Source organism: Chryseobacterium sp. SN22 (assembly GCF_008329705.1).
Lineage (GTDB): Bacteria > Bacteroidota > Bacteroidia > Flavobacteriales > Weeksellaceae > Chryseobacterium.
The window spans coordinates 57672-115342 of record NZ_VTSX01000008.1 but is presented as its reverse complement, the minus strand read 5'-3'; the positions used below and the strand labels follow the sequence as shown (position 1 = coordinate 115342).

The following is a 57671-nucleotide window of genomic DNA, read 5'->3' as shown; positions in this document are numbered from 1 at the left end:
AAATCGACTTTGCTGAGCCTGATCTACGGGCTGCTGGACTGGGAAAAGGGGGAAATTATTTTCGACGGCGAAAAACTGATGGGCCCTAAAGGAAACCTGGTTCCGGGGGAATCCAGTATGAAATTTGTTGCCCAGAATTTCGACCTGATGCCCTACGCTACCGTGGCGGAAAATGTAGGAAAATTTATTTCCAATATCAACTTAAAGAAGAAAAAAGAAACTGTAACGGAACTCCTGGAAGTCGTAGGGCTGGAAGATTTCGCCAACGTACTGCCGAAGTACCTGAGCGGCGGCCAGCAGCAGCGGGTAGCCATTGCCAGGGCCCTTTCCGTGCTTCCAAAGCTCCTAATCCTTGATGAGCCTTTCAGCAATCTGGATTTCCCGAGAAAGGCCGAACTTCGGGAGAGGTTATTCCGGTATGTGAAGCAGAACAATATATCATTGCTTATTTCTACCCATGAGCTTCAGGATATTATCCCGTGGCTGGACCGGATTATTGTTTTACAGAAAGGAGAACTGATCCAGGACGGCAGGCCGGAAGCAATCTACACCCAACCTTGCAACGGCTATGTGGCCAAGCTTTTCGGGGAAGTGAATATTTTTAATGAAACGGAAAGATCGGATTTCCAGTTACCCAAGTTTTCCTATTATCCTCATGAGATCCGCATTGCCGAAAGTGGCCTGGAAGCGGAAGTCCTGGAGAGCCGGTTTGCAGGAAGCCATTACTGGAACAAAATAAAAGCCCGGGATAAAGAGCTGGTAATCTACACAGATCAGAAGACGGAAGGAACGATTGCCGTTTCATTTGACTGACAGAATTTCTTTTTTTGAGAATATTTAAAAGCAACGGCTGCCGCCCTAGCCCCGATTGCCGTGGAAATCCTTTTTTGAAAAAAAAGATTGTAACAGAAAGCGGGAAAAGCTCCTGAAAAATTAAGATAACTTTCATATTTTCGTAAAGTTAACGTCAAAAAAATACAAATACAAGACCGGTTTGAAAAAACTTTTCTTACATTTGTATCTGCTATACCGCATAAGGAAATTTTTGGTTAATGCTCTTTCTGCCTCCTGAGACAAACATCAGCAATCCTGCGATGGCGTCTTTTGAAAGATTACCCTGCCCAACTCTTTCCTTTTTTTATGTCTTTATTTTATTAAAAATGCGCAGCTTTGTTACCTCAGGCAGCAGCTTCCCTATTAAATATCTTCATCCAGCTTCGATGTTTCCTTGGTATCTTTCATCCTGAAATAAACGATCAGGGAAAACGAAATACAGACGGTGATGTACCAGTAAAAATAATGTTCCATATGGGCCTGCTTAAACCATAAGGCAATATATTCGGCTGTTCCGCCAAAAATTGCTACAGTTAAGGCATACGGAAGCCCCACACCCAAAGCCCTTATTTCTGAAGGAAAAAGCTCTGCCTTTACAATGGCATTAATTGAGGTGTATCCGCTTACAATAATTAGGGCAATCATAATCCATAGAAACGACATCCACATGGAGGTGGTATGACTTAGCGCCGTAAGAAGCGGAACGGTACACAAAGTTCCGAGGATCCCGAAGCCCAGCAGCAGCGGCCGTCTCCCGATCTTATCCGAAAGCCCTCCGAAAACAGGCTGCAGGCAGGCAAATAAAAAGAGGGAGATAAATGAAATAAGGGTGGACTGCTCTTTATTCAGGTGTACCGTATTGACCAGGAATTTCTGCATATAGGTGGTGTACGTATAAAAAGCCAGGGTTCCGCCGAGGGTAAGCCCGATAACGGTAAGCAGGGCCTGCGGATGTTTCAGAAGTTCTTTTACACTTCCTTTTTTATCTTTTACGATTTCTTTTTTGTTTTCAAAAGCCTCGGTTTCATGAAGGCTTGACCTCAGGTATAGAGCAATGACGGAAAGAATGGCACCGATGACAAACGGGATTCTCCACCCCCATTCTTCCAGCTGGGTTTCCGTAAGAAGAAGTTTCTGCAGGATCAATTGGATTCCCAACGCGATAAGCTGCCCACCGATTAGGGTAACATACTGAAAGCTCGAATAGAATCCGCGGCGGTCTTCCGTAGCCATTTCACTGAGATAGGTTGCCGATACGCCGTATTCTCCGCCCACGCTAAGCCCCTGCAAAAGACGGGCGACCAGCAGAAAGATCGGTGCCAATACCCCGATGGTATTATAGGTTGGCGTAAAGGCAATCAGCAGCGAACCGAAGGACATCAGCAGTACCGACAGGGTCATGGCTCTTTTTCTTCCGATCTTATCGGCGATGCTTCCGAACATCCATCCGCCTACGGGACGCATAAGAAAACCTACGGCAAAAATCCCGGCAGTATTCAGCAGCTGTGCCGTCATATCCGAATCCGGGAAGAAGGAGTGTGAAAAGTAGATGGCAAAAGCCGCATAAGCATACCAATCGTACCATTCTACAAGGTTTCCTATGGAACCGCCAATTATGGCCCTGATCCTTTCTGCAGTGGTAATCTGTGGTCTGTCCTGAATATTCGTCATTTCTGTAAGTTACTGGATAAAAAGAAAGAGATTATTCCGATCAGGCCTTTTTCACAAATTCCGATTTCAGTGCCATGGCTCCGAAACCGTCAATTTTACAGTCGATATTATGATCGCTTTCCGGTCGTAAACGGATATTTTTCACTTTTGTTCCGGCTTTCACCGGCTTCGGCGCTCCTTTTACCGGCAGGTCCTTAACCACTACTACAGAATCTCCATCCCGGAGCTCATTCCCGTTTGAATCAAGTATTTTTCCGGAAGCAGAGGCCTCGGCAGCTGTTTCTTCAGGATTCCATTCATAGAAACACTGGGAACATACCATCATATTATCGCTCGGATAGGTAAACTCGGAGCTGCATTTAGGACAAAGTACAGGATCACTCATATTTTAATTTTTTGCAAAGGTAGGATTTTTGAGTGATGCGTTAAAAATTATAAATGATAAGTTCATTGGATAGGGAATAACGAAAAACAAACTCACAACTATTAACTGATAACTCATATCTTACAATTTATAACTCTATAAGTTTAAATTTTCGTAATTTTGCAGATTCAAAATAGCAGAACCCAATTTTATGGAATTGATACACCGAAACCTGGCCATCGGAATCCACGATGCTTTGCAGGAAACGTTTTTCGAGAAAAATAAATACGCCGATAAAGTAATCGAAAGGCTGCTGAAGGCAAATAAAAAATGGGGAAGCCAGGACAGAGCCGTTGTTTCTGAGATTTTCTACAATATTATCCGCTGGAAGAAACGCCTGGAATATTATATGGGCGAAGGCGTAAAGCCCAACAACGTTTATAAATTAATCATTGCCTACCTTCTTTGGAGCAAGACCAATTATAAAAAATTTGAGGAATTCGACGGTATTAAGATCGCTGATATCCTGACGAAGCTTAAAAAGGGAACAGTTCCAACCAAAGCCATCGAATATTCCATTCCGGACTGGCTGGCGGAAACCCTGGAAAAAGAACTGGGCCCTAAATGGGAAAAGGAAATGCAGGCTCTGAACGAGCAGGCGCCTACTGTTTTAAGGGCAAACTCCTTACGGACGACAACCAAAGAGCTGATTTCCGATCTTTCGGACGAGAATATTATTTCGTATCCGGTTAAAAATTATCCTGATGCTGTGCAGCTGGAGGAAAAGAAGAACGTTTTTCTTACCACCGCATTCAAAGAAGGATTATTTGAAGTGCAGGATGCATCTTCACAGAAAATCGCTTATTTCCTGGATGTAAAAGAAGGGCAGCGTGTCGTGGATGCATGTGCCGGAGCCGGTGGAAAAACCCTTCACCTGGCAGCGTTGATGGGAAATAAAGGGCAGATTATCGCCCTTGATATTTTCGACTGGAAGCTTACCGAACTGAAACGCCGAGCCAAAAGAGCCGGAGCCCATAACATCGAAACCCGGCTGATCTCCGACAATAAGGTAATCAAAAGGCTTCACGAAAAGGCTGACCGCCTGCTGATCGATGCGCCATGTTCCGGATTAGGTGTTTTAAAAAGGAATCCGGACAGTAAATGGAAGATTGACCAGGCTTTCATCGACAGAATCAAGGGAGAGCAGCAGCAGATTATTCAGGATTATTCCAAAATGCTTAAGATCGGAGGTAAAATGGTCTATGCCACATGCTCGATCCTTCCATCGGAAAACAATGAGCAGGTAGCAGAATTTCTGAAAAACAGCCCCGGCTTCAAACTTGTCAAGGATGAAAAAGTAATGCCGAGCGAAGGCTATGACGGTTTTTATATGGCCCTTATCGAAAGGGTTTCTTAAAAAGGAACAACATATCATATCTTATATGAAACTACTCTGTTTTATAGAGTAGTTTTTTATGCAGAATATTGATGTGACCAATTGCGCTAATCGCTTTAAATAAAAAAAACGCCCGTAGAATATTATATTCTGCAGGCGTTTCCAATAAACTTAATATATATCTGTCGGTTATCTGTGAGATCCGGAGAAATTACTCCTCCTTATTCCCGCTAATTCCGATATTCTGATCGATCTTACCTCCTGATTCCTTAAATTCTGTAAAAGCATCTGCCAGTGCCTGCAGTTCTGCATCAAGCCCCGGGGCAAATTCTTCAGGACGTTCAGGCATTTGCGGAACCAAAAACGATTCACGCGGTTCTTTAAGCGTGGTAAGCTGGGTACCGTCATTAAAAGGAGACGGGCCACTGAAAATCTGCTCCATCATGGATCCGTCCAAACGGAAAGTGTACTGTTCTCTATGCAGTCCCAAATCGAGCAGCCGCTTTACTTCGGGAAATTGTGAGGAGTCAAATTTCGGCACAGGAAGTACTTTTCCCCAGTCGACCCCCAGTTTTTCCAGTGCTTTGGCAAATGCCGCCTGGTGGGCTTCGTCACGAACAATAAGAAAAGCAACAGTCGCCCTTAATGTTTTATTGGTACTCATTTCATAGATCCTGCACTTCTGAAGCCTTCCGGTAGCTTCCAGCACAAGGTTATCCATCAGATCCAGTACGAGATTCCCATGGTTATGCACATAACTGCCGCTCCATGGATTTCCTGCAGCATCTACCGGAAGTGCCGATTGGGCCCCCATAATATAATGATGCGGATTCTTCTGTTCTTTCGCCATATCCATGGCAGCATCTCCACCCTTACCGGGCGCTTCATATTTATCGCCCTGGTATCTTGGAGATCCGTCAAGAAGCTGAGAAATTGTTTTTGTAATTAACTCTACATGGGAAATTTCCTCAATTCCCACGCCTTGAATCAGATCCATATACGGCGTGGCATTACCACGGAAATTAAAACTCTGGAAGAGAAACTGCATCATCGTACGCATTTCGCCGAACTGCCCGCCTAACCCTTCCTGCAGGGCATTGGCTGCTGATGGATCCGGTTCGTCGGGGACAATGGGATTGATAAGCTTTTGTGAATGGTAAAACATAGTATATATTTTTTGGTGTTAGATCTAAAGCCATCTAACTTTATGCCATCTAGCAAAAATATGGTACACAAAATACTGATTATTAACACATTATGATCTCAGTCATAAATATCCTTGTAATAACAGAACTTTTTCAATTCATAATAACATGGCGCTTTATCCATAATCCCAAATACACTTAAATTTCAGAGATCAATTTTAAACTTGAAATATCTCGGTTAAAATTTATCTTTGTGGAAATTAATTTCATATGTACCAAAGAATTCTATTGAGTATTTTTACTTTTTTATGCTGTTTCTCTTTTGCACAGACTTATGAAGTGCAATATACCAGTTCTTACAACGGGAAAGTTTCTGCCAATCAGACTCCTGCAATAGTCTGGGCCAATGAAAACGAAAACTATATTCTGAATCAGCAAATAAAAGACGGGAAGGCAGATTTCCCTTATGAAATTACCAAAATAGAAAAGCCTGCCAATACTGTTCTTTCGTATGCTTTCCTGAAGCCTGGTGAAATCATATCCGCTTCCGACAAAGAATCGATTGGGAAGCAGGTTTTTGAGTTTACGGATGAAACTAAGAAAATCCTGGGCTACACCTGCAAAAAAGCCATCACCAAAATCAATTCAAATACGATTGAAGTCTGGTATACCAACGATCTGAAAATTCAGGGTGGGCCTTCTACCATCGGGCAAAACCTGGGCTTCGTACTGGAAATTGAAAGAAATAAGACCTCTGCTGTCACCGCTACATCCCTGAAAAAAATAAAAAAGACGGGTATTGATAACATTCTGCAGGGCAATGTTACTGCAACAGACCAGTTGGGTTACAGGGATCTTGTATGGAAAAGCAGATTTACCACACTGAAGGTCTTCGATAACGAAATTATCAACTTTTCCGACCAGTCGAAATCAGACGGAGAGGTTAAGAGATTTGCAGACGGAACGATTCTTCTAAAAAAAATTAAATTCCCGAAAATTACAGAAGGCGAAACTATTTTCGTGGAGCTGAAGCAGCAGTCAAACGGAGACGCTTACGACAGAACGGGAACGGTATTTTTTATTCCCCAGGACAAATCCCAGTCGTTTTTCAACGGCCTGGAAAACGGGGTAAAAACCTTACCGATGTATGAAAACGGAAACGGCAAACAATATTATGGGATCATGGCGACGGAAAATTATAATCCCCCTGTTGAAATGATGCGTTTCTTCACCGCTTTTGGGATCAACAAATTCAATAATCTGCAATTAAAGGATAAAACCTGGCAGACCATAAGCCCTTACCGTGAAGATATTACCGATCTGAAGCCATCTTTAAGCGAAAAAGAATTATGGATCGGGGCTTTCATCGGAAATTATGACAAAGGCGGTCATAAAATAAGTCTGGAAATTACCATCCATAAAAGCGATCAGAATATTTATAAAAACAATACAGTGATTCCTATTTTCAACACGCTGAATATTATGGAAATGGCAGGACAGGAATATTCGACGATGTTCGATAAAGATCAGGGGCTTCTGGTAGAATTCACCCTGAAGAAAGACCTTAAGAATACACAGCTGAAATACACGACCACAGGACACGGTGGCTGGGAAAACGGTGATGAGTTCCTACCGAAAACCAATTCCATATTCCTGGACGGAAAAATGGTTTTCTCATTTATCCCATGGAGAACTGACTGCGGATCCTACCGCCTGTACAATCCCGCTTCGGGAAATTTCCCGGACGGGCTTTCTTCTTCCGACCTCAGCAGATCCAACTGGTGCCCGGGAACGGTAACCAATCCCGGTTTTATCCCATTAGGTGATCTAAAGGCAGGAAAACATACCCTACAGGTAAAGATCCCGCAGGGCCAGAGAGAAGGGTCAAGTTTCAGTGCTTGGAATGTTTCAGGAGTCCTGTTGGGAACGGAATAAAAAAACCTTCTCGCAAACTGAATTACAAGAAGGTAAAAACACAAATGATGAAAAAAAATTATTTCGAGCCACAAAGTAAAGATGAAAATTAGTCAAATAAATTACCATATATTAAGAAATATTCCAGAATAATTTCGTATGTAAATAGAACACGGGCCAGCAAGTGAAAAAAATTAACCTTAATACTATTTTTTACAGCAAATAATTAATTTTTTACTTAGTTAAAATAAAATTAATTAAAATTTTAAATCAAATAAAAATTTTTGTTGTTTTTTTTAAAGCACACTGATACTTTTGTTTTAAATTAAATGATAAAATATGTGTGGAATTGTATGTTTGTTTGATGCTAAACAAAAAACCGAAATCCTGAGACCCCAGGTTCTTGAAATGTCTAAGAAAATACGCCACCGCGGCCCGGACTGGAGCGGCGTATTCCAGAATGATAAAGTGGTTTTCTCTCACGAAAGGCTGGCCATCATAGATCCGACTTCCGGAAAGCAGCCTTTATTTACCAAAGACGGAAAAGTAGTGCTTGCTGTAAACGGTGAAATCTATAACCACAGGGAATTAAAAGAGGAATTCCCTGATTACGAATTTCAGACCGAGTCGGATTGTGAAGTGATTTTAGCGCTTTACAGAAAATACGGAAAGAATTTTATCGAAAAGCTGAACGGTATTTTTGCGTTCTCTCTATATGATACAGAAAATGATGTTTACCTGATCGCCCGCGACCATATGGGAATCTGCCCGCTCTATCATGGCCGGGATAAAAACGGAAACTATTATGTAGCTTCTGAACTCAAGGCACTGGAAGGTGTCTGCAAAACTATTGAAACCTTTCTGCCGGGGCATATTGTATACAGCAAAGACGGAAGCGAGCTTCAGCAGTGGTATAAAAGAGAATGGGAAAACTTTGATGCCGTAAAAGACAGCCCAACGGATATTGATGCCTTACGAAAAGGACTGGAAGATGCGGTCCACAGACAGCTGATGAGCGATGTGCCTTATGGGGTCTTGCTTTCAGGAGGATTGGATTCTTCGGTAATTTCTGCCATTACTGCAAAATTTGCCCGTCAGAGAATTGAAAGCGGAGACACACAGGAAGCCTGGTACCCGAGGCTGCACAGTTTTGCCGTGGGATTGGTCGGATCCCCGGATCTTGCAGCAGCCCAAAAAGCAGCGGAGCACATCGGCTCGGTGCACCACGAAGTTACTTTTACCGTTCAGGAAGGGCTGGATGCTATAAGAGACGTGATTTATCACCTGGAAACTTATGACGTAACTACCGTAAGGGCTTCTACCCCAATGTATCTTCTCGCCAGGGTAATCAAATCCATGGGGATTAAAATGGTATTGTCCGGAGAAGGTTCTGATGAGCTGTTCGGCGGCTACCTTTATTTCCATAAAGCACCGAACGCCAAGGAATTCCATGATGAAACGGTAAGAAAACTCGGGAAACTGCATCTGTACGATTGTTTAAGGGCCAACAAAGCCCTGATGAGCTGGGGAATCGAAGGTCGTGTCCCGTTCTGGATAAAGAATTTATGGATATCGCCATGACCCTGAACCCGAAAGACAAAATGGTGAATGCTGCCGAAGGAAAAATTGAAAAATGGTTGTTGAGAAAGGCCTTTGAAGACCTTCTTCCAGAATCGATTGTCTGGAGACAGAAGGAACAGTTCTCCGATGGCGTCGGCTATTCCTGGATCGATACCTTAAAAGCGGTAGCTGAAAATGAAGTGAGCGATGAAATGATGGCCAACGCCCGGTTCCGGTTTCCGGTAAACACGCCTCAAAACAAGGAAGAATACCGCTACCGGACGATTTTTGAGGAGCATTTTCCGAGTGAAACTGCAGCAGCAACCGTACCTTCGGTACCTTCTGTAGCCTGCTCCACACCTATTGCCCTGGAATGGGACGAAACCTTTAAAAACATGAACGACCCGAGCGGAAGAGCTGTGAAGGTGCATGAAACATCTTACGGCGAAGGTAGAAGGGAAATCAATGGTGAATTTTGCTTCGTAAGTGAATTTTTATAATTAAGATTGGGTATTAACATGATGTGAAGGGTAATTTGACCCTCATTATTAATCTTCAATCATGCTTATTTTCTCTGTCCAGATTTAAAATTTATTAATCCTGTAGCGATACAGGATTTTTTTTTGAATTAACGGTAACAATATTGTCAGAATTTAACCGTTAATCAAAAATATTATCTAATAAATAATTATATTTGGAAAACGAAAATATCAATTATAAAAAATGAGAAGAAACATTACTATCTTATTTGCCTTATTAGCCATGACTTTTGCTTTCGGACAGGGAAAATACGGTAAATATCTTAGCTCTAAAAAGCTGGCCATGACGTATAAAAGCGTGAAAGATGCCGATAAAGACGACTTTTACCAACAGTATTACTGGCTGGTAAAAGCAGAGCAGCTGAAAACCTATCCTCACCTGAAAGATATAAAGCCGAAAGTTTTATATGAGTTCGTAAAAAAAGTAAATCCTCAGAATCCTAGCAAAAAGCTGGATGCTAGAGGAAAAGAACTCAGGGAAACGGCAGAACTGTCTTTAAACCAGTATTTCAAGAATAAAAACCTGGATAATAACTCGGTTTTAATGTATAACCTTGAAACGTATGTAGATCCTTCAAAAGGACAGTATTATACAAAAGTTGATGCAGAAAAGATTAAGGAACTGGTACCGAAAGAGCTGTATGCTTTCAATTCCAATAACAGGAATACAGGCGAGGACAAAACCTATTACCTGTGGATCAATAAAGAGAAAGACGATTTCAATATTGTAGACATTATCCCGGAAGAAAAAGAAAACAAAGCTTTCTATGCCAGAGTAAAGCAATATCTTCCGAGCTACAAATTCTCAAAATACGTTCCGTCTGTAAAGAAAGGAACGAAAACGGACAGAACCGATGCCGATTATTACTACATCATGCCGTTTGAACAGAATACGGACAACATTGAATACAAAACCAAGGATTTCAAAACCTTCGAATTAAGCCAGTACAGAAAAGCCGGCGACGAATGGAAAGGGGTTGAAAAGCCAAGAAAATAAGACCATGGTCCTGCGAAGTTCGCAGGACTTTTATTTTGCCTGTTTACCTTATTCTAATTTTCAACACCTGAGAGGCATCTCTTTGCAGCTTATGATGTATAAAGGCTTATAGTGAGATATATCATCATCTCTCTTTAAGGAATGAATATTGCTCTCATACAATATTCTTTATTTTTTTGAACCAAATAAATCCGGAAATCCGTTTCCGGTACTTACCTATGTCAGAAGAACTACCGCAGCCGACCATTTCGATCAAAAAAATTCTACCGTTGATTCTTGCAACGGCCATTTTTATGCAGATGCTGGATTCCACAATCCTCAACACTTCACTACCTTCCATTGCAAAAGATCTGCAGGAATCGCCGCTCAACATGCAGAATGCCATTATCAGTTATGTTCTGACCCTCGCGGTTTTTATGCCGGCCAGCGGATTTCTGGCAGACCGCTTCGGAACCAAAAAGATATTTATATTCTCCCTCATTCTTTTCAGCATTGGTTCGCTGTTCTGTGCCTTATCCCAAAACCTTACCCATCTGGTAATTTCCCGTGTGGTGCAGGGAATCGGAGGCAGCCTGATGACGCCGGTCGGAAAACTGGCCCTGATCAAGACATTTGATAAAAACGAATTACTAAAAGCCATGAACTTCGCTATTGTTCCGGCACTGATTGGTCCTGTATTGGGGCCTTTGGTAGGAGGTTATATGGTAGATTACCTTTCCTGGCACTGGATTTTTTTAATCAACATCCCGATCGGGATCCTGGGAATTACATTGGGGCTTAAATTTATGCCCGATTACAAATCCAAAGATGTGGAATTTGACCTGAAAGGCTTCTTGATTTTTGCGGCAGCTTCACTTCTTCTTTCCGTCGCGCTGGAACTTTTCGGGAATATGCAGAACATCACTCCTGTTCTGGTGGTTTTCATCCTTGGATTTCTCTGCCTCTATTATTATTACCGGCACGCCAAAAGAGACGACAGCCCTATTTTTCCGCTTAACTTATTTCAGGTAAGGACCTTTCGGGTCGGTATCATCGGAAACCTGGCTACCCGGTTGGGGATCAGCTCCGTTCCGCTTTTGCTTCCCCTGATGATCCAGATTGCTTATAAACAATCGGCGGTTACTTCCGGATGGATTATTGCACCGATGGCACTCACGGCAATTTTCGGAAAATCTTACGTTATTAAAATCTTGGATAAATTCGGATACCGGCAGACCCTGATGACGAATACCTTTATCATCGGAACTTTAATCTGCCTTCTGGCCATTCCGGACATCAACACTTCCTTATATTGGTTTGTTCCGATCATTGCCATTCTGGGATTTTTCAACTCGATCCAGTTTACTTCCATGAACACCATTTCCATTGCCGACCTGCGGAATTTCCAGACCAGCAGCGGAAATTCACTTTTATCCGTTAACCAGCAGCTGGCCATCGGTTTCGGGATTGCCTTCGGATTGATTGTCCTGAAGATTTTCGAAAATACCGACCTCATCCATGGCGAAATGCACAACGCCTTCCGCTGGACCTTCCTTACCGTTGGCATCCTGACCATCATTTCAGGTTTTGTTTTCCGCAGGCTTCATCTTTCGGATGGTAAAAATATGCAGTCGAAGGAGGATTAGAAGTGAATGGATCCGACATTTATATTTATCCGACATTTATTGTAATGGATACGATATTAAATTTGCCATCATTAGAAATTGATGAACTGAATTTTCATGATACCTACACCCGCTTTACGGAAACTTCGGGAGTTCCCCGAGACGCTAAAATCATTGATCAGACCTGGGCCAAAGTAAATAAAAACGGTACCCGGGACAGGAAATTCAACAGTAATTATTAGATTCCGATTGTAAAATATGGTCATATCAGGCTTACCACCCAAAAATATGAATTCAGATAAAACTTATCTAAGCTTTACATAACATATTTTTAATCTACCCTGATTCGTTCAATAACCAGACTTATTACCACAGATCAATGGATGCTTTCAGCAGATGCTTTAATTTTGCTCACAGAATAAGGAAATACTAAACCGGACCGATTTTTTTACAGGCATATAGGCCATTCGGATGATTCTTTTTCCTATTTTTATCATTGGGCTTTAAACGGAAACGGCTCAAATAGAACTAAAATTAAACCACAGCATATGTCAAACATCGGACTTATCATTGAAGAAAAATCAGCGGATATAGGAAATTTTTTAGTGGGAAGGTTGCTGCCCTTCCGTGAGAAAAGAGCAGTCGGCCCTTTTGTTTTTATCGACCATATGGGCCCGGCAGATTTAAAGGATTACCAGAACCTTGATGTTCCCCCGCATCCGCATATCGGGCTTTCTACCCTTACCTATCTTTTGGAAGGATCTATTTTTCACCGCGACAGCCTTGGAAGTGCACTTGAGATCCAGCCGGGTGCGGTAAACTGGATGACTGCCGGAAAAGGGGTGGTCCATTCCGAAAGAACGCCGGAATACCTGAGACATTCGGACAAGCGGCTTCATGGATTCCAGATCTGGGTTGGGCTTCCGAAATACCTGGAGCAGTCGGAAGCCAGCTTTCATCATACGGAAGCTGCAGATATTCCGGTTTGGGAAGAAGACGGAATCCAGTACAAACTCATTGCCGGAGAAGCTTTCGGAAGAAAATCCCCGGTTCCGGTGCACAGCAAATTGTTTTTTATTGAAATCAAAACTAAAGAATCCCAAAAGATCAGCATCGGAAAAGATCTTTACGGTGAAGCAGCCATGTACGTATTGGATGGAACGGTTACCACCGACGGAAATTCTTACGGCTCCAAACAGCTTCTGATTGCTAAAAACACCCAGCTTTGCGAATTCGAGATGAGTGAGAACGGAACGGTTTATCTGTTTGGCGGCGAGCCATTCGAGGAAGAACGTTTTATTTTCTGGAATTTTGTGAACTCCGATAAGGAACTTATCGAGCAGGCGAAAGTAAACTGGAACGACCAGAACCACGAAGCTTTCCCGCTGGTTCCGGGCGACGATGAAGATTATGTGCCGCTTCCGAAAGCGATTTTAAACAGAAAACTTTAGATTTAAACCATGAAAATATTAGCATTTGCAGGAAGTACGTCTTCCACTTCCATCAATAAAGAACTTGTAAAACTTGCCCTGAAAGATTTTCAGGATGACGAAATCAACCTGATCGACCTGAATGATTTTGATATGCCTGTGTTTTCCGTTGACCGCGAAAAGAAAGGCTTTCCGGACCAAGCCTATCATTTTTTAAAAGTGATTGAAGACTGTGACGTGATTGTCTGCTCGCTGGCGGAACACAACCGCTCGTACAGTGCCGCTTTTAAAAACATTTTCGACTGGGCTTCCAGAATCAACGTCAAGGTATTCCAGAACAAACCGATGTTGCTGATGTCCACGTCTCCCGGCGGGTACGGCGGCGGTAATGTGATGAATACGGCAAAAACCTTTTTCCCGAATTTTGGTGCTGACATTAAAAATACCTTTTCGCTTCCGAAATTTTATGAGAACTTTGATCTTGAAAGCGGAATCATCAATCCGGAAATGCTGGCAGAACTGAAAGATAAAATCGAAAATTTCAAATATCAGATCAAAAACTGATCTTTACATTTTTCAGAAATAGTAAAATATAATAAAATACAGACACCATGGCAGTGACCGTAAAAGCGAGTTTAGGCAAAGAAAAATATTATACCGAGGTTATTGCCGGGGAAAACAACCTGATTACTGACGAGCCGGTGGACAAAGGCGGTGGCAACAAAGGTTTTAACCCTTTTGAAATCCTGGCTACCTCACTGGCAAGCTGTACGGCAGCCACCTTACGGATGTACATCGATCGGAAAGAATGGGACGTTGAAAAGATCGACGTAGAAGTGGAGCTTGAAAATTTCCCACTAACGAAAAGAGCCATTTTTAAAAGGAATATCCGATTTGAAGGCACACATCTTGATGAAGAACAGAGGAAAAGGCTGCACGCGATTGCCGATGCCTGCCCGATCCATAAAATTTTAACCAACGATATCGAAATATTAACCCAATTTTCATAACATGATTGAAATACAACACACCAACGACGAGAAACGCGGAAATTTTGAAGCCTTTATGGACGGGACCCATGCCGGTTTAATGACCTACACCTGGGCTGGCGAAGACCGGTTCATCATCGACCATACGGAAGTGGATGATGCCTACAACGGAAAAGGGGTCGGAAAAGAAATGCTGTATGCCGCAGTAGATTTTGCCAGAAAGAAAGGAAAAACCATCATTCCGCTCTGCCCTTTTGCCAAAGCGACATTCCAGAAGGAAGAAGAAATCCAGGATGTACTGGTAAACAAGGTTTAGGCGAAGATATAGATTGAGGCTGAGGTAAAGGCTGAGTAGGAGACAATCATAACAGATTACATTTGAGCAACCTTTACCTTTACCTTTACCTTTACCTTTACCTTTACCTTTACCTTTACCTTTACCTTTACCTTTACCTTTATCTTTCAGTTCCGGAAGGTTTTTTCTTTTCAGGCAGAAGAGAAAAAAACTATATTTGCTAAAATTTAAATTAAAGCATGAATCCCGGAACTACTCTCCTGCTGTTTGTTTTTGTCTATTTTATCGGGCTGTTGGTTATTTCCTATTTTACAAGCCGAAACTCTGATAATCAGTCGTTTTTTATCGGTAATAAAAAAAGTAAATGGTGGCTGGTGGCTTTCGGAATGATCGGGACCAGCCTGAGCGGGGTAACCTTTATTTCCGTTCCCGGAACCGTCGGTAAAATGACGGGGAGCGAGTACATCTACGGTGGCTTCGAATATTACATGATGGTGATTGGCTTTTTTATCGGGTATTTCATTGTCGCCGCGATCCTTTTACCGCTCTATTACAAGATGAATCTTACCTCGATTTATACCTATTTGGGAAAACGGTTCAATGTGGAAGCGCATAAGATCGGTTCCATCTTTTTTATTATTTCGAGAGCGATTGGGGCAACGGCAAGGTTGTATCTGGTAGTGAATGTCCTGCAGATTTTTTTACTGGAAGGGCTGGGCGTTCCGTTCTGGGTAACGGCGATGGTTCTTCTGCTGATGGTTCTTTTATATACTTTTGAAGGTGGGGTAAAGACAATTGTTATTACGGATACACTGCAGACTTCTTTCATGATCATCAGTCTGATTGCCTGTATCATTTATATTTTATCCAATTTAAATTTATCTGCGGGTGAAGCCTACGCGATTTTAGAACAGAAAAATTATACCCATTTTATCAATTTCGATCCGAATTCCAAAACCTTTTTCTTAAAAACCATTATAGGCGGAATATTCATTACCATTGCCATGACCGGCCTGGACCAGGAAATGATGCAGAAAAATATCTCGGTGGACAATCTTAAAAACTCTAAGAAGAATATGCTGACTTTCGCGGGAACCCTGCTTTTTGTCAACCTGGCCTTTCTGTTTCTGGGAGGGCTGCTCTACCTTTTTGCTTTGCAGCACGGTGCAGAATACGGACAGATCAACGGGGAAACGGTAACCAACATTTTCGGGTTTAAAGATGCCGGCGGTGAAATTAAAAACATCATGGGTGACGACCTCTTTCCGGCTTTATCGCTTCAGGGGCATTTCCCGATGATCATTTCGGTGATTTTTATCATCGGGCTGATTTCAGCCTTATTTCCTTCTGCTGACGGAGCATTGACAGCAGTTACCAGTTCGTACTGTGTCGACCTCCTGAACCTCAATGAAGACCGGAATAGGACCGAAAAAGAAAAAAAACAGCTCCGGATGAAGGTTCATTTAACGTTTACCATTGTTTTCTTTATTTTAATTATGATTTTTAAAGCACTGAACGACAAATCCATCGTTTACCTTATCATGGAAATTGCAGGTTATACCTACGGACCGCTTCTCGGACTTTTTGCTTTCGGGATATTCACAAAATTCCAGATTTCAAAAAAATATGCCATCCTGGCCGTGACCATTCTGGCTCCGGTAGCCACTTATCTGATCAACTATTTGGTAACAACTTACACCGATTACCGGATCGGCGTGGAATTAATTGTCCTAAACGGACTGCTTACCTTTATCGGACTTTGGCTGGTGCGGCAGAAATCTTATCTGAAATTGGTTTAATATCATAAATTTTGTGATTACATTTCATTTAAACCTCATATAACTTTAAAATAAATTATCCTAAAAACTAAAGTCCGGACCTGAAATCCGGGCTTTTACATTTCTTTAAGCCGGCAAAATATCGTAAATTCGCTTGCATATAAATCTTACACAATGAGTAAAAGCATCGAAGAGTTAAAATCTCTTACTACGCAAATCAGAAGAGACATTTTAAGAATGGTCCATGCTGTAAATTCCGGACACCCGGGAGGAAGTTTAGGCTGTACTGAGTTTTTCACGGCCCTTTACGGAAAAGTAATGAACTATGAGCTTCCTTTCACGATGGAAGGTAAAAACCAAGATCATTTTTATCTTTCGAACGGACATATTTCTCCGGTATTCTATTCGACCCTGGCCAGATTCGGATTTTTTCCGGCGGACGAGCTGAAAACTTTCAGAAAGCTGGATTCCAGATTACAGGGGCATCCGACTACCCATGAAGGGCTGCCGGGCATCAGAGTAGCATCCGGATCTCTAGGACAGGGGCTTTCGGTGGCTTTAGGCGTTGCCCAGGGGAAGAAGCTGGACGGAGACCACTCTTTGGTGTATACTTTACAGGGAGACGGGGAATTGCAGGAAGGCCAAAACTGGGAAGCTTTTATGTATGCTGCCGGAAAAAAAGTTGATAATATTATTTCTACTATCGATTATAATGGTCAGCAGATTGACGGAAGTACGGATAATGTACTGAACCTGGGCAATCTTCACGCCAAGCTGGAAGCGTTCGGATGGACGGTTCTTGAAGAGAAAAACGGAAACGATCTGGAAGCAGTGATTGCCATTCTTGAAAAAGCGAAAACAGAAACGGGGAAAGAGAAACCAGTGGCGATCATTCTTCATACCCAGATGGGTAATGGAGTGGATTTCATGATGGGATCCCACGCATGGCACGGAAAAGCACCTAGTGACGAGCAGCTGGAAACTGCTATTAAGCAACTGTACCTTGAAGCTCCTGCCGATTATTAACAGTAAGTAATTAATAATCAGTAATCTTTTAATAAATAATTTAGAACAAAATGAAATTTACATATACAGAAAAAAAAGATACGCGTTCAGGTTTCGGTGCCGGACTGGCAGAACTTGCTGATAAAAACCCTGATGTTGTTGCGCTTTGTGCAGACCTTATCGGTTCCTTGAAAATGGAAAAGTTCATCGAAAAGGCTCCGGAAAGATTCTTTCAGGTAGGTATCGCTGAAGCCAATATGATGGGGCTTGCTGCCGGGCTAAGCATCACGGGAAAAATTCCTTTTACGGGAACTTTTGCGAACTTTTCCACTTCAAGAGTGTACGACCAGATCCGTCAGTCCATCGCCTATTCCAACAAAAATGTGAAGATCTGTGCATCCCATGCCGGTCTTACGTTAGGAGAAGACGGGGCTACCCACCAGGTTCTGGAAGACATCGGGATGATGAAGATGCTTCCTGGAATGACGGTGATCAACCCTTGCGATTACAACCAGACCAAAGCGGCGACCCTGGCTATTGCAGACCATGAGGGTCCGGTATACCTTCGATTCGGAAGACCGGTGGTTCCTGTTTTTATTCCTGAGGATATGCCGTTTGAGATCGGAAAGGGAATTCTGCTGCAGGAAGGGACGGATGTAACAATTGTTGCCACCGGCCACCTGGTTTGGGAATCTCTTATTGCTGCAGATGAGCTTGAAAAAGAAGGTATTTCATGTGAGGTAATCAACATCCATACAATTAAGCCGCTGGACGAAGAAATTATCCTGAAATCGGTTGAAAAGACCGGGAAAATCGTAACGGCTGAGGAACACAACTACCTTGGCGGTCTGGGTGAATCCATTGCCGGAATGCTGGCCAGAAAAAGACCGACCCGGCAGGAATTTGTAGCGGTAAACGATACATTCGGGGAATCTGCTACGCCTGCAGAACTAATGAAAAAATACAAAATCGATTCTGCTGCAGTGAAAGAAGCGGTGAAGAGAATTTTGGCTTAATTTTCCGAAAAAATATAATGAAAGCATCCTTTATAAAAGGATGCTTTCTTTTTATCTGAACTTTCTGTCTTCTTCGTTTATCGCTAAATCATTTATGCTGGCAAATCTTTTTTTCATCAAGCCGTTTTCATCAAATTCCCAGTTTTCATTCCCATAGGCACGAAACCAGTTTCCTTCTTTATTTTGATATTCGTATTCAAAACGAACAGCAATACGATTGTCTGTATGGGCCCAGTATTCTTTTTTTAATGTATAGTTCAGCTCCCTCTCCCATTTTTTTGAAAGAAATTTCACTATTTCCTGCCTTCCGCTGACAAACTGATCTCTATTTCTCCATTCACTATCGGTAGTATAGGCTTTAGAAATTCTCTCAGGATCCTGGCTATTCCAGGCATCTTCTGCCAGTTGAATTTTTTCTAAAGCGGTTTCGAATGTAAAGGGCGGAAGTGGGTGTTTCTGTTCCATAATTTTTTATTTAATTAGTTGGTTGATGATTTTTTTTGATTTTTCGATGAGTTCGTTCGACCTGAAAAGCTGGCTTTCTATAATACTGCTTTCAAATAACAGATAAATATGATCCGCAAGGTCTTTATCTTTCAGTAATTCTGAAAAATAATTTCTCAAATCTGCCTTATGATGCTGTATCACATTTAAAATCTTGACATTATCCGCCGGAATTTCAGATAAAATATTCAGGAAGCTGCAACCTCTGAAGTTTTCTTTCTGATTCATATAGATTAGAAAGTCAAAAGAAGAAACAATAGTTGATTTCGCATCTTTATCTTTTGAAATGAATTGATGCAATTCTTTAAACCAAAAGTCGTGTCTTATTTTTAAAAATTCTACACACAAATCTTCTTTAGACCTAAAATATTGGTAAAAGCTGGCCCGGGCTACATTCGCTTCGGAGATAATCTGATTAATCCCTGTTGAATTATATCCCTGTTTTGTAAAAAGCTCAAATGTCGTAGTAATAATTCTTTCTTTTGGCGACAGCATATTCATGTATTTAACAGGACAAAGATACAATAAGTTTTGAATACAGACAGACCTGTCTGTCTATTGTAATTTTAGGAAATATCTATGATTAATTACCTATCTGCTGTGTTTACACCCGATCTTGCTTTAAATAAAAAAACGGACTAAAGTCCGTTCATATCATTAAAATGCCGTAATATCTGAATATTATTTTCAGTTGATTTAAATAAAATATTATCTGAAAAATTTCCATTTCGGAATAATCGCCAGCATTCCGAACCCGGTGAAAAGGAACAGATTAGTAACATCTGTATACAGGAAAGTAGACAGGTAATAACTGTGCATAAAGAAATGCAGAATCAGCAGGGCAGGAAAAGAAAAGATCCCGATCTTTCTGTAGAAAAACATCAGGACAAGACTTAATACCATTAAAGCATCAACAGTGAAGATCACAAAAAAGTACCATCTTGGTATATGCAGGTATTCATGCTGGAGATATTCGTCCAGATCGATGCCGAATCCCATTACTGTAAATAATAATAAAGCGGCAAAAGCCAGAATAAATCCCCATCCTTTCTTCGGATCCTCGTCAAAATAGCTGTATTCTTCCATAAGTACAAAAATAAAGAACTTATGAGAGATTTCATAAGTTCTTTAGTATAATTCGTTTAAAATTTGCTTAAATCGAGATCGCGTTGATCAATCTGTTTTTATCGCTTAAGTACTCTTCCATAGAAATCATACTCTCCGTTCTCATGACATCCTGAATATCATCGATCTGGTAAATAATTCTTTTGGCATCTTCCGTATTCTTCGCTCTTACCTTGCAGAAAATATTATATTTCCCTGAAATAACGCTGGCTTCAATTACGTTAGGAATGCTTGTCAACTCCTTCAATACCTCTTGTGTACGGTTGGATTTCGTTAATAAAATTCCGATAAAAGCCGTAAAATGATAGTCCAGCTTTCCATAATCGATGTTAAGAGATGATCCCAAAATAATACCCGCATCCTCCATCTTTTTCACTCTTACGTGAATTGTACCTGCAGAAACATCCATCTGCTTTGCAATTTCTGTAAAAGGCATTCTTGTGTTCTCTACTAAGAAATCAAGAATTTTCTTGTCTATTTCGTCCAGTTGATAGTTCATATTAGTTAAATTACAATTTCTTTAAAAAAACAATGTATTTTTTGCAAATTTATAAAAAATAATTTAAGTAAAAAAATTATCTTAAACATTAACAATAATTAACACAGATGATAAAAATCATTAAAAAATCAAAATTATTTTCCGTCTGATTTTATAGAATCTGTTTTTATTTCTTTTTGAGAATCCTGGACTTTTTTGTCTTTTTTCTTCTTTTTGAAGAAAGAATTAAAGCTCTTCGTCCATACAATACCTCCACCATAAGCCTGATTGGCAGTACCGTTTGAGCCTGCACCATTTACCAGCCCGATATTGGACGGTTTGGAATATCCGCGCAGCATCAGGGTTCCATCGTTTTTCTTGGAAATATCATACTCGATCGTCCCTTCACCGGATAAATAATTGGTATCCGTATTTTCAGTTTTTGTTAAAGGAATTCCCAGCCCTGTTTTTACCTTAATTCTTGGGGAAAGGGCAAAGCTTACGCCTGCATTGGCCCGGTCTCCGACATTGGAATACTGGTCTCCTTTTACATAATTCAGATCGATCTGGAACTCGTTACTCATGGCATTCAGTACTGACCCGAGCTGTTTCAGGAGAATATTGTATCCCTGGTTCTGTGCCACATCACCTACATTAACGTCTACCCCGCCGGTATTGGAAACATTGAAACTGTTCAGCAGCAGTACCGAACCGAATTGAAGAACTTTTTCACCTTCCTGGCTCATTTTGGCTGCTAAAGTTTCCTTAACCTGGCTGGAAACATCCAATGCGGTTACATTCAGGTCGATTTTCGGATCCGTCAAAGACTGGGTGATATTCGCCTGAAGCAAGATACTGATCGGCTGCAGGCTGCCCATATTCAGGTACTCTCCTGCATTGGAAACCATCCTTACATAATTGGCCGTGATGTCAAGTGCCGGTTTCATGGCATCGCCGTCCCAACGGATGCTGCTTCCTTTTTCAATCTGGAAGGTCTTGTTCAGGATCGCTTTGGAAACAAAAGTTCCGTTATCGACCTTATAGGCTCCGTTCATCGCAATATTTCCCTGACGGCTCATCTGGAAATGAAGCTTTTCAGCGGCTCCTTTTACCGTGATATTTCCTACATCATCTCCGATGAGCACGTTTACGGTAGTTCCTTTATCCACATCCAGTGCAAAATCGATATTCATATTGGCACCAGTCTTCTTTTTATCATCCAGGGTAACCAGCCCGTCTTTTCCTTCTTTCAGAAAGCGCAGCATTTTAAATTCTTCTACATTCGAAGTTGATCCGGAGTTGAAGGTAAAAGTACTTCCGTTCAGGGCTTTCATATTCGGGGTGGTAATGCTTAATCCCGAAACCGGCCCGTCTACATAGAGATCTCCCTGTCCATACACCCTGCCCCAGAACAGGTCGTAATCTTTCTGGGTGGTGTTCAGCACCAACAGATTATCAGCCCGCATGACGAGGTTGACGCCCATTGAAGAAAGGGTCTCAAACTGGATCGCACCTGAAATATTTCCTTTGGAATTCGTTCTTCCGTCATGAACTTCAATATTGTTAAGAATCGCCAGGCCTTTCGTTAAAGGAATAACCGTATCATCGAAAGAATAATCCACTCCCGTAAACAAAAGCTTCAATCCGAAACCTTTCAGACCTATATCGCCGCTGTAATCCAGGTTGCTGAATTTACCGGCAATTTTAAGATCTCCGGTGGCTTTTCCTCTTAAATTCCCGAACACTGTCGTTACAAACTGCTGGGCAAAAGCTACATCAAAATCCCTCATTTCCGCCGTCAGATCGATCGTCGGTGAGGCAGTGTTGTTATTCACCGTCCCGGTTACATGAAGGCTATTGTTTCCGATAACCCCTGCCGAATTTACTTTGATGTCGACATCATAAACATTCAGTGAATAACTGTTTGTTGCGGAAATCGTGATATCGCCCATATCGTTTCCGTTCATCATGATATCATCGATCGTCATGTCCACCAACGGCTGAAGGGTATTTTTATCCATTCTGATCTTCACACTTCCGTTGGCCAGGCCTTTAATGTTCATGGTATTTCCGCCGGCCTGCATCTCCAGCAGCTTTTCAATGGCAAAATTATCCACTTCGGCATCTACATAGAAATCTTTAACGGATTTGAACTGGGCATCTTTTATAAACAGAGCACTGTTTTCCGAATAAATCCTCAGGTTCTGAATATCAAAATCCCCTTCTTTTTTACGGTATGTGATGGAATGATTCAGTTCCGGGCTGGTATCGATCGCCCAGGTTACGTTGTTGAACTTCACTTCCGTCGGCTCAAACCTGAATATAAAGTCCCCGCCTGCATTGGTAGACTGATTGACATTAACGGCATATTGCTTCAAATTATCGTCCAGTTCGTCTTCAGGACTTCCATGGCTGAATTTTGCCGCCAGATGCAGAACAGTATTGTTTTCATTTCTTCCGCTTAAGGTAATATCTTTAAGTACATTTTTATTATATAAAACCCTGCTTATTTTCGCATAGATCTGTTCGTCGAGATTGGCCGTATTGATCCGGACCACCATACTGTCTATCATTGCGCTGTCGCGGGTAATATTGTTCCTGTTGATCTGATAGTCGGGATTTGCGGCAGCCAAAGCTTTATCGGCCTCCGTGATATCCTCTGTTTTGGTCATGATGTATTTCAGGGAAGCGGCATCAAGATTCAGGATCAGGTTGTTTGAGTTTCCGTCATACTGTCCTTCCACTTTTGCACCCTGAGGAATTTTCAGGTCAGGCAGGAAATAACTTACCAATCCCTGCTGCACATCAAAATCCATGGTGAAATTCTGCCCTCTGTATATTCTTCTCGGCGCAGGGCCAACCAGGATTTTATTGAGTCCGTTTTCCACCATTCCGGCAAGATCGCCCAGGTTGTATCTTCCTGAAATTTTTCCGTTCACGGCTCCCGGAGCATCCACATCAATAACACGTCCGCCGTTTTCAATAAAGGTCTTCACTTTAGCACTCGGAATGGAATATTTCTGAGTAGCCGTAGCGAAATTAATGCTGCTGGCCTCCACGTCCAGGGTAAGGTCATTGATCGAAGACATTGCCATTTTCCCGTTCACCTTTCCGCTGACAATCTGCTTTCCGGGTTTACCGGTAAAATAATTCATGTTTAAATAATCAACATCCGCGTTTACATTCATGGAAACCCGGGAAGTACTGAAATCGATCAGTCCTTTGACGGTGGCTTTTGCCTGCTCATCATTAACCGTAATGAGTCCGTTGTATTTTTTATGATCCAGTAAACCGTCCAGATAAAGATTGTTGATCTCTTTGTTCATGATTTCAATACTGGAGATGTGCGACTTTGTTGTCAGCCTCATGGTATTCACATCGAAGCTCTGGCCGTTGATATTGAAATTCCCTGAAATCAGCCCTACGGTTTTATTTTTGGTAATAACCGATGTATTCAGATCTTTTACCTCTGCAATTCCGGCGTACTTCGGCAGGGACGAACTGTAATCCGTTAAAGAAAAATTCGTGATTCTCGCCTGTCCGATTCCAGTCATCAGGTTTCCTTTTGAAACATATACCCTGTTCGGATTTACACTTGCCGTTCCATTGTATTTCAGCTTTCCGAAATCATCGGCGAAGTTCTTCATTTTCGTTGAAATGAAGGTAGGCATCATCGCTTTCAGATCCTTATAGGTAAAATCGGCAGAAAGGTCATTGGTTTCAATTAAAAAATCTCCTTTCAGCAGCCTGTTTACCTTCATGGCTTTCGTTGCAATATTTACGTCAGGATTGCGGATAAGGAAATTATCCAGCTTAAAATTATTTAGCGGCCCCGTCATTTTTCCGGAAACGTTGAAGGGTTTGAAATTATCCCAATTCGTCACAAAATAGCTGATATCGTATCCGCTCAGCTGGCTGCCCAGCGTCAGGTCCATATCCCATTTCACCTTATCCGCAAAATCGGACCACGAACCGTCGTCATGAAGATTGAACTTAATATCGCCCTGCAAAAGGGAGTGATCGGTATTTAAAGTTAGGCCTTTCAAAAAGAGATAATCCGGCGTCATGGAAAGCTCCGTGGAGAACGTATCCACAAAATGCGGTTTGCCCCACCTTGTTGTGGTAAAGGTCATGTTGTTGATCTGTGCTGAAATATTTCTTCCGTTGACTTTTACATTCGGAGCAATAAGATTAAAATTCGTAGCCGTCAGCCACTTTCCTTTTTCGCCCGGGGAATTCAGGTTGACGATAGACACTTTGGAATCCAGGATCTGCAGCCTAGAATCCAGCTGGAAAGGCGGCTTGTTGGGGTCTTTTTTCTTCCCGCTGTCGAATAGTTGAGTAAACCGGATGAAATTGGAGATGCTGTCCCCTTTATAAGTAATGACTTTTACGTCGGCATTTTTCAGTGTCAGGGAATTAAAAAGTAAGGAATTGTTTTTAGTAATATTGGAAGCCAGGGAAAACCAGTTGGAATTGGCAATAAATTCTTTCGACTGAATAAAATCATAGCCTTTGTAATCTTTGATCTTAAGGCCTTTGATCTTCACGTTCCCAAAAAAGTTTACCTCAACGCTTTCCGTTGACATCTGCGCTTTGAAATCCCGGTTTACAACCTGCAATGCCTGGTCTGCGGCCCACTGTTTGGTTACCGGAAGATTGATCGCGATAAAAATTGCTGCAACAAGGCCGAGACCCAGCCAGAAGAGAATCAGCAGAAGCCTGGCCCACCAGGAATAGCTGGTAACATCTTTTACGGCCTGCTTCCCGAATTCTTCGGCTGTTTGTACAGGGTGGTTGATCGCATCCGAAGCCAGTTCCGATGCCTCCTTTACCGTTTCCTTTACGGCACCTCCTGCATTTTCAACGGCTTTCTGTACCTGATCCCCCAAGTTCCCAGCTACCGATTTTTTATTCCCATTCTCGTTATTATTCTCTAACTTTGCCATTATTATGAGCGACTCTATAATTTTAGGTATTGAATCGTCCTGTGACGACACCTCAGCAGCTATCATCAAGGGAAATTCTATTCTGTCGAATATTGCAGCCAACCAGGCGATCCATAAAGAATATGGCGGTGTTGTTCCCGAACTCGCCTCGCGTGCACATCAGCAAAATATCATTCCCGTTGTTGAAAAATCTTTATCCCAAGCAAATATACAACAAAATGCTATTTCTGCGATAGGATTTACGCGCGGACCTGGACTTTTAGGGTCTCTTCTTGTCGGCACTTCTTTCGCTAAATCCCTGGCAATGAGTCTGGACGTTCCGCTTATTGAAGTAAACCATCTCCAGGCGCATATTTTAGCGCATTTCATCGAGGATGCAAATCCTATGCCGCCAAAATTCCCTTTTCTGTGTCTTACGGTGAGCGGAGGACATACGATGATCGTGCTGGTAAGAGATTATTTCGACATGGAAATTATCGGGAAAACCATCGACGATGCTGCAGGAGAAGCTTTTGATAAAATCGGTAAAATTTTCGACCTGGATTATCCGGCCGGCCCGATTATCGACCGGCTTGCCAAAGAAGGAAATGCTGACGCCTTCCAGTTCAGCAAGCCGAGAATGGAACAGTATGATTATTCTTTCAGCGGCATCAAGACCTCGGTGCTGTATTTTATTCAGAAAGAAGTGCGGAAAGATTCGGATTTTGTAAAGAATAATATCTATGATCTGTGCGCTTCCGTTCAGAAAACCATTATTGAAATCCTGATGAACAAGCTGGAAAAGGCAGCAAAGGATTTAGAAATTGCAGAGATTGCTATTGCCGGCGGCGTTTCTGCCAATTCAGCCTTGAGAAAAGCCATGCAGGACAATCACGGCAAACTGGGCTGGAATATTTACATCCCGAAATTTGAATATACAACCGATAATGCGGCCATGATTGCCATGGTAGCCCAACTGAAATTCGAGAGGGGCGAATTTACCGATCTGAGAACGACGGCAACAGCAAAATACGATTTATGAAAATATTATTAGAAGAAAAAGTCCTGGGAACCCATTCTAAGAAAAACTCAAAATACTATTGGGTATTAGAAACAGTGACAGGAAAAAATGAAATGACGGAAACCTCTGAAGAGGAAGATTATTTAATGATAAGTTCAGAAACCGGGTATGTCCAGAACATCAAGGAAGAGATCGTAGAAAAAATCAATTCGGAAAATGTATTCAGTTTCCCTTATGAACCCAAGGAAGGGGATTATTTATCCATCAAAAATAATTTAAGGAAAAATGAATACCTGAATTTAATCTTTATGAACAATAAGTGGGTTGAAGAAATTTACGCCTGTTCATACAGAGACTGTGAGGGTGATGTTTACACTACCATAAAAACCGGTGTGGCATTTCTGAGCGAGAATGAGGTTATCTTTTAAAACGAATACATTTTATATGAAACTTTTTTACGGCGAAATCAGGGGAAATCAGGTACAGATCAACGATGAAGAACAACAGCACATCGTAAAGGTTCTCCGGATGAAGAACGGTGAAGAGATCCACGTTACCGACGGAAGAGGAAACCTGGCTTCCGGAATCCTGATAATCGAAGGCAAAAAAGCCAATATGGAAGTAACAGAGATTAAGAACCAGCTTCCCGGTTTCAGCCCAAAACTCCATATCGCCATTGCGCCCACTAAAAATATCGACCGGATTGAATTTTTTATTGAAAAAGCCGTTGAAATGGGCATTTCGGAAATCACCCTGTTGCAGACCGAAAAAACAGAACGTAAAAATGTGAATATCGACAAGCTCAGGAAGCAGGCGGTTTCCGCTTCCAAGCAGAGCCTGCGGTTTCATTTCCCGATGATCAATGACATTGTTAAAATTCAGGATTTCCTTAAAAATACGGATCCCGGCACTACTTTCGTTGCCCATTGCCATGAAAACCTGGAAAGGATGGATTTGAAAAAGATCCCGAAACTTGAGAACCTTACTTTCCTGATCGGGCCGGAGGGGGATTTTTCAGAAAAAGAAATTTCTTTTTTATCCGAAAAAAATATCCGGGCGGTCTCTTTAGGGCATCAAAGGCTAAGAACGGAAACAGCGGGCATTTTTGTGGCGGCATGGAATTACTTTCAGCTAAGCTGATTTCTGAAGCCATGAAGTCTTTTTCAAAAACCTGCTGATCCACAGATAAAAAATATGGTAAGGAAAAAGAACGATCAAAACGAAATTTTTAGCATCCCTGAAATCGGCCAGAACAAAGAAATCGGTGTACAGATGAAAAATATATAGGAATACCATAATGAACGTTAAATACTTCCTGCTGAAAGCACCCAGAAAACTTGATGCCTGAATTATAATGGCAATTATAGTCACTGGTACCCAAAGATTTTCATATTGATAAAGATGAAGCATCCATTCCGGGACTTTTACATCAGCCATCCAGTAATTATCCAGAGTATTGATTTTCGCGGCGTTTTTATCCAACCAGGTAAGCTTACCGGAATTTTTGATCACATTTTTGGCAATTCCTAAAAATTTGGAAAATCCGGCCAGGCTGTAAGTGGTTAAAATCCCCAAATAAAAATACTGCACCCACCAGTAATCTTTTTCCTGTTTCATTTTACCGGGCAAGAGAAATATCGCCATAAAGTAACCGATAACAACGAGATGATTGTTATGCCCGACACTGAAGTTCAGGGAGATCGGAAAATTAATAACGGCCATCAACAGAAAGATGCAGAAATTAAGCAGGATACTCTGCCTGAACCAGGTAATAACCAGCAGAACACCACATAATAACAATAAAGTAGCGTATAAAAAAAGATTAGGATATTCCGGAAAAATAAACTTCTGAATATCCAGAAAGGGCTCGTAAATTTCCTTTGGCCATAGGCTGATTCTCCTGTACTCCAGATATTGTCTCAAAAGCCAGTAGACCCCAAAGATCCGCATGGCATAGTAGGCTATTGTGTAATTAAAAACCGTAAGTTGCTTGTAGTTCATCATAAGGTACTGATCAGTGTCTTTTTTACGCTAAAAGAGGGTTTTCCTAAATCCTGCGGATGAAAACTTTCTTTGTATAGCAACAGACGATTATAATCCGGACGATAGCTTTTCATAAAAATTCTCATCTTTCTTACATTCTCCGTCTTTTGCTTATCATGTTCAATCTTTTTTCCATAAAAACCTATGATCAATGCCAGATTGTTTTCATCATAGATGGTTGTAGGCTGATAAGCCACTCTTATCGTATCTTTTCCCACAACCCTGTAAATCCGGTAGTATTCTTCGGTATCTTCACTTCCGCTGGGGCTCGTAAAAAGTTTCCAGCTGAAGAAAGGATAGATTTCTTTCCCTCCTTTTTCTATCAGATATAAAGAAGTTAATGCTAAAAGTAGAGAGATCCAGTAAAGATATCGGGTGTATTGTTGCATCAGACTATTCTTTTAGATAAATAATGCTGTAGGATTTCCTCTCCGCTCCTGATGGAATTCACAGCCCAGCGGATTTTCATTTTCATAAGCTTTTCTTCATTTAATTTATAACCGATATTTGATCGGATCAGCTTTTGTTTCAGTTCGTACATACAGATGGATGCGGCTACGGATACGTTGAAGCTTCTGGTAAAGCCGTACATCGGTATCGCGAGGGTTTCATCAGCAAAATCAAGGATTTCTTTGGAAACGCCCTCCATTTCGGTTCCGAACACCAAAGCTACCGGCTCGGTAATCTCATAATCCGGGAGCATCGTCGCATTGTTCTCCAGTGAAACGGCCAGGATTTTATAGCCGCGGTTTCTGATTTCCTGAAAAGATTCCATGTTTCTGGGAAGCTTTTCTACCTCCACCCAGGTATCGGCGCCTTTGGTTACGCGAAGATTCGGTTCAAAGCTGTATTCTTCCTGTAAGGCCACCACTTTATGAAAGCCGCAGGCTTCCACAGAACGTACTATGGCCGCCGCATTCCGGAACTGGTAGATATCTTCTACCACAGGCAGCACAAAATCCGAGCTTTCCTGTGAGAAATGTTCTATTTTGCCCAGTCTTTCTTCCGTTAAAAACTGTTTTAAATACTCAAAGGTCTGTACTAAATCTTTCATCCGTTTTCAAATCTTTGCAAATTAACGTAATTTTGAGGAATCCTTCCGAACGGAGGTGAAAATTCTAATAAAGTTCCTGTATGAAACGAAAAGTCCTGTTGATATATACCGGTGGAACCATCGGTATGGAAAAAGATTATGAAACCGGCAGCCTCCGCGCCTTTGATTTCGGAAATATTTTTGAGAAAATGCCCGAAATGAAGCTGATGGAATGCGAAGTTTTTGTACATCCTTTTGAAAAACCGCTGGACTCTTCGGATATGGGTCCGGCAGAATGGAAGGTGATCGCCCACTACATCCGTAAAAATTATGATGAATTCGACGGATTCCTGATTCTCCACGGAACGGATACCATGTCTTACACTGCTTCTGCCTTAAGCTTTATGCTGAAAGGACTGACCAAACCGGTGATCTTAACCGGCTCACAGCTGCCGATCGGTGATCTGCGGACCGATGCCAAGGAAAACCTGCTGACCAGCCTGTATTACGCCAGCCTTTATGAGGAGGATAACGCCGCCATCCGGGAAGTAGCCATTTATTTTGAATACAAACTGCTGAGAGGAAACCGTACGCTTAAATATTCGGCGGAGTATTTTGACGCTTACGCCAGCCCGAATTATCCTATCCTCGGGCAATCGGGAGTTCATTTAAATATCATTAAAGAAAATCTTTACCGGCCGAATCCTGAGATTCGGTTTCATGTGGACGACCATATTTCAGAGGATATTATTTTCTGGAGAATTTTTCCGGGAATGAATCTCAGTCATTTCAAGGAAATCCCAAAAATGAAAGTGCTGATCCTACAGGTTTTCGGTTCAGGAACCATTTTCAGCAGCGAAAAAACTGTGGAAACCTTACAGCAGATTCGAAACAACGGGACCGAGATTGTGGTGGTAAGCCAATGTATTTCAGGAGGAATCTCGTTCGGCAAATATGAGAACAGCAATATTTTCTCACGGATCGGTGCCATCAGCGGAAAAGATATGACCGCTGAAAGTGCCATTACCAAAGCGATGCACCTCATCGACAATCCCAATTATTACGGAAGCTTCGCAGAGAACTTTTCACGCAGTCTTTGCGGAGAAATTTCATAATAATTTCGTTTTGGGTTTGCATATTAAAAAAATTATTGTACTTTTGCAATCTCAAACATAGAGAGGTGTCCGAGTGGTTGAAGGAGCTACCCTGGAAAGGTAGTATACGGGTAACTGTATCGAGGGTTCGAATCCCTTCCTCTCTGCAAATCAAAGTCTTAGGTTTTTAATCTAAGACTTTTTTTATTACTAATTTCACAGGTTTTCGAAAACCTGTGAGGTTTCCACAACAGAATGATCTTTTTTATCACTAAAAATCCCGGCCTGAAAGACCGGGATGAGGTTTGAAAAGAGTACCAACTAATTTTCAAACGATTGAGCTATATGATGAATGTGAATGTCGGGTGGAAAATCAGTTGCACATCGTCAGAAACTGATGGCTCATCTGAACCTTGAACTTAGCTTCCGATTTCAGTTTGAAATACAGCATGCTTTCAAAAGCCCGGACTTCTTTCAGTTTGTGGTCGATAAATTCCGCGATCTGAACCACAGAGAAAAGAAAATCCCTGTAAACGGCAATATTTACGGTCTGTCCATGTACCGGAAGATAGGCCTTCAGAAAAGGAAGGGTCGACTGGTGTTTATGGTAATCCACACAGTAGCCGGCGCCTTCACGGGAAGTAATGATCTCACGCTGATTCATGAGCTCCAGGATGTTTCCCGTGTCCTTTATATTGTTTTTAACAAGATGGCGGTTGATCTTGTCCAGAATGTGCTGGGCGTATTCCATCATGGTAACGGTTTTCCATTCAAATTGATGGCTGATGGCTTTCGTACTTTTAGCAGACTTCTTTTTTTCGCAGGTAGTGGTACAGAAAGAAATCCCGATTTTGTCGTAATAAGGAAAAAAGCAGTCTTTGATCTGAATCGAAGCATCGGCCTGCAGCCTGTCGTTGGTAAAATTGTAATACAGATAAGGACTGTATAATTCAGAAAGGGCTTTCAGATAGTCGGTTTCGCTGGCGTTATGATATTCTTCAAACCATTTCTCTAGATTGTCGTAATAGTATTTTTCAAATTCATTAAAGCTTAAATATAAGGGCAGTTCCATAACTCTGTTTTTTGATGAAACAAAGCTATACCGCTAATGCGTCAAAACTTGACGTGTTATTTTTTATTTTCAATTTTTTTTATAATCTCTGTTAAAGGCTGGATCCTTCGACTGCTTCGCGCTCAGGATGACAGTACTGGATAATATCAATAGTCAGGATTTATAAAGATAGAACTCCCCGGAGTTCCGGTGTTGTGGAATTATGATGATCTGCTACAGATGTTGCTTCTACAGAGCAAAGTCAGCAACGGATCAATTAATCTCACATGAATTAAAAGCCTGTTTAAGTTTAGCCTTTTTTTAACTATTAAGAAGTTAATATATTTTGGCCTGGAAAAATCAATGTACTGGTTTTTTTACTTATTCAATTAATTAACTGAAATCACCGTATTAAGATAAAGAATAAACAAAGTTTATTTTAATTCAGAAAATTAAGAAAAATGACGGAAAGTTTTCTAAATCAAACTCTAAACAGGCTCTAAGTATAATCCTTTAATTTATCCAATAAAATAAGAAAACTCAATGAATTAAAATTTCAAAAAGGGTTTACCTTAAAACGAAAATCACTTTTTGATACTTAAGCCGGTTGGGCTATGCTATTGACCAGGATAAACTCACAACATTCTTCTTCCCTCTTCCAGCCTATTACCGATCATAGTTCCGCATGATATATTCAAAATAATTAATCATTTTCATGTAATTTTCAATGCTCAGGTATTCATTGGTACTGTGGATGGATTGCTTTTCGGCGTCATTGATCTTAATCGGCATAAAGCGGTAAATATTTTTGCTGACGATCTGGTATTTGTACGCATCGGTCGCTCCCACGGTAAGATAAGGGGTCGCAATGGCCGTCGGATGAATTTCCCGGATTGCAGATTCAATCAGTTTAAAAGCCTTGGTATCGGTAGGTGAAACTGCAGAGGCTTCTTTTACACTGTCGATCTCTTCGATTTCCACATCAAAACCTTTGGTCGCTTCAGCAATGTGCGCTTTCACATCCCGGACCGTATTTCCCGGCAGCAATCTGAAGTTAACGACGAATTCCACTTCCGAGGACAGCACATTAGGCGCATCGCTTCCTTTCATCATCGTTAAGGCCGTTGTGGTGCGGACCAAAGCGTTGGTTGAATTGTTTTTCGTCAGTTGCGACAGAAGCACCGGCTTCAGCAGCCACTGATTGGCAATTCCCATGCGGTTAACGAAAGACATGGATCCGCCGATGTTGGTAAAAAACTGATTAATTAAAGGCGTAATCATCGGTTTCATCTGGTCATGCTCCAGCCTCTGCATAATAACGGCCGCCTTTCCTATCGCGCTTTCCATCGGCGGCATGGAAGCATGTCCGCCCAAACCTTTGACTTTAATCTTTACCGACAGAAACCCTTTTTCGGCACAACCGATCACCGCTACCTCTGAATCGATCCCCGCAACACTTCCCTTTTCAAGAATCAATCCGCCTTCGTCGTACACGGCATCGAATACCAGGTTTTTCTCTTTGAAATAAGCGGCAATTTTTGCAGCACCTTCCTGTCCGCCCACTTCCTCATCAAATCCGAAAGCCAGGTAAATATCGCGTTTCGGGACGTGTTTGCTTTTAATTAAATTATTCAGCGATTCCATGAGGGAAAACAGCATACCCTTCATATCGATGGCTCCCCTTCCATAGATCCTTCCGTTGGCCACTGCTCCGGAAAACGGTCCGAAATCCCAATGTTCGGCTACTTTGGAAACAGGAGGCAAAGGTTGGTCATCCGGCCTGAAGATATTTCCGCTTTTATCTTTTACCTCTGCGTTTCCGGGAGGAACGACATCGGTGTGCGAAAGAAACATAACAGGCTGAAGAGAAGGATCACTTCCTTTCAATCTAAAAACCAGCCCATACCGATTGACTTCTGTAAATTCTACGTTTTCGTATACCAGCGGATAGGAGGTTCTAAGATATTCTTTAATCGTATCAAAGGTAGAGTAATCGAAATCTCCCAATTCCCCGGCAGAAACCGTCGGGATTTTCAGCCCGCCCGAAAACCTCTGGATTGCAGAATCATCCTTAACCATCTTCCAGCCTTCCGTATTTTTTGAATTGGTTTTCTTAAAAGGATAAGTAAAGGTTTTTATCAGGACAACAATAAGTAAAATAACGACGATGCCGATAAGAATGAACAGGAGTTTTTTCATGGGAATTTATTTAAACCAAATATAATGAAGATAAAAGAATTCTGATTTAAAAACCGTAAGCTTTTATCATGCAAACCATAAATGCTGACTATTCAAATTAAATACATCTTGCGATTTATATATTCCCGTTATTCTCCAATTCTTCTCTTCTCTTTTTAACAAAATCAGTAGGGCGGATCCCGTTGATTTCATAGAAAAGATCGGAGAAATTCTGCCGGGATGCGATGCCGCATTCCCGGGCGAGGGTTTCGATGTTGTATTTTAAATATTTCCTGTCCTCAAACAGAAGGTTGGTAATATAGTTGATGCGGAGTTCGCTCAGGTATTTGTTAAAGTTTACTTTTTTGTATTCATTGATGACTTGGGAAAGGTAGTTGGAGTTGGTTCCGAGTTGGGAAGCCAGCTTGCTGATGGTGAGTCCTTTTTGGGTAAATTCCTTTTTATCTTCAAAGGCTTTCAGCTTCTGCAGCAGTTCTTCCACCTTATTTTCATTCAGGCTGAATTTCTTTTCTTCCACCAACTGAAGGATTGCCGGCGCGGGCTCTTCTATTTTCTCAGGATTCTGGCTGGCTGTGAACTTCTCCTCTACCAACACATATTTCTGCTGGATTTCCTTTGCTTTTTTATGTCTCCTGGTCAAAAGAGCCACCAACCCTATTGCCCAAACGATCAGTACAATGATGATAATGGTTCCGAGATAATTTATTTTCTGAAGCTTATCTTTTTCTTCCAGTAAATTATTGGTATCGTAGTCCTTGTGCATTTTCGGAGAAAGATAAATGAAATCCTTCGACATAATGCTGTCCGCTTTCAGGAGCTGGTTGGTATAATACAGCTGCTGGGCCTGATTGTTTTCTTTCTTGGAGTAATCGATCAGTATTTCATAATTTTCCCTTAATTCAGGAAGCATAAACTGGTGCTTGCGGAAGATCGAGTCGATCTTTTTGAAATAGGCAACGGATTCTTTCGTTTTTTTCAGGCTGGCATAGCTTTTTCCAATATAAAAATACCCTACGGAAAGCCTTGCAAAATCACGGCTGCTCTTAATGGCCGGTAGCGATTCGTTTAAATTTTTCAGTGCCAGCTGGAAACGGTTGTTCCTGTGTTCGGAAATCCCTCTGGAAAGCAGAAAGTAGCCTTTTTCAAGTTCATATTCCGGATTATTACCGATTTCAGCAAAGCCGGTCTCTATGGCCTTATCCGCTTCTTTGTAATTACCGAGATGGCGATAGCAGATAATCATCTGATACAGGCTGTTCAGGTATCCTTTTTTATTATTATAAATTTCGTTTGGATGAAGCTTCGTGATGGTGCTGGTTTTTTCACCGTAATGAACAAGACATTTCATAAAAAGTTCGGAAGCATCTTCATAATACCCCAAATAACTTTTTATAACCCCGATGTGGTAAAGGTTCTGGTATTTCAGATATTCGTTCTTCGTATTTTTCGAGTATTTATAGGCTTCCAGGTATTCATTCAGGGCAAGCTGATACTTTTTATAATGGTAATAATAGACGACACCTTTATCAATATGCGAAATAATCCGTAGGTCTTCGCTCCTGGACTGGTTTGCCGCCCAGATCATACTGTCGGCATATTTCAGTTTATCTTCACTTAAAAAAGCAAAATATACCGCATCTTTATACCCCTGAACAAGTTTTTCATAATTCTTCTCCCTTTTTGCCTTATCGATATATGGCTGAAGTAAAGGAAAGGCCTTCTGATCGTTCTCAGAAAAATTCTCATATTTCTCACGCAGTTTATAGAAATCATTATAGCCATCCTGAGACAGGAGGGCTGTAAAAATTCCGGTAAAAATGAGAAATAATAGTTTTTGAACCACCTTAGTAAATTATCTTCTCTACAATCTGGCATCAAAAGTACATAAAATACCTCACTTTTTATCAATAAGGAATGAATTAATGGCATTTATCGAACTATTTCTATTTTACAAAATAATAAATTCAGGATCAACTCATTAAATATCCCCAATTCACGAATTAAGACGTCATAATTTATAAATCGAGACAACAACCATTTTTTTTTATGAGTGTAAGATGATAATTTTGAAATCAGAAAACTAAACCGAAAACAAAATTAAGCAGAGACCACCTTTAAGATTTAATGAATAGAACCTTTAAAAAAACACGGTAAGATAAATTTCAGGGTAAAAACTAATAAAAAAAACATGATGATTCTATTCATAAATCTCACCACCTTCCTTATTCGGAATAATTACTTTTAAGGAAGGCTGGTTTTTTTAAATTTAATTTTTTAAATAAAACTAATAACCTTTTTTTAGAAATTAATAACCATTTATACAAATTAATGTAGTTGTCTGTTGCAATACGGACAATCAGGGGAAAGGTTCTTTAACGGGAACCTTTTTTATTAACGTTTTCAGTTTTAATCGAAAAGAGGCTGTTCCTTGCGGGCAGCCTCTTTTCTTTTAAAACATTAAGGATTTACAATCACTTCCAGCCTCCGCCTAAGCTTTTGTAAATGTCGACAACTGTACTCAGCTGTTTTTGTTTTGCTTCCACCAGTTCCATTTTGGCATCCAGTGCATCCCTCTGGTTCAAAAGAACCTCAAGGTAATCGGCTCTGGAATTCCGGAACAGCTGATTCGCAATATCTATGGATTGTTCAAGCGATTTTGTTTCCTGGGATTTCAATTGGTAATACTGATCGATATTTTTAATCTTCGACATCAGATTCGCTACATCCAGATAGGCATTTAGAATCGTTTTATCGTATTCATACAAGGCCTGGATCTGTTTTGCATCTGCCGCCTGGAAGTTGGCTTTAATCGCGCTCTTATTGATCAGCGGACCTGCCAGTTCCCCGGCAAGGCTGGCCGCCATGGATTCAGGCAGCTTTACAAGATAAGAAGGCTTAAATGCCTCTAATCCCAGTGTAGCAGAAATCTCCAGTGTAGGATAGAATTCTTTTCTTGCGGCTTCCACATCCAGTTTTGAAGATTTTAGCTCCAGCTCGGCCTGCTTGATGTCGGGACGGTTTGCCAGCAACTGTGAGGGGATCCCGGTATAAACCGTCTGCGGGATCGTCGTCATAAAATTCTCCTTTGTTCTTATGATCGGCTGCGGATAACGTCCGCAAAGGGCATTGATCTCATTTTCCTTTTCGGTGATTTCCTGTCGGATGGTGTATTCCGTTGCTTTGGATTTGGCAAGCTCAGCCTCAAATTTCTTCACCGCAAGTTCGGTAGCCGCCGCCGCTTCTTTCTGGATCTTTGAGATTTCCAGTGCCTTCTGCTGAAGCTTGATGTACTGCTGGATAATATCCAACTGGTTGTCAAGCGCCAACAAATCGTAGTAATTATCTGCCACCTCTTCAATAAGATTCGACAGCACGAAGTTTTTGCCTTCTACCGTTGAAAGATAATGGGCAACAGCAGATTCTTTTTCCGTTCTCAGTTTTTTCCAGATGTCGATTTCCCAATTGGCCGTCAGGCCACCTCCAAAGTTCATGATCGGATCGGGCACTGCTTTCCCGGGTTCAATATCTGTGCTGGCATCACCGGCTCCTTCGCTGGTGTAACGTCCCACTTTTGTTATCCCTGCACCGCCTCCGGCACTAACCGTAGGGGTCAACCTTCCTTTTTTAGCAAGAACACTGCTTTTGGCGATTTCGATTTCCTGCAGGGTAATCATCAGCTCCTGATTGTTTTTTAGCGACGTTTCAATCAGGGATACTAAATTAGGATCTGTGAAAAACTGTCTCCAGGGGGTCGTTCCGCTGTTGTTATTGGTGTCTCCCTGGTCTTCCTGATTGAAGTTCTGAGGTACATTTTCTTTCACCTCATCTTTTATGACGGTCGCCATCGGCGCCTTACAGCTTGATAAAACAAGCGATAAGGCAATGGCTGCTATATATTTATTATAAGTCTTCATATTTATCATCGTGTTGATACGGTTCTGTTTGTTCTGTTAAAGGGTTTTCTTCTTCATACCGGGCCAGTTTCGACTTATCCGCTAATGTTCCGAAAATGTAATACAATCCGGGGATAATCATCAGTCCGAAGACTGTTCCGATCAGCATCCCGCCTGCGGCGGCAGTACCGATGGTCCGGTTACCAATTGCTCCAGGTCCGGTAGCGAGCACCAATGGAATCAAACCGGCAATAAAGGCAAATGAGGTCATCAGAATCGGACGGAAACGGATGGCAGCCCCTTCAATGGCAGCTTTGGCAACAGGAATTCCTTCCTCGGCTTTCTTCTGCACGGCAAACTCTACAATCAGTACGGCATTCTTTCCTAAGAGGCCAATCAGCATGACCATGGCTACCTGAGCGTAGATGTTGTTTTCCAGCCCTAATAATTTCAGGCATAAGAACGCTCCGAAGATTCCCGTCGGTAACGATAGAATTACCGGGAGCGGAAGAATAAAGCTTTCGTACTGGGCGGCAAGAATCAGGTAAACAAATCCTAAACACACCAGGAAGATATAGATTGCTTCATTGCCACGGCTCACTTCATCCTTGGAAATACCGGCCCAGTCGATCCCGAAACCTCTCGGAAGCGTTTTATCCGCCACTTCTTTAATGGCTGCAATGGCCTGTCCCGAACTGTATCCCGGTGCCGGAGTTCCGCTCACCTCGGCAGAATTATACATATTGTGTCTTGTAATCTCTGATAAACCGTAAACTTTTTCCAGATGCATGAAGTCGGAGTACGGTACCATTTCATCTTTATTATTTTTTACATATAATTTTAAGAGGTCGCTCGGCAAAGCACGATACTGCGGGCCCGCCTGAACAATAACCTTGTAAGGCCTGTCGAAACGGATAAAACTGGTTTCGTAGTTGGAGCCGATCAGGGTAGATAAGTTATCCATCGCATTTTCAATCGTCACTCCTTTCTGCTCGGCCAGGTCATTGTCTATTTTCAGCATATACTGAGGGAAACTTGCTGAATAGAAGGTAAATGCCGAACCCAGCTCAGGACGTTTTTTCAGTTCCTTTACAAAGTCGTTGCTTACTTTCTCCATTTTCTGATAGTCACCGCTTCCGGCCTTATCCAGCAGGCGGAGTTCAAAACCTCCTGCCGCACCATATCCGGGAATGGAAGGCGGCTGGAAAAATTCTATATTGGCCCCCGGAATATTCTTGGCTTTTTCTTCCAGCTTTTCAATGATTTCAGCAGCCGATTCTTTACGGTCTTCCCAGCTTTTAAGATTGATCAGACAGGTACCGGAGTTGGAACCGGTTCCTTCCGTTAGGATCTCGTACCCTGCCAGTGAAGAAACGGATTGTACGCCATCAATGCCTTCAGATTCTCTCAGCAATTCTTTGGCAATCTGGTTGGTTCTTTCCAACGTAGATCCCGGCGGGGTCTGAATAATGGCATAGATCATCCCCTGGTCTTCTGCCGGAATAAACCCGGAAGGCAATGAATTGCTTAAAAAGAAGGTGCATGCACAAAACGCCAGTAACAGCGGCAGGGTAAATGTTTTCTTTTTAACGGTTTTGTTCAGCAACTTTTCATATTTCCCGGCTCCTTTTGTAAATAAATTATTGAATTTATCCAAAAATATGGTCACAGGAGTTCTTTTCTTCGCTTTCCCGTGGTTGTTCTTCAGGATTAAAGCACATAGAGCAGGCGTCAATGTTAAGGCCACTACTCCGGAGAGGATGATCGCAGAAGCCATAGTAATTGAAAACTGACGGTAGAATACCCCAACTGGTCCGGACATGAATGCAATCGGAATGAATACGGATGCCATTACCAGTGTAATCGCAATAATCGCTCCGCTGATTTCATGCATGGCCTCTTCGGTTGCTTTCAAAGGAGACAAATGTTTTTCCTCCATTTTAGCATGGACGGCTTCAATCACCACGATCGCATCATCGACAACCACCCCGATGGCCATCACCAAAGCAAAGAGCGAGATCATGTTCAGGGTAATCCCGAACGCGGACATCACGGCAAAGGTACCGATCAGTGAAACCGGAACGGCAATCGCCGGAATCAAGGTAGAACGCCAGTCTCCCAAAAACAGGAATACCACAATCGCTACCAGAATAAAGGCTTCAAAGAGGGTATGAACTACTTTTTCAATTGAAGCATCAAGGAACTTGGAAACGTCGTAACTGATGTCATAATGCATTCCTTTAGGGAAAGTAGTCTTCTGCAGTTCTGCCATCAGCGATTTTACGTTTTTGATAACGTCACTTGCATTGGAACCGTAGGATTGTTTCACTGTGATCGCTGCGGAAGGCTTACCATTCAGGGTAGAATAGATATCGTACATGGACGAACCGAATTCGATATCGGCCACATCTTTTAATCTGATGAATTCTCCGTTGGGATTCGCTTTCAGGATGATATTTCCATAGTCCTTTTCGTTATTGAAACGTCCCGGATATTTTAAAATATATTCGAAAGACTGGGATCTTTTCCCGGAACTTTCCCCTGTTTTACCAGGAGAAGCTTCGAGACTCTGCTGGTTCAGGGCATCCATTACTTCATCTGCGGAAATGCTGTAAGCCGTCAGACGGTCCGGTTTCAGCCAGATCCGCATGGCATATTCCCTGGTTCCGAGAATGTCGGCAAACCCTACCCCACTTACCCTTTTCAGTTCGGACATCACGTTGATATCGGCATAGTTGAAAAGGAATTTCTGATCGGCTTTCGGGTCATCACTGTACAGGTTGATGTACATCAGCATGTTAGGTTCTTCACGGGTAATTTTCACCCCTTCACGCACCACCAGTGGCGGAAGTTTGTTTACTACGGAAGATACCCGGTTCTGAACGTTTACAGCCGCTACATTAGGATCGGTTCCCAGGTCGAAAACCACCTGGATGGATGCTTCCCCGTCGTTTCCGGCATCGGAAGTCATATATTTCATCCCGGGCACCCCGTTCAGACCTCTTTCCAACGGAATAACCACGGATTTGATCAACAATTCGTTATTGGCTCCCGGATATTCTGCGGTAATATTTACTTTGGGCGGCGAAATGGAAGGGAATTGGGTTACCGGAAGTTTTACCAGTGACAAAATCCCCATAAATACAATAATCAGTGAGATTACGATAGACAGAACAGGTCTGCGAATGAATTTTTTAAACATAATTACTTACTTCATTAATGAGTCCTACTCTGCTTTTAATTTCAATGACTGAAGAACTTTTTTAGGGTCCTGAGCCTTTACCTGGACTTTCTGATCGTCTTTCACTTTCTGAACACCTTCCAGCAATATCTTATCTCCTGTGGAAAGTCCGGAAGCTATCACATAAACATCAGGAAGCTCATACGCTACTTTTATGTTCCTTGATTTTACGGTTCCGTTTTTGTCCACTACGAATACGTATTTCTGATCCTGGATTTCATAGGTTGCTTTTTGAGGAATAAGCATGGCGTTTTTCAAAGGCAGGGTCATTCTTATTTTTCCGGTCTCTCCGTTTCTCAGCAGCTTATCGGGATTCGGGAATTTCGCCCTGAATGCAATGTTTCCGGTTTCGCTGTCAAACTGTCCTTCAATAGTCTGTACTTCCCCTTTCTGCGGGAAAACATCGCCGTTTGCCATAACCAAAGCTACCTGATTGCTTCCCCGGGAAGCTGCATTTCTCTGGTAATTCAGGTATTCGGGTTCCGAAACATTGAAGTAAGTATAAATATCGTTGTTATCGGAGAGGGAGGTGAGTAAATCTCCCTCATCCACTAGACTTCCCAATTTCAAAGGAATCCTGTCGATAATTCCGGAAAACGGAGCTTTGATGTCCGTAAACGAAAGATGGATCTGTGCCAGCTTGGCTTCGGCGTTGGCTGCATCCAGCTTGGCTTTGGCCATGGATCTTTCATTTTTGGAAACAATGTTGTTATTTGCCAGGGTGCTGGCGTTTTTCAGTTCGATCGTAGCCTGGGCAACTTCCGCCTGGGCTTTCAGGAGTTCTGCCTGATAGAGTTTCGGCATAATCCGGAATAAGGTCTGCCCCTGACGGACAAACTGTCCTTCGTCTACAAAGATCTTTTCGAGGAAGCCTTTTTCCTGGGCACGGACCTCAATGTTCTTTACCGATCTGATCTGAGCCACAAATTCTTTATCAATCACCGTATCCATCACTACCGGTGTGGTTACGGGATATACCGTGGCTTCTTCTTTTTCTTCTGTTTTCTTGTTGCAACCGGTGAACAAAAAAATACTGCTTAGCGCAATGCCTGCGACAACTCTTTTAATCATAATGGTAGAGTTTATGTAAATCGTTAATGTTTTAAATAGGAAAATGGCAATAAGGATACTGCGGCTGTGGTGATTACCGGCAACACAACGCAGGAGGATTTCCGCCGAACGGATCAGCAGAAAAAAACTTTGGAAAAGAGAATGTTTAAATTCTTATGGAACGGATCAGAATAAACTTTTTAACTGTAGAAAATCCTGATAAAAAGCCGTGCAGAACAGGCTTTGATTTTTTGAAACTTTTCAGTCCGAAGATATACACCAAAGTGAAAACACCGGCGAAAACAATAACGGCCTGAAAACTGTCTGAGAACTGGAAATTATCTTCTGTAATTTCCAGAGAATAAGCATTGGCCGTGTTATCGGGCGACTGATGAACCGTCAGTTTCTCATAAGTCTGGTTGAGACGGTTTGCCTTTTTTGGTAAATTCTGAGAAGTATGGTTTGTATAATTACTTTTTAAAGTCCTTACATTGATCTTGCTTTCCACTACGAAAAGAAGAAAAAGGGCGGTCAAAAAATATACGATATAGTTTCTCATGATTTCTGTGACAAAGGTAGTTTTTAGTTTTCTTAAGTTTCAAGATAGTTTTGTTGCAATATATTTATATTAACAATATTTAACACTACTTTAAAATAACTGAATTTTATTAATAAACTATCATAACATCAATTTAACCACCTGACTTAAAAACACATAACTAAAGGTTACACATTTATAAAATACCTGTACAGCATTATGATATGGCAATAAACGGTAATAAATATTCATTTTAATGTTAAAATATATTAAAATAAGAATTAATTTATATAAAACAATTAATTTAACCCCTGATATTTAAATTATTGATAAATAAAAATGTTAATATTTAATTTAAATTTAAAAACCGACGTATTTATAGATGTACCCTCTGATCAACTGTCCAAATATTTAAGCACCTGAATGAAATCCTAATCAAATATTGCGTCCTTAATATTCTTATCTTTGGAAATACATAGTTTTGAAATCAGATTCATCATTTTATATCAATTTTTTTATCCTGATTGCCATTCTTAGCATGGTTTTTGTAAATGCCATTTCGTTTTTCGACCGATTAAAAATAAAAGCATAATAATTATAACATAAGAATTTTTAATTAATTTATTAAAAATTAACACATTATGATTAAATAATTTGTAATTTTATAGGATAACAGCATACCTATTCATGAATCACCGAAAAATCACTTATTATTATGAGAAAATTATTGAAAACCATTACTATTGCTTTAATACCGTTACTTACCCTGGCAGCGTGTCGGCATCAGTCAAAGGAAGAAGAAGCAAATCTTGAAAATGTTGCTGATATAAAAAAGAATGCTGATCATATCACCAAAGAGATATATACTGATGATTTCGGCGATCAGCTTGAATTGACTATCAATGAAACCCAAAATACGGTTACAGTAAGGCTGGACGGAAAAACCTACGAGCTTAAAAAGAATGACGAAATGCCGGAATTTACTGCAACTGATGCTTTTTACCAGTTTTCCGATGTAAGGGGTGAGGTGACATTCCTGAAAAGAGATTACAACATGGTACTTTTCCACCATAAAAAAGCCAAGGCTTCCTCTTCAGACACCAAAATGGCTTCTTATTAAATTTATTCAAATTTTTTCACAACCTTTAAATATGAAAAATACCATCATCTGCTTTTCTTCGCTGTTGATAATAATGACAACCGGCTCATGTGCCAATATGCAGAGAAATACGGCTTCTCCTGTGAAATCTATGGCTATCACAGGGAAAACCTGGAAACTTACGGAAATTAACGGCCAACCGATAGCACTTAAAAACCCTAAGGCTAATCCTTATTTTATGCTGAATACGGCAGATATGCGGTATTCCGGGCACGGAGGATGCAATGGCGTAGGCGGAACTTTTGAAATAAAGCCGGAATCGATGCGTATTAAATTTAACCAGGGAATGTCAACCATGATTGCCTGCGACGACCTCGCCACAGAACGCGCGTTTACCCAGGCACTTCTGGCCGCCGACAATTATTCCGTAAACGGAGATACTTTAATGCTCAATAAAGCCCGAATGGCTCCTTTGGCGAAATTTGTTGCTCAGCCTTAATCCGGAAACACATCATCATACATAAGAACACTTCCGTTTGGGCGGAAGTGTTCGCCTTTTTACGACGATTTCTTTTTATATATAATACAAAATATCAGGAGGGTAACATTAACGATTACCGCAAAAGCATTGGAAAGGATAATGGGAAGTTCATTTTTCAGGAATCCGTACCACACCCATAAAGAAAGCCCTGAAATAAGTACAATCAGCATTCCCCAGGAAAGATCTTTTGCATTTTTCTGTTTAATTACTTTTATAAGCTGTGGAAGCATGGCTACTGAAGTTAAAGCCCCTGCTATAATTCCTAAAAGATTTTCATCCATAAATCAATTGTTCTACAGATTTTAATTTACGAATAATATAACAGATAATGTATGCTTCCAGTCAATTAATATTGCTTATCTGAAACGGTCCAGAGAAACTTCCGGAGGCAAGGGAACGCCTTCTTCTATTAAATCGTAAAGGGTTCTGGAGAAATAACATCCGTTTAAAATACCCCGTGCGCCTAAACCATTAAAAACATATAGATTCTGATGTTCATGATGACGGCCGATGATGGGTCTTCTGTCTTTTACCGTAGGCCTGAACCCGATGTTAACGTCTGTGATTTCAAAGTCTGATGAATAAAATTCGGATAAGCCTTTTTTCAGCTGTTCTACGGCAGAATCATCCACTTGATCATGCAATTGCTCCCGGTCATAGGTGCCGCCGTAAAAATAAAGTTCTTCATCAACGGGAAATAAAAAATGTTTTTTCTTGATGGTGATGTTTGAAGGAATTTTCTGAGAGAGTTTTACCTTGATGTGATGTCCTTTATTCGGTTGTACGGGAATACCGGAGAAAAACGGATTTTTCGTTACGCCCATTCCTTCACAAAACAAGATATTTTTGAACCGAAGGTTTTTATATTCTGATCGTTCAGGGTTCAATTCCTTATAATTGAATTTTTCTTTCATGAGAAAGCCCCGGCTCTCTAAAAAACCAAATAAACCAGTAAAAAAACCATTAACATCGAGCCTGGCAGACTGATTGACCTTTCCTGTAAGAAAATCGTTTTTTACCCCTTCTAAACGATCGAAATTTTCATTCAGAAAATTATTCAGCTCTTCATTCTCTGATTTTTTCAGCCAGAGTTTCTGCTCGTTTTCATCATGGAAAATACGGTGGATGGGTGCATCAATCAGATAGTTTTTACCGGTATACTTTTCAATTTCCTGCAATGAACTTTTCAGGAAGCGGATCTGTTCCTGCGCTTTCCAGAAAGTGGTGAATTTCTTCAGGACAACCGGATTAATAATTCCTGCAGAAACCTGTGAAGCACTTTTTCTTTCTTCCGAAAACAAAACAAAAGATTTGTTGTTCCTGATCAGCTGATGGGCAAAGAAAAGCCCTGCGTACCCGTCTCCGACAATGATGTAATCTATAGTATCCATAATAAAAAAACCTGAGTAAAAATACTCAGGTTTTCTATACTTGCCAAGTGAAATCTTAATAATTCCACATTTCGTTTTCCATTTTAAGGATCTGCGCCTTGATTCTGTCGCTTTCTTCAATTTGCGCATCGGCATCATTTGGAACATAATCGTCAATAACACCGTCACCCATCCCTGAAGAAGACTTATAAATCACGGAAGAGAATCTTCTTGCATTAATTAAGTCATCAAAAGATAAATCTGCAGACGAATTTTTTCTGTTATAAACATAATTATTTGCTAAAATATCTCTCGCGCTAGGATAATAGATCCAGAACAAATCAATAAGTTCATCTTTACCGGCGATCGCTCTTCCTTCCGCATCGTAAACTCCCTGTACAGCTGGATCCGGACCCATAGCAGCAATACCAAGAGGTCGGTATTTCAGTTGTCCGTCTCTTTTATCAATGAACCACATACCCATCATTTTAAGAACTTTCACTTTATCCGTTGTAGTTTCAAAAATATCGGTATTCTCTTTGATTTCCTGCTCAGTTGGTTTTCTACCTGAAGCAATAATATCTACGATAACATCACTCGCAACCACTTTCTGTAATCTTGCTTTTATCTGCTCAGGAGTTAACTTGGTCGTAAAGTTTTCATCATCATAAACCTCTTTAACTTCTTCACTCATTGCTGCATCAAGCAAAATTTTGTATAGAGATCTTGTTGTTCTAGATTGAAGCCCATCCGGATTATCGTAGTAAAAAGGTTGGTTTATTTTATCATTAAGATCAATAATTTCCCAAACAAACATACTTTTTAAGATGTCTTTTTCATCTACGTAACCATATTCAAGAGGGGTAACTTTGTTACTAACTATAGAATCTCCTACCTTCCTGGTATTTTCAGATCTCATCTGTCTAAACTCTTCAGGTGATGAAGCGTTTAGTATAGTCTGGGAAAATGCAAACCCAGAAGCTAATACCATAAGACTGCTAATATATTTTTTCATTTTTATTGTTTTAAATTATGGAACATGTATGATGATTGGAGTAATTCTCTTAACAGGGCCTTCTAATCCTTGTGCCGTAGCTTTTATTTCAATAATTGAAACATCGTCTCCAGGTCTGACATTTTTCAATAAGCCTGCAGCATCAGATAATGAATTACCTTTTACAAGCATTGCTGCTCTACCAGGAATTCTTACCATAAATTCAGTAACAGTAAATGAAACCGGGAAATCAAAATCAGGAATAGCTGCCTGAACGGTTTGATTCGGAATAGAGGTTGCTGGCATTGTTAATACATTCTGCCCTCTCATTTGCCCTTGTGGTGGTGGTACGTTCTTAATCCTGTATTCAAACACCTGAGTGATTGATTTTCCATAAGGATCTGTTCCAGATAATGTTAATTTAACTGTATTTCCAGCCTGAGGTTTTACACTCCATTTGCCTGGACCGGTACTTCTTACTACAGCACCCGGAGCAGATAATGAAAGCTTAGAGTTATCAGCACCTAATATAGAACCAGATACCGGGTTTTCCAAACCTCTGTACATTACATTCATTTTATCAGCAGAAAGTAATAATCCTTTCTGAAGCTTAACTTCCTGCGGTCCTGCGATTACATTATACGTATGTGTGAACGGGAAGTTCTGTGCCTTACCAGTTGCGTCCGTCAATGTAATATTACCGCTGAACGTTTTTTGTCCGATTCCGCCTGTATTCAATGAAGCGTATCCTTTTCCGTTTTCCTGTCTGCTTACACCGGAAATGCTGATTTTGTTGCTGTTTGAATAGTTTCCTAACATGACAACAGCTTCAGCCGGTTTTCCAGCTACCACATCTACAGGTGCGGAAACAATGGCTTCATAGCTGTTGAATTTAATGCTCGCATCTACTTTTTCCTGAAGCATTAATGCCAAGGCGTCAGATTGTACGTTTCTGGCGTCATTCTGGATAATCTCCAGGTTTGAAATCGCTGCGATTAACGGCTGGTGATAGAACTTATTCTGGAACCATGTCTTCTCATTCGGAGATTTCCCTTTAGGATATTCTGCGATCAAAGATTTGTTGGCTCTGTCAACTAAGTCTTTCAATTGAGCGTTATTCCCAAAAGTTGAATTGATATAATTTCTTACATCATCAATTTTAGATTTTAAATCCAACGCTCCTTTTGAAGGGGTATTTTCATCACCTTCCTTAAAAAAATATTCCGTGGTTGCCTCATTGTTATTTAATGCTGCAAAGTTTTCACTTACATCAATATCTTTTCCCTGAGCATCTTTATCATGAAATTCAGATTTCTTTTTAAGCTCATCTTTAATACCCTGTGCAGATTTTACCAAAACGTTGATCTTATCCCTAAGAACCTGATACTGGGCCCAAGGCTGCGCATAGGTATCGGGCACCTGCTGAGCTTTAGCTTCAAGGGTTTTCTCAAATATTCTTTCGTTTTTTCTTTCCGTTAACGTCCGGGTTTCATTAAGTGCTTTGGTAGAGTCATAATATGACCTGATGATTTCCGCATCAATATTTAGGGCCATCATAGCGATGAACACCAAATACATCAGGTTGATCATCTTCTGACGAGGTGTCTGTTTTCCTGCTGCCATTCTCTTTTCTTTGTTTTTGATTAAATAGTTAAATTAAAAAATGGTTTTGGAAAATTAAGATTTCATAGCAGTTAACATACCACCATAAACTCTGTTTAAGTTGTTCAAGTTTGAAGTTAAACCTTGTAGTTCCTGATTGAATTTTTCAGACTGTTCAGCAGATTTCTGCATATCTGCTACATACTTATTAGTAAACTCAGATTGCTTCTTTGTGCTTTCCATCTGCATGGCATACAAAGCATTCATGCTTTCCATGTGCTGAGCTGCTTTGTTCAGCTGCTCGTTGTATTTGTGAGTGGAAGATGATACGTCAACGGTCTGGTTGATCTGGTCTACCGAACTTGAGAATTTATCAATACCTGTTCTCAGTCTTTCAAATAACTGGACATCAAGTTTAGCGTCCTGAAGCATTTTATCCAATTTGGTAGAAAGTGAATTTTCAAGTTCAGCAAATTGAGCAGCGTTGCTTTTAGATACATTAGAATGTAACGGATTAGGATTTGCATGCTTATCCAATAATTCAGGATAAACATTTTCCCAGGCATAAGACTCTTCAGATTTCGGCGGGTCGAAAGCGAAGATAATGAAGATAATCGCTTCTGTAATAAGTCCCACGGTAAGAGCAATGTTACCATTGATCGGTCCTAAAGTGATGTGGGTAATTTTAAGCCAAGCTCCAAGAATTACAATTGCAGCACCGAATGAATAGAAGAAATTCATCCAAGCATCTTTAGTCTTAAACATATAAGTTAGTTTTTTTTAATGTTAAATAAAATTGTTATTGAATAGTGTCTAATGAATCTTATCTGTTAATTTTTCTTGGCTTAACAGCAGCTTCAGGAATATCCTGTACGGTTCTGAATCCGATATAGCTTCTCGCTGAATCTTTTCTTTCCCAATCCCTTGCACCGTTCATCAGCATGTATCCTACATCTTTCCAAGAACCTCCTCTTACTGATTTTTTAGTATCAACTTTATCTTTGGTAGAAGGATTTAATGTAGATGCGAACCCGTATGAAGAGTTGTTGTAAGCAGATTCTGTCCATTCAGAAACGTTTCCAGCCATATCAAATAACCCGTATCCATTCTTTTTAAATTTCTTTACTGGAGCAGTATATGTATAAGTACCTTTTTTGTCGTCTTCCATGTAATTACCCCTTTTCGGTTTGAAGTTTGCCAGGTAGCAACCTCTGTCGTCCATCAAGTAAGGACCTCCCCAAGGGTAAGTAGCATTTTGCATTCCGCCTCTTGCTGCATATTCCCACTCAATTTCCGTAGGAAGTCTGAAAATCAATGGTTTTTGTTTTCTTCTCTTCAGGCTTTCGTTATAATCAGATTTCAGTTTGGTTCTGAAATTACAGTAAGCTCTTGCCTGATCCCAGGTTACTCCAACTACAGGATAGTCTTTGTAAGCTTTGTGCCAGAAATACTGTTCGAACAATGGCTCATTGTAAGCGAAATGGAAATCTTTTACCCAAACCGTTGTATCAGGATAGATGGCGATGCTTTCGCTTCTAAGGTAATTTACGCCTCTTTCTCTTTCAGCTAAGGCAGCATCCATATCACCCCATCTGTAGGTATATTTAAGTTTACTAACGTCAAGGATTCTTTCGTTACTTACTCTTGATGAAGCCGGTAAGTACATCGATTCTAACACTTCTGCGTATTCTACATCAGGATACTTGGAAGTATTCCAGTGCAATGGAACTTTCCAGTCCAGTTTTTTGGTCGGGTCGAAGTTTCCTTCGTTTCCACCGCCCTGTCCTTCTAAATATTCCTGATAAGGTGTTAAATTTTCTTCTTTTTGAGCAAGGTATGCATAATCTCCGATGTTTGTCCCTCTACCTTTACCTTCCCCTCCTTCTCCGGCGGCTTCAGCAAGTAAAGTTCTAGCGATAGAATCTCTTACATAGTTGATAAATACCCTGTATTCTGCATTCGTAGTTTCCGATTCATCCATGAAGAAAGAAGAAACCGTAACGGTTTTAGCCTGGGCCTTTTCAGGACTATCTGTGAAATCCTGATCCGTTAATCCGGCTACAAATGATCCTGCAGGAATGGCAACCATACCAAATGGTCTTTCTGCAACAAATGATTTTGTTTTTTCTCTAGGTATCAATTCTCCTTTTGTTCCCGGTTTACCTACTGAAGAGGCCCCCCCACCTGAACAAGATACCGATGCTACCGACGCAGACAATAATAAAAGAAATATCCTTTTCATGTTAATTTTTATAATTAAGCCGTAAATATATAATTTTTTTAAGAAACTTTTAAGGTTTTTTTTGAAATAACGGAATAAATCTAAATTTATTTTATTTACCCATAAGTTTTACTCCACCGTTACCGATTTGGCGAGGTTTCTCGGCTGATCTACATTCGCGCCCCTGTACACCGCAATATAATAAGCAAGGAGTTGTAGTGGTACAGATGCAACAATCGGTGAGAAACATTCTGAGGTCTCAGGAATTTCAATAACGTAATCCGCCATTGCACTTACCTGGACGTCTCCTCTATTTACAACAGCAATTACTTTCCCTTTTCTTGCCTTAATTTCCTGAACATTGCTTACGATCTTATCATAATGCCCCTTTTTAGGTGCAATAATAACAATCGGCATATTTTCATCGATCAATGCAATCGGACCGTGCTTCATTTCGGCAGCCGGATATCCTTCAGCATGAATATAAGAGATTTCTTTTAGTTTTAAAGCACCTTCCAGTGCCGCAGGGTAATTGTATCCTCTGCCTAGATACAGGAAGTTGGTAGCCTTTACAAAATCCTTCGCGATATGCTGTACCAGCTCATGGGTAGCAGTCAGGACATCTTCAATTTTCTTAGGCATTGCATCCAGTTCCGCAATCAGGCTCATGAAATCGGCATTTCCCAGATTTCCGTTATGCTTTCCTAGTTTTAATGCAATCAGGGAAAGAATAGTCAGCTGTGCCGTAAACGCTTTGGTAGAAGCCACCCCGATTTCAGGTCCGGCATGTGTATAGGATCCGGCATCCGTAATCCTTGCGATTGAGGAATCCACGACATTGCAAATACCGTAAATGAATGCTCCTTTTTCTTTAGCCAGCTTTAAAGCAGCCATGGTATCAGCCGTCTCTCCCGACTGGGAAATTGCAATCACCACATCTTTATCAGTAATAATAGGATTTCTGTATCTGAATTCCGAAGCATATTCCACCTCCACAGGGATTCTTGCATATTCTTCGATCAGGTATTCACCGATAAGACCGGCATGCCATGAAGTTCCACAGGCAATAATGATAATCCGGTTGGCATTTCTGAACTTCTCCATATGGTCCCAGATTCCTGCCATCTTAATCACCCCTTCATCAACAAGAAGCCTTCCCCTCATCGTATCCTGCACCGATTTAGGCTGTTCGAAAATTTCTTTCAGCATAAAATGTTCATATCCTCCTTTTTCAATCTGCTCCAGGCTTAATTTAAGCTTCTGAATTTCAGGCTCTATTTTAGAGTTTTCGGTAATCGTTCTGATATCCACTCCATTTTCTAAGGAAATTGTTGCCATATGGCCTTCTTCCAGGTAAATGGCTTCTTTTGTAAATTCTACGAAAGGGGAAGCATCCGAAGCAATGAAATATTCTTTTTCACCGATTCCGATAGCTAAAGGAGAACCTAATCTTCCGACAACCAGAACACCCGGATATTCTTCATGCATTACCGTAATGGCGTAAGCACCATATACTTCATTCAGTGCATACCGCACTGCCGTAGGAAAATCCATTTCCACATTCAGATCCATAAAGTACTGGATCAGGTTAACCAAAACTTCGGTATCGGTTTCAGATTTAAAACTGAACCCTTTTTCCGTAAGCATGGTTTTAATGGTGTCATAATTCTCAATGATCCCGTTATGGATAATTGCAATCTTGCCGTTATTAGACAAATGCGGGTGGGAATTCCTGTCGCTCGGCACTCCGTGGGTAGCCCAACGCGTATGTCCCATTCCTATTTTCGCAGTCCCTTTCAGCTGACCGGAGATCTGTACCAAGTCGTCTACCTTTCCTTTGGTTTTTTCGACTTCCAGTTTATTATTGCTATTTTCCAGAACGATTCCGGCACTGTCGTATCCCCTGTACTCGAGTCTTCTAAGACCGTTGATTACAATATCGTAAGCGTCCTGAAAACCTGTGTATCCTACAATTCCACACATATTATATAAAGTGATTTTTAAATTTATTTTGTACCGTAAATAATTTTCAACTGTACTCTGTTTGCATTAGCAGCATCCGTACCTACAAATACCGCTCTGCTGGTATTATAAGGTGCGGTAGTGAATTTCTGTCCTGCCAAACCGGTTCCGGCAGAATTAGTCTGGAAGGATCCTAAATCTATTTTGAAATATTTGGTTTCTGTCTTATCGGTGGTCGGCTTACTGGCCGGCTCAACGATTTCTTTAATCGACTGAGTTACGATAAAATCGTAGTATGCAGGATTTTTATCCAAATCATAAGATTTATAGAAAGTATATCCCGGAATTCCCGCCAATTTTAAAAGATCATTGGTAAAACTGCTTCTGATCTTGGACGGATCATTTTCTGCATCTGTATACTTACGTAGTAAAGTGAATTCTGTAGGCTTCGCATAATCTTTATTGTTCCATGACGGATCGGTATAAATTCTTATTTTGGCACTGATGATTCCTGCTTTACTGTCAACCAATTTTTTAAGATCGGTAATGGTTGTTTCCGGAATAGAAATCCCGATTGATGGTCCACCCATCCCCTGAAGGAAAAGTTTCGGATCTCCGTTTTTTCTATCTCCTATTGTAGCCCCTTCTAATACAGAGCCGGTGCGATCATATTGATATTGCCCGATATGCGTATTTGCAGCGCCAAGGGCAAAAGTATAAGTTGCCTGAGGTCTTGTTGCCGGTGTTACATCGGTTTTATCATATTTATAATACATAATCAGCTCCATATCGTTTGGAGAGAACTGAAATAAATATCCATCCTGTTCATCAACGGAAATTCTAAGCCCCCTGAAGTACCGGGTGAAGTTTGAGGCATCCTGGAGTTCAGGCTGGCCTTTTTTGGCAATGATCTTGTTCTGGAAAAATGTTTTATCCAGCGGAATTCTTATCCCCGGACTTGCTGCTGTAAATAAAGCTGCCCCGCCGTCATCTTTCGTAATAGCCACTGAACTTACACTTCCTTTAAATTCCTTTGTTCCCAATACGGTTCCGTAAGCAAAGGTCTGGTTGGATTTAACACTGTCTGAAACACCTTTCAGAAAGTCATTAACTTCATGAACCCTGATATTGAAAGTTCTTTTCGCTTTACCGAATTTTAAAACCGGATAGGTATTCACTACTTTTTTAGCATTTACATTGGTTTCAGTAGCCGTCGTATACGTATAGTTATCGTCTACCGTATTCGTTGTAACAGAATCGGAAGCATATCTTGGCTTCATAACCAATACCACAGAATCGACAACCGCATTGGTTCCAAAATCAGGATCGTATGTAGATAATCTCAACTGGGTAAGATAAGAAGCCTTCTGCATACCGAACTGCCCTTCATTAAAAGCACCAAGTACACCGTAGGTTAATTTTGAGGCATCACTGCGGATGCTGTCGTTATTATTAATGTTGAAAGCAGTAATATCAAAGGATTTTTCATTCCCCTGTGCGGCTCCGTCTAAAAACAGCTGTTCTCCCAAAGTATCGGCATCCGGCTCACAGTTATATAGAATGGCACTTCCAAAAATCACCAGAGAAAATACGGTGATCGCTTTCTTAATAGTATGGATCATTAAAATGTGTTTTTAATAAAGTTGGTTTATAGAATCTACGTCCAGGTATTCTGATTTCGGAGTGGCCGTTTCATTGAACGCTTTGTCAAGGTCCTCATCTAAGAATTCATCACCTTTTACTACTGCATCCACATAGTTCATACTTTCAATGACAAAACTTTTTACGCTTGGATTATCTAACGCCTTTAATCCCGAAATATTGTCGAAGCTCAGCTTTTCGCCGACATTGGATGCCAACGGTGCGTCTTTCTCGTTGTATAGGGACAGCACAATTTTTGCGTCTTTAAAATAAGTATCGGATTCGTAATACGTCTTCAGATAAATAGGCACGAAGGAAGACATCCATCCGTTCAGGTGAATCACATCCGGGACCCAGTTTAATTTCTTAATAGTTTCGATAACCCCTCTTGCAAAGAATATCGCTCTTTCGTCATTATCTTCAAAAGGCTGTCCTTCATCATCAAAATAGTATTGTTTTCTTTTGAAATATTCTTCATTATCGATAAAGTAAACCTGAAGTCTTTCCCCCGGAAGAGACGCTACTTTAATGATAAGAGGCTGATCCAGGTCATTGATAATAATATTCATTCCCGACAGGCGGATCACTTCATGAAGCTGGAATTTCCTTTCACTTATCTGTCCAAATCTTGGCATAAAAACTCTTACATCATTGCCTTCTTGGTGCATCTTAAGTGCCATTTTGTTTACCACTGCAGCCATATTGGTGTCTTCCTGGTATGGATACATCTCTGTAGTAATATACAGTATTTTTTGATTCGGCATAAACTTCTATCTAATTTTTGTAAAAATGCTTTAATGCGCAAAATTACGAAAAAACATTTAACATTATTTTAATTAACATTTTTTTACGAAAATTACCTTTCTGAAATGATAAAACCCACGCTTATCCTATAATAATTATATGATATTTTTAGTATTTTTGAATTACTATTAAAAAAAGCTATGGAAGTTCTAAAAAGTAAAAAAGTCCTTCAGGATTTCATTGAACGACAGAAAGAAATGGGGAAGAAAATAGGTTTTGCGCCTACTATGGGAGCTCTTCACGACGGACACCTGTCATTATATAAAAAGGCAAGAGAAGAAAATGACCTCGTTATCTCATCAATTTTCGTTAATCCTACCCAATTCAACAATCCGGAAGATCTGGAAAAATATCCCAGGGATATCAACAGGGACATTTCAATACTTGAAAAATCCGGACTAGTAGATGCGGTTTATATTCCTGAAGTTACCGATATCTATCCCGAAAAAGCAGAAAGCCGGCAGTATGATTTCGGCGGACTGGAAAATGAAATGGAAGGAAAATCGAGACCGGGACATTTCGATGGTGTGGGGACTGTGGTAGAAGAACTTTTCAATCAGGTAAAACCGGACAATGCCTATTTTGGAGAGAAAGATTTCCAGCAATTGGCCATTATTAAAAAAATGACGGAAAATAAAAAACTGCTGATTAATATCAAAGGTGTTCCTATCTACAGGGCAGAGAACGGGCTGGCGCTAAGCTCCAGGAACCAAAGACTGCAGGAAGACCGACGCGAAGCGTCAAAAGTTATTTTTGAAACCCTGAAAAAGGTGAATGACTGGTTCAGAGTAATTACCGTTCCTGAAATTAAAGCACGGGTACAGGATATTTTCGACCAGCAAAGGGGAATGCAACTGGAATATTTCCTGATTGCCGACGAAGAAACCCTCAGGGAAACCGACTTTTTTTATAAAGACCGGAATTTCAGGGCATTTATTGTAGTGGTAGTGGATGGTGTAAGATTAATTGACAATATGCACCTGGATTAAAAGGCTCTGAATTCAGATTGAATAAATACTTATTTTGAGAAATAAAGATGCGCTCCTATTTAGTGGCGCATTTTTTGTTACTGAAGATTGAGTCGGGATAGATATAAAAAAAATCAAAGGCCTCCTGAAGGAAGCCTTTGAAACACCAAATCACAAAATATTAATATGAAAAAAATTTACTTTTCAGTAAACTTGTGACCCGGCTGGGATTCGAACCCAGGACCCATACATTAAAAGTGTATTGCTCTACCAGCTGAGCTACCGAGTCGTCACTTAATTCACAAATGCTATTTTAAAAACAGTATCTTGTTTTAAGAGCTGCAAAGATACAAAATATTTTGTTTCCGCAAAATTTATTTTCAAAATCAAAGGCTTCTTGCGGAAGCCTTTGAAACACCAAATCACAAAATATTAATATGAAAAAAATTTACTTTTCAGTAAACTTGTGACCCGGCTGGGATTCGAACCCAGGACCCATACATTAAAAGTGTATTGCTCTACCAGCTGGAGCTACCGAGTCGGCCACAATTCATAGTGATAAATATAAAATAAAATTTCAAATATCACCATCAATTATTTCAATTTTCTGCAGTGCCTGCGACTGGACTCGAACCAGCACATCCTTAGGAAACCACCCCCTCAAGATGGCGTGTCTACCAATTTCACCACGCAGGCGTAAAAATTACAAAAATCCAGTAATCTTTTTTGCTTGTGACCCGGCTGGGATTCGAACCCAGGACCCATACATTAAAAGTGTATTGCTCTACCAGCTGAGCTACCGAGTCGGCCACTGTATCAACGATTAACACTGTGATAATGTCTCTCGTTTTTAGTGGTGCAAAGATATGAGTTTTTTCTTTATCTCAAAACTTTTTTGCAAATTTGTTTAAAAAAAATTCATGATAATTTCACTCATCGGATACATGGGAAGCGGCAAATCTCACATTTCCAAAATATTAAGCGATAAACTCGATTTTAAACTTATTGATCTGGATAAAGAGATTTCCAGAAGGAACAAAATTACCATTCCTGAAATCTTTGAAAAAAAGGGCGAAATCTACTTCCGTAAGCTGGAAAGGGAAACCCTAGAAGAAATTCTGGCCTCCGAAGAAAATGTGGTTTTAAGCCTGGGCGGCGGCACACCGGTGTATTATAATAATATGGAGATCATCAACCATAATTCAAAAAGCGTTTTTCTTAGGGCTTCGGTAGGTACGCTGACCGGGCGGCTTTCCAAACAGAAAGAGAAACGTCCGCTGATCGCCAATATTAATGATGAAAACCTGGCGGAATTTATCGCGAAACATTTATTCGAACGGAATCCTTTTTACAGCAAAGCCCAGTACCAGGTAAATACCGACCAGCGCAGTCCGGAAGATATTGTAAATGAAATAACAGAAAAGCTCTATCTCTAGAGCTTTTACTAATCTTCGTTTTCCGGGCCGTCCCCGGTTTCGCCAAAGAAATCGTCCCAGTCTGTAAAATCCGAATCGACGTCGTTTTCCACGTAGCCGTCCATATCCCTCCGGTCTTTTTTGGTTGGTCTCCCCTCTCCCCTGTTGCGGTAATAATCCTGGGACATCTTACGCATTTTCAGCAATTCGTACTGTTCCTGATCGGTAACATCCTTGATGTGAAGCGGAACGAGCTTGGCTCCCAGTCTGCTTTTGGGGATCTGGATCACTTTAATTTTATAATCGATCTGATTCTTAC

The 57671-nt window shown here is 40.9% G+C and carries 49 protein-coding genes, 5 tRNA genes and 1 pseudogene (2 of these 55 cut by a window edge); 23 read left to right on the top strand and 32 right to left on the bottom strand.

Features of this window, described 5'->3' with window-relative positions; genetic code table 11:
- A protein-coding gene (locus tag FY557_RS07085; protein ID WP_149246581.1) for a sulfate/molybdate ABC transporter ATP-binding protein crosses the window boundary here: on the top strand, nt 1-813 show its 3' portion. The gene continues 123 nt to the left of window position 1, outside the view; the window shows 813 of its 936 coding nt (coding positions 124-936); its start codon lies beyond the left edge, outside the window; it ends in the stop codon at nt 811-813.
- 384 nt (nt 814-1197) lie between these two features.
- On the opposite strand, the gene FY557_RS07080 is transcribed toward FY557_RS07085, so the two are convergent.
- Nucleotides 1198-2505 (bottom strand): MFS transporter, encoded by a 1308-nt coding sequence (locus tag FY557_RS07080; RefSeq protein ID WP_149246580.1) that lies wholly within the window; start codon nt 2503-2505, stop codon nt 1198-1200.
- A gap of 40 nt (nt 2506-2545) precedes the next feature.
- Nucleotides 2546-2890, bottom strand: a complete 345-nt coding sequence (locus tag FY557_RS07075; protein ID WP_149246579.1) for a zinc ribbon domain-containing protein YjdM — start codon at nt 2888-2890, stop codon at nt 2546-2548.
- A gap of 190 nt (nt 2891-3080) precedes the next feature.
- Between FY557_RS07075 and FY557_RS07070 the strand changes: the two genes are divergently transcribed.
- The gene (locus FY557_RS07070) at nt 3081-4286 is read left to right on the top strand and encodes an RsmB/NOP family class I SAM-dependent RNA methyltransferase (protein ID WP_149246578.1); all 1206 of its coding nucleotides are present in this window, start codon (nt 3081-3083) and stop codon (nt 4284-4286) included.
- A 190-nt stretch (nt 4287-4476) separates the two neighbouring features.
- On the opposite strand, the gene FY557_RS07065 is transcribed toward FY557_RS07070, so the two are convergent.
- Nucleotides 4477-5430: a manganese catalase family protein gene (locus FY557_RS07065; RefSeq protein ID WP_149246577.1), complete on the bottom strand. Its 954-nt coding sequence runs from the start codon at nt 5428-5430 to the stop codon at nt 4477-4479.
- A 250-nt stretch (nt 5431-5680) separates the two neighbouring features.
- Here FY557_RS07065 and FY557_RS07060 point away from each other — a divergent pair, with 250 nt between their 5' ends.
- The 12 genes and pseudogenes from FY557_RS07060 to FY557_RS07010 all read left to right on the top strand — a co-directional run bounded on the left by FY557_RS07060 (nt 5681) and on the right by FY557_RS07010 (nt 18537).
- Nucleotides 5681-7345 (top strand): GLPGLI family protein, encoded by a 1665-nt coding sequence (locus tag FY557_RS07060; RefSeq protein ID WP_149246576.1) that lies wholly within the window; start codon nt 5681-5683, stop codon nt 7343-7345.
- A 318-nt stretch (nt 7346-7663) separates the two neighbouring features.
- Nucleotides 7664-9384, top strand: a pseudogene (gene asnB / locus FY557_RS07055) (asparagine synthase B).
- 223 nt (nt 9385-9607) lie between these two features.
- Nucleotides 9608-10420 (top strand): hypothetical protein, encoded by an 813-nt coding sequence (locus FY557_RS07050; RefSeq protein WP_149246575.1) that lies wholly within the window; start codon nt 9608-9610, stop codon nt 10418-10420.
- A gap of 218 nt (nt 10421-10638) precedes the next feature.
- Nucleotides 10639-12045 (top strand): MFS transporter, encoded by a 1407-nt coding sequence (locus FY557_RS07045; protein WP_149246574.1) that lies wholly within the window; start codon nt 10639-10641, stop codon nt 12043-12045.
- Between the two features lie 44 nt (nt 12046-12089).
- Complete coding sequence (locus FY557_RS20080) at nt 12090-12266, top strand: hypothetical protein (protein ID WP_185151672.1); 177 nt, start codon at nt 12090-12092, stop codon at nt 12264-12266.
- A 306-nt stretch (nt 12267-12572) separates the two neighbouring features.
- Nucleotides 12573-13475: a pirin family protein gene (locus FY557_RS07040; protein ID WP_149246573.1), complete on the top strand. Its 903-nt coding sequence runs from the start codon at nt 12573-12575 to the stop codon at nt 13473-13475.
- Nucleotides 13476-13484: 9 nt separating this feature from the next.
- The gene (locus FY557_RS07035) at nt 13485-14018 is read left to right on the top strand and encodes an NADPH-dependent FMN reductase (protein WP_149246572.1); all 534 of its coding nucleotides are present in this window, start codon (nt 13485-13487) and stop codon (nt 14016-14018) included.
- Nucleotides 14019-14065: 47 nt separating this feature from the next.
- A complete protein-coding gene (locus FY557_RS07030) occupies nt 14066-14464 on the top strand; it encodes an OsmC family protein (RefSeq protein ID WP_149246571.1) in 399 nt (132 codons plus the stop codon).
- Nucleotide 14465: 1 nt separating this feature from the next.
- On the top strand, nt 14466-14759 hold the full coding sequence (locus FY557_RS07025; protein WP_185151671.1) for a GNAT family N-acetyltransferase: 294 nt from the start codon (nt 14466-14468) through the stop codon (nt 14757-14759).
- 218 nt (nt 14760-14977) lie between these two features.
- Nucleotides 14978-16537 (top strand): sodium:solute symporter, encoded by a 1560-nt coding sequence (locus tag FY557_RS07020; RefSeq protein WP_149246570.1) that lies wholly within the window; start codon nt 14978-14980, stop codon nt 16535-16537.
- Between the two features lie 153 nt (nt 16538-16690).
- Nucleotides 16691-17542 (top strand): transketolase, encoded by an 852-nt coding sequence (locus FY557_RS07015; RefSeq protein WP_149246569.1) that lies wholly within the window; start codon nt 16691-16693, stop codon nt 17540-17542.
- A gap of 50 nt (nt 17543-17592) precedes the next feature.
- On the top strand, nt 17593-18537 hold the full coding sequence (locus tag FY557_RS07010) for a transketolase family protein (protein WP_149246568.1): 945 nt from the start codon (nt 17593-17595) through the stop codon (nt 18535-18537).
- A 51-nt stretch (nt 18538-18588) separates the two neighbouring features.
- Here FY557_RS07010 and FY557_RS07005 read toward each other — a convergent pair whose 3' ends face one another.
- The 5 genes from FY557_RS07005 to FY557_RS06985 form a co-directional block, all read right to left on the bottom strand.
- Nucleotides 18589-19002 carry a nuclear transport factor 2 family protein gene (locus FY557_RS07005; RefSeq protein ID WP_185151670.1) on the bottom strand — a complete coding sequence of 138 codons (414 nt, stop codon included), beginning with the start codon at nt 19000-19002 and terminating at the stop codon, nt 18589-18591.
- A gap of 6 nt (nt 19003-19008) precedes the next feature.
- Entirely contained in the window at nt 19009-19536 is a 528-nt protein-coding gene (locus FY557_RS07000) for a TetR/AcrR family transcriptional regulator (RefSeq protein WP_149246566.1), read from the bottom strand.
- A 213-nt stretch (nt 19537-19749) separates the two neighbouring features.
- Nucleotides 19750-20127, bottom strand: coding sequence for a hypothetical protein (locus tag FY557_RS06995; RefSeq protein ID WP_149246565.1), 378 nt, complete (start codon nt 20125-20127; stop codon nt 19750-19752).
- Between the two features lie 67 nt (nt 20128-20194).
- Nucleotides 20195-20665 carry an Lrp/AsnC family transcriptional regulator gene (locus tag FY557_RS06990; RefSeq protein ID WP_042723244.1) on the bottom strand — a complete coding sequence of 157 codons (471 nt, stop codon included), beginning with the start codon at nt 20663-20665 and terminating at the stop codon, nt 20195-20197.
- Nucleotides 20666-20799: 134 nt separating this feature from the next.
- Nucleotides 20800-25593, bottom strand: coding sequence for a translocation/assembly module TamB domain-containing protein (locus FY557_RS06985; RefSeq protein ID WP_149246564.1), 4794 nt, complete (start codon nt 25591-25593; stop codon nt 20800-20802).
- 4 nt (nt 25594-25597) lie between these two features.
- On the opposite strand from FY557_RS06985, the gene tsaD reads away from it, so the two are divergent.
- Genes tsaD through FY557_RS06970 form a run of 3 tightly spaced genes read left to right on the top strand, consistent with a single transcriptional unit; the run spans nt 25598 to nt 27733 of the window.
- Entirely contained in the window at nt 25598-26614 is a 1017-nt protein-coding gene (gene tsaD / locus FY557_RS06980) for a tRNA (adenosine(37)-N6)-threonylcarbamoyltransferase complex transferase subunit TsaD (protein WP_149246563.1), read from the top strand.
- On the top strand, nt 26611-27021 hold the full coding sequence (locus FY557_RS06975) for a hypothetical protein (protein ID WP_149246562.1): 411 nt from the start codon (nt 26611-26613) through the stop codon (nt 27019-27021). The genes tsaD and FY557_RS06975 overlap by 4 nt, the downstream gene beginning before the upstream one ends.
- Before the next feature lie 16 nt (nt 27022-27037).
- On the top strand, nt 27038-27733 hold the full coding sequence (locus FY557_RS06970) for an RsmE family RNA methyltransferase (protein ID WP_149246561.1): 696 nt from the start codon (nt 27038-27040) through the stop codon (nt 27731-27733).
- Here the strand turns inward: FY557_RS06970 and FY557_RS06965 are convergent.
- Genes FY557_RS06965 through FY557_RS06955 form a run of 3 tightly spaced genes read right to left on the bottom strand, consistent with a single transcriptional unit; the run spans nt 27725 to nt 29690 of the window.
- The gene (locus tag FY557_RS06965) at nt 27725-28597 is read right to left on the bottom strand and encodes a hypothetical protein (RefSeq protein ID WP_149246560.1); all 873 of its coding nucleotides are present in this window, start codon (nt 28595-28597) and stop codon (nt 27725-27727) included. The genes FY557_RS06970 and FY557_RS06965 overlap by 9 nt on opposite strands.
- Nucleotides 28594-29025: a hypothetical protein gene (locus tag FY557_RS06960; RefSeq protein ID WP_149246559.1), complete on the bottom strand. Its 432-nt coding sequence runs from the start codon at nt 29023-29025 to the stop codon at nt 28594-28596. The genes FY557_RS06965 and FY557_RS06960 overlap by 4 nt, the downstream gene beginning before the upstream one ends.
- Complete coding sequence (locus FY557_RS06955) at nt 29025-29690, bottom strand: TrmH family RNA methyltransferase (protein WP_149246558.1); 666 nt, start codon at nt 29688-29690, stop codon at nt 29025-29027. Before FY557_RS06955 ends, FY557_RS06960 begins: the two co-directional genes overlap by 1 nt.
- Nucleotides 29691-29770: 80 nt before the next feature.
- Between FY557_RS06955 and FY557_RS06950 the strand changes: the two genes are divergently transcribed.
- Entirely contained in the window at nt 29771-30784 is a 1014-nt protein-coding gene (locus tag FY557_RS06950) for an asparaginase (RefSeq protein ID WP_149246557.1), read from the top strand.
- Nucleotides 30785-30843: 59 nt separating this feature from the next.
- Nucleotides 30844-30930 (top strand) — tRNA-Ser (locus FY557_RS06945).
- Between the two features lie 206 nt (nt 30931-31136).
- Here the strand turns inward: FY557_RS06945 and FY557_RS06940 are convergent.
- From FY557_RS06940 to FY557_RS06910, 7 genes are all read right to left on the bottom strand, one after another.
- The gene (locus FY557_RS06940) at nt 31137-31835 is read right to left on the bottom strand and encodes a hypothetical protein (protein WP_149246556.1); all 699 of its coding nucleotides are present in this window, start codon (nt 31833-31835) and stop codon (nt 31137-31139) included.
- A gap of 645 nt (nt 31836-32480) precedes the next feature.
- Nucleotides 32481-34013: a M20/M25/M40 family metallo-hydrolase gene (locus tag FY557_RS06935; protein ID WP_149246555.1), complete on the bottom strand. Its 1533-nt coding sequence runs from the start codon at nt 34011-34013 to the stop codon at nt 32481-32483.
- Between the two features lie 115 nt (nt 34014-34128).
- On the bottom strand, nt 34129-35856 hold the full coding sequence (locus FY557_RS06930; protein ID WP_149246554.1) for a helix-turn-helix domain-containing protein: 1728 nt from the start codon (nt 35854-35856) through the stop codon (nt 34129-34131).
- A 628-nt stretch (nt 35857-36484) separates the two neighbouring features.
- A complete protein-coding gene (locus FY557_RS06925; RefSeq protein WP_185151669.1) occupies nt 36485-37927 on the bottom strand; it encodes a TolC family protein in 1443 nt (480 codons plus the stop codon).
- A complete protein-coding gene (locus FY557_RS06920) occupies nt 37914-41108 on the bottom strand; it encodes an efflux RND transporter permease subunit (protein WP_149246552.1) in 3195 nt (1064 codons plus the stop codon). The genes FY557_RS06925 and FY557_RS06920 overlap by 14 nt, the downstream gene beginning before the upstream one ends.
- A gap of 24 nt (nt 41109-41132) precedes the next feature.
- Complete coding sequence (locus tag FY557_RS06915; RefSeq protein ID WP_149246633.1) at nt 41133-42215, bottom strand: efflux RND transporter periplasmic adaptor subunit; 1083 nt, start codon at nt 42213-42215, stop codon at nt 41133-41135.
- 148 nt (nt 42216-42363) lie between these two features.
- A complete protein-coding gene (locus tag FY557_RS06910; protein WP_149246551.1) occupies nt 42364-42756 on the bottom strand; it encodes a hypothetical protein in 393 nt (130 codons plus the stop codon).
- Between the two features lie 694 nt (nt 42757-43450).
- Between FY557_RS06910 and FY557_RS06905 the strand changes: the two genes are divergently transcribed.
- A complete protein-coding gene (locus FY557_RS06905) occupies nt 43451-43855 on the top strand; it encodes a hypothetical protein (RefSeq protein WP_149246550.1) in 405 nt (134 codons plus the stop codon).
- Nucleotides 43856-43886: 31 nt separating this feature from the next.
- The gene (locus tag FY557_RS06900) at nt 43887-44333 is read left to right on the top strand and encodes an META domain-containing protein (protein ID WP_228451722.1); all 447 of its coding nucleotides are present in this window, start codon (nt 43887-43889) and stop codon (nt 44331-44333) included.
- 59 nt (nt 44334-44392) lie between these two features.
- Here FY557_RS06900 and FY557_RS06895 read toward each other — a convergent pair whose 3' ends face one another.
- The 9 genes from FY557_RS06895 to FY557_RS06855 form a co-directional block, all read right to left on the bottom strand.
- On the bottom strand, nt 44393-44656 hold the full coding sequence (locus FY557_RS06895; protein WP_149246549.1) for a SemiSWEET transporter: 264 nt from the start codon (nt 44654-44656) through the stop codon (nt 44393-44395).
- 75 nt (nt 44657-44731) lie between these two features.
- Nucleotides 44732-45766 (bottom strand): NAD(P)/FAD-dependent oxidoreductase, encoded by a 1035-nt coding sequence (locus FY557_RS06890; RefSeq protein WP_149246548.1) that lies wholly within the window; start codon nt 45764-45766, stop codon nt 44732-44734.
- 55 nt (nt 45767-45821) lie between these two features.
- Entirely contained in the window at nt 45822-46760 is a 939-nt protein-coding gene (gldN, locus tag FY557_RS06885) for a gliding motility protein GldN (protein ID WP_149246547.1), read from the bottom strand.
- A 15-nt stretch (nt 46761-46775) separates the two neighbouring features.
- Nucleotides 46776-48362 carry a GldM family protein gene (locus FY557_RS06880; protein ID WP_149246546.1) on the bottom strand — a complete coding sequence of 529 codons (1587 nt, stop codon included), beginning with the start codon at nt 48360-48362 and terminating at the stop codon, nt 46776-46778.
- A gap of 54 nt (nt 48363-48416) precedes the next feature.
- Nucleotides 48417-49106, bottom strand: coding sequence for a gliding motility protein GldL (gene gldL, locus FY557_RS06875; RefSeq protein ID WP_149246545.1), 690 nt, complete (start codon nt 49104-49106; stop codon nt 48417-48419).
- A gap of 58 nt (nt 49107-49164) precedes the next feature.
- Complete coding sequence (gene gldK / locus FY557_RS06870) at nt 49165-50583, bottom strand: gliding motility lipoprotein GldK (protein WP_149246544.1); 1419 nt, start codon at nt 50581-50583, stop codon at nt 49165-49167.
- A gap of 108 nt (nt 50584-50691) precedes the next feature.
- Complete coding sequence (gene glmS, locus FY557_RS06865; RefSeq protein ID WP_149246543.1) at nt 50692-52545, bottom strand: glutamine--fructose-6-phosphate transaminase (isomerizing); 1854 nt, start codon at nt 52543-52545, stop codon at nt 50692-50694.
- A gap of 23 nt (nt 52546-52568) precedes the next feature.
- Nucleotides 52569-54146, bottom strand: coding sequence for a DUF4270 family protein (locus FY557_RS06860; protein WP_149246542.1), 1578 nt, complete (start codon nt 54144-54146; stop codon nt 52569-52571).
- A gap of 12 nt (nt 54147-54158) precedes the next feature.
- On the bottom strand, nt 54159-54929 hold the full coding sequence (locus FY557_RS06855; protein WP_149246541.1) for a glycogen/starch synthase: 771 nt from the start codon (nt 54927-54929) through the stop codon (nt 54159-54161).
- A 180-nt stretch (nt 54930-55109) separates the two neighbouring features.
- On the opposite strand from FY557_RS06855, the gene panC reads away from it, so the two are divergent.
- Nucleotides 55110-55958 carry a pantoate--beta-alanine ligase gene (gene panC, locus FY557_RS06850; protein WP_149246540.1) on the top strand — a complete coding sequence of 283 codons (849 nt, stop codon included), beginning with the start codon at nt 55110-55112 and terminating at the stop codon, nt 55956-55958.
- Between the two features lie 195 nt (nt 55959-56153).
- Here panC and FY557_RS06845 read toward each other — a convergent pair.
- The 4 genes from FY557_RS06845 to FY557_RS06830 form a co-directional block, all read right to left on the bottom strand.
- A tRNA-Lys gene (locus FY557_RS06845) sits at nt 56154-56226 on the bottom strand.
- 178 nt (nt 56227-56404) lie between these two features.
- Nucleotides 56405-56478 (bottom strand) — tRNA-Lys (locus FY557_RS06840).
- 72 nt (nt 56479-56550) lie between these two features.
- Nucleotides 56551-56633: transfer RNA gene (locus tag FY557_RS06835), tRNA-Leu, on the bottom strand.
- 37 nt (nt 56634-56670) lie between these two features.
- Nucleotides 56671-56743: transfer RNA gene (locus FY557_RS06830), tRNA-Lys, on the bottom strand.
- 114 nt (nt 56744-56857) lie between these two features.
- On the opposite strand from FY557_RS06830, the gene FY557_RS06825 reads away from it, so the two are divergent.
- Nucleotides 56858-57373: a shikimate kinase gene (locus FY557_RS06825; protein WP_149246539.1), complete on the top strand. Its 516-nt coding sequence runs from the start codon at nt 56858-56860 to the stop codon at nt 57371-57373.
- 8 nt (nt 57374-57381) lie between these two features.
- On the opposite strand, the gene FY557_RS06820 is transcribed toward FY557_RS06825, so the two are convergent.
- Nucleotides 57382-57671, bottom strand: the 3' portion of a protein-coding gene (locus FY557_RS06820; protein WP_149246538.1) for an RNA-binding S4 domain-containing protein. Its footprint extends 148 nt past the window's final position; only the last 290 of its 438 coding nucleotides appear in the window; its start codon lies beyond the right edge, outside the window — the gene reads right to left on this strand; its stop codon occupies nt 57382-57384.

Excerpts from the sequence above, each read along its gene's own strand:
- FY557_RS07080 (WP_149246580.1), bottom strand. The coding sequence starts at position 2,505 with ATGACGAATATTCAGGACAGACCACAGATTACCACTGCAGAAAGGATC.
- FY557_RS07075 (WP_149246579.1), bottom strand. The coding sequence starts at position 2,890 with ATGAGTGATCCTGTACTTTGTCCTAAATGCAGCTCCGAGTTTACCTAT.
- FY557_RS07070 (WP_149246578.1), top strand. The coding sequence starts at position 3,081 with ATGGAATTGATACACCGAAACCTGGCCATCGGAATCCACGATGCTTTG.
- FY557_RS07065 (WP_149246577.1), bottom strand. The coding sequence starts at position 5,430 with ATGTTTTACCATTCACAAAAGCTTATCAATCCCATTGTCCCCGACGAA.
- FY557_RS07060 (WP_149246576.1), top strand. The coding sequence starts at position 5,681 with ATGTACCAAAGAATTCTATTGAGTATTTTTACTTTTTTATGCTGTTTC.
- FY557_RS07050 (WP_149246575.1), top strand. The coding sequence starts at position 9,608 with ATGAGAAGAAACATTACTATCTTATTTGCCTTATTAGCCATGACTTTT.
- FY557_RS07045 (WP_149246574.1), top strand. The coding sequence starts at position 10,639 with ATGTCAGAAGAACTACCGCAGCCGACCATTTCGATCAAAAAAATTCTA.
- FY557_RS20080 (WP_185151672.1), top strand. The coding sequence starts at position 12,090 with ATGGATACGATATTAAATTTGCCATCATTAGAAATTGATGAACTGAAT.
- FY557_RS07040 (WP_149246573.1), top strand. The coding sequence starts at position 12,573 with ATGTCAAACATCGGACTTATCATTGAAGAAAAATCAGCGGATATAGGA.
- FY557_RS07035 (WP_149246572.1), top strand. The coding sequence starts at position 13,485 with ATGAAAATATTAGCATTTGCAGGAAGTACGTCTTCCACTTCCATCAAT.
- FY557_RS07030 (WP_149246571.1), top strand. The coding sequence starts at position 14,066 with ATGGCAGTGACCGTAAAAGCGAGTTTAGGCAAAGAAAAATATTATACC.
- FY557_RS07025 (WP_185151671.1), top strand. The coding sequence starts at position 14,466 with ATGATTGAAATACAACACACCAACGACGAGAAACGCGGAAATTTTGAA.
- FY557_RS07020 (WP_149246570.1), top strand. The coding sequence starts at position 14,978 with ATGAATCCCGGAACTACTCTCCTGCTGTTTGTTTTTGTCTATTTTATC.
- FY557_RS07015 (WP_149246569.1), top strand. The coding sequence starts at position 16,691 with ATGAGTAAAAGCATCGAAGAGTTAAAATCTCTTACTACGCAAATCAGA.
- FY557_RS07010 (WP_149246568.1), top strand. The coding sequence starts at position 17,593 with ATGAAATTTACATATACAGAAAAAAAAGATACGCGTTCAGGTTTCGGT.
- FY557_RS07005 (WP_185151670.1), bottom strand. The coding sequence starts at position 19,002 with ATGGAACAGAAACACCCACTTCCGCCCTTTACATTCGAAACCGCTTTA.
- FY557_RS07000 (WP_149246566.1), bottom strand. The coding sequence starts at position 19,536 with ATGCTGTCGCCAAAAGAAAGAATTATTACTACGACATTTGAGCTTTTT.
- FY557_RS06995 (WP_149246565.1), bottom strand. The coding sequence starts at position 20,127 with ATGGAAGAATACAGCTATTTTGACGAGGATCCGAAGAAAGGATGGGGA.
- FY557_RS06990 (WP_042723244.1), bottom strand. The coding sequence starts at position 20,665 with ATGAACTATCAACTGGACGAAATAGACAAGAAAATTCTTGATTTCTTA.
- FY557_RS06985 (WP_149246564.1), bottom strand. The coding sequence starts at position 25,593 with ATGGCAAAGTTAGAGAATAATAACGAGAATGGGAATAAAAAATCGGTA.
- tsaD (WP_149246563.1), top strand. The coding sequence starts at position 25,598 with ATGAGCGACTCTATAATTTTAGGTATTGAATCGTCCTGTGACGACACC.
- FY557_RS06975 (WP_149246562.1), top strand. The coding sequence starts at position 26,611 with ATGAAAATATTATTAGAAGAAAAAGTCCTGGGAACCCATTCTAAGAAA.
- FY557_RS06970 (WP_149246561.1), top strand. The coding sequence starts at position 27,038 with ATGAAACTTTTTTACGGCGAAATCAGGGGAAATCAGGTACAGATCAAC.
- FY557_RS06965 (WP_149246560.1), bottom strand. The coding sequence starts at position 28,597 with ATGATGAACTACAAGCAACTTACGGTTTTTAATTACACAATAGCCTAC.
- FY557_RS06960 (WP_149246559.1), bottom strand. The coding sequence starts at position 29,025 with ATGCAACAATACACCCGATATCTTTACTGGATCTCTCTACTTTTAGCA.
- FY557_RS06955 (WP_149246558.1), bottom strand. The coding sequence starts at position 29,690 with ATGAAAGATTTAGTACAGACCTTTGAGTATTTAAAACAGTTTTTAACG.
- FY557_RS06950 (WP_149246557.1), top strand. The coding sequence starts at position 29,771 with ATGAAACGAAAAGTCCTGTTGATATATACCGGTGGAACCATCGGTATG.
- FY557_RS06940 (WP_149246556.1), bottom strand. The coding sequence starts at position 31,835 with ATGGAACTGCCCTTATATTTAAGCTTTAATGAATTTGAAAAATACTAT.
- FY557_RS06935 (WP_149246555.1), bottom strand. The coding sequence starts at position 34,013 with ATGAAAAAACTCCTGTTCATTCTTATCGGCATCGTCGTTATTTTACTT.
- FY557_RS06925 (WP_185151669.1), bottom strand. The coding sequence starts at position 37,927 with ATGAAGACTTATAATAAATATATAGCAGCCATTGCCTTATCGCTTGTT.
- FY557_RS06920 (WP_149246552.1), bottom strand. The coding sequence starts at position 41,108 with ATGTTTAAAAAATTCATTCGCAGACCTGTTCTGTCTATCGTAATCTCA.
- FY557_RS06910 (WP_149246551.1), bottom strand. The coding sequence starts at position 42,756 with ATGAGAAACTATATCGTATATTTTTTGACCGCCCTTTTTCTTCTTTTC.
- FY557_RS06905 (WP_149246550.1), top strand. The coding sequence starts at position 43,451 with ATGAGAAAATTATTGAAAACCATTACTATTGCTTTAATACCGTTACTT.
- FY557_RS06900 (WP_228451722.1), top strand. The coding sequence starts at position 43,887 with ATGAAAAATACCATCATCTGCTTTTCTTCGCTGTTGATAATAATGACA.
- FY557_RS06895 (WP_149246549.1), bottom strand. The coding sequence starts at position 44,656 with ATGGATGAAAATCTTTTAGGAATTATAGCAGGGGCTTTAACTTCAGTA.
- FY557_RS06890 (WP_149246548.1), bottom strand. The coding sequence starts at position 45,766 with ATGGATACTATAGATTACATCATTGTCGGAGACGGGTACGCAGGGCTT.
- gldN (WP_149246547.1), bottom strand. The coding sequence starts at position 46,760 with ATGAAAAAATATATTAGCAGTCTTATGGTATTAGCTTCTGGGTTTGCA.
- FY557_RS06880 (WP_149246546.1), bottom strand. The coding sequence starts at position 48,362 with ATGGCAGCAGGAAAACAGACACCTCGTCAGAAGATGATCAACCTGATG.
- gldL (WP_149246545.1), bottom strand. The coding sequence starts at position 49,106 with ATGTTTAAGACTAAAGATGCTTGGATGAATTTCTTCTATTCATTCGGT.
- gldK (WP_149246544.1), bottom strand. The coding sequence starts at position 50,583 with ATGAAAAGGATATTTCTTTTATTATTGTCTGCGTCGGTAGCATCGGTA.
- glmS (WP_149246543.1), bottom strand. The coding sequence starts at position 52,545 with ATGTGTGGAATTGTAGGATACACAGGTTTTCAGGACGCTTACGATATT.
- FY557_RS06860 (WP_149246542.1), bottom strand. The coding sequence starts at position 54,146 with ATGATCCATACTATTAAGAAAGCGATCACCGTATTTTCTCTGGTGATT.
- FY557_RS06855 (WP_149246541.1), bottom strand. The coding sequence starts at position 54,929 with ATGCCGAATCAAAAAATACTGTATATTACTACAGAGATGTATCCATAC.
- panC (WP_149246540.1), top strand. The coding sequence starts at position 55,110 with ATGGAAGTTCTAAAAAGTAAAAAAGTCCTTCAGGATTTCATTGAACGA.
- FY557_RS06825 (WP_149246539.1), top strand. The coding sequence starts at position 56,858 with ATGATAATTTCACTCATCGGATACATGGGAAGCGGCAAATCTCACATT.